Genomic DNA, 54,927 nt, shown 5'->3' on the forward strand with positions numbered 1-54,927 from the left:
GAGCCGGTGATCTGGTCGCCGTCGCGGGTCAGGTAATAGGCAAGAAGGATCGGCAGGAAGGTGACCAGCACGACCACCATCGCCACCACATTGGTCACCGGGCGCTGCCTCGGCCGCACCAGTTCCTCCAGCATCCAGATCGGCAGCGTCTGCTGCTGTCCGGCGGTGAACGTGGTCACGATCACCTCGTCGAAGGACAGCGCGAAGGCAAGCATGCCGCCGGCGAGCAGAGCGGTGGAGATGTTTGGCAGGATCACGTGGCGGAAGGTCTGGAATCCGTCGGCGCCAAGATCCATCGAAGCCTCGATCAGCGACCCCGACAGCCGGCGGAATCGGGCCACCGCGTTGTTGTAGACGACCACGACGCAGAAGGTTGCGTGGCCGAGCACGATGGTCCAGAAGGAAAACGGGATCTCGGCGAGGTTGAAGGCGGACCTGAGCGAGATCCCGGTGATGATGCCGGGCAGCGCGATGGGCAGGATGACCATGAGCGAGATCGTCTCGCGACCGAAGAAGCGGGTCTGCGACACGGCGGCCGCGCACAAGGTGCCGAGCAGCAGCGCCACTCCGGTCGAGATCGAGGCGACGCGAACCGACAGGCCGAGCGCCTCCCAGACGTCGGGGCGGTTCCAGGTCACGGCGAACCACTTCAGCGTCAGCCCCGGCGGCGGGAACTGGTAGCTCTTGTCCTCGGTGGTGAAGGCATAGAGGAAGATGAGCAGCAGCGGCAGGTGCAGGAACAGGAGCCCGGCGGCGGCGGCGATCTTCAGTCCGGGCGGCGTCCGGTGCTGGCGGTCAGAGCGCATTGAAGGCCCCCGCCCGCCTGGCCAGCCACAGATAGATTCCCATGATGACCACCGGTACCACGGTGAAGGCGGCGGCCAGCGGGATGTTGCCAGCCGTTCCCTGGTGCGCGTAGACCGCCATGCCGATGAACAGGTGCGAGGTGCCGATGATCTGAGGGACGATGTAGTCGCCCAGCGTCAGCGAGAAGGTGAAGATCGATCCGGCAATCACGCCGGGCAGCGCCAGCGGCAGCAGCACATGGGCGAAGGTCTGTCGCGGCGAGGCCCCGAGATCGGCGGAGGCTTCCAGCAGGTTTCCCGGAACCCGCTCGAGGGCGGCCTGCACCGGCAAGATCATGAACGGCAGCCAGACATAGACGAAGACGAGGAACGTGCCGGTCGGGCTCACCGACAGCGAGTTGCCGCCGACCACCGGCAGCGCCAGCCAGCCGTCGATGAGGAATGTCAGATGCAGCCGCTCGAACACCCAGGTGAGGATGCCCTCCTTGGCGAGGATCAGTTTCCAGGCATAGACCTTGACGAGGTAGCTCGACCACAGGGGCAGCATCACGCCGAGATAGAACACCGCCTTCCAGCGACCTCGGGCATGGCGGGCGGCGAAATAGGCGATCGGAAAGGCGATGATCGCTGAGGCGATCGTCACCAGGCCGGCCATGACGACGGTGCGGAGGATGATGTCGAGGTTGGAGGGACGCAGGAGTTCGCCATAGGTCTTCAGCGTGAACTCGCGCACGACCATGCCGGAGAACTCGTCGACAGCGAAGAAGCTCTGCATCAGCAGCGCGAACAGGCTTCCGAGATAGACCACGCCGAGCCAGATCAGCGGCGGCGTCAGCATCAGGAACAGCAGCAATCCGGGATGGCGCCAGAACGCATCCGACAGGCTGCCGGCGGCCCCGCCCCGGCCCGGCAGGATCGCGCCGGCGGTAACGGTGGCAGCCGTCATGCGACCGGTCCCATCAGGTGAAGCGCCGACGGCTCCCAGGAGAACCGGACGCCGGCGCCCGGCTCGGGCACCGAGGAACCGGCGGGCAGCAGCACGGTGAGCTTCCCGCCCGCCGCATTCAGCGTCACTCGCGTCGCACTGCCGAGGAAACTCGCCCCGGTGACACGCGCCTCGTGACCGCCGCCGGAGCCGAGGCGGATGTCCTCGGGCCGCAGGCTCGCCCATTCGGCCGGCCCGCCGAGCCGCTGCGTGGTCTCGGGGGAGAGCACGTTCGAGGAGCCGACGAAGTCCGCCACGAAACGCGACTTGGGCCGGCGGTAGATCTCCTCTGGCGTGCCGGTCTGCATGATCCGGCCCTCGTTGAACACCGCGATCCGGTCGGCCATCGACAGCGCCTCGCCCTGGTCATGGGTGACGAAGACGAAGGTGATGCCGAGCGATCTCTGCAGCGCCTTGAGTTCCTCCTGCATCTGTTCGCGCAGTTTGAGATCGAGCGCGCCCAGCGGCTCGTCGAGCAGGAGCACCTTCGGCTTGTTGATCAGCGCCCGGGCCAGCGCCACCCGCTGTCTCTGGCCCCCGGACAACTGCCCCGGCTTGCGCGCGCCGTAGCCGGGCAGCTTGACCATCTCGAGCGCGGCTTCGGCATCGCGCGCCCGCTCGGCGCGGCCGATCCCCCGGATCATCTGCCCGTAGCCCACATTGTCGAGCACGTTGAGATGCGGGAACAGCGCGTAGTCCTGGAACACCGTGTTGACGTTGCGCCGGTAAGGCGGCACGCCGTCGGCGGTCTCGCCGAAAATCTCGATATGGCCTGCCGTCGGCTGCTCGAAGCCGGCGATCAGCCGCAGGCATGTCGTCTTCCCGGATCCCGAGGGTCCGAGCATGGCGAAGAATTCGCCCGGCGCGATGTCGAGGTCGAGTGCGTCGACGGCGCGAACGCTGCCGAAATGCCGGGAAACCTGGCTGAAAGTCACCGCTGGGGTCATCGGATGTCTCGCATCTCTTTTCATTTCGCTCAAAGAGACCGTGGCTACCGCAATGGCGCGTCGGCCCGCCGGAACCGTGGCTCGAGGGGCGCCTGACCGCCCCTCATCCGCAGATCCGACTCTGATCGGCCGCCTGGCTGCCCTGCGGTCGCCTCACCGGGACGGAAACTAGCGCCCGCCTATGACGCCGATATAGTCCGAGACCCAGCGGTAATAGGGCACGCACTCGCCCTGGCTCGCGCACTTCGTCACCGGGGTGGTCCAGAAGCTGATCTTCTCGAAATCGTCCAGGCCGTTGGCCGTGCAGCCCTCGGCGGTCTGCATGCCGCGGCCGTCGGTGCAGGCGGCCGGAACCGACGGGTTGGCGCCGAACCACACGGAGAGATCCGATTGCAGGTTGGAGGCCAGCGAATGCTCCATCCACAGATAGGCACAGTTCGGATTGGCGGCCTCCGCATGCATCATCGTGGTGTCCGCCCATCCGGTGGCGCCCTCCTGCGGGATGACCGAGGCGACAGGCACCTTGTCGGCCTTGAGCAGGTTGACCTGGAACGGCCAGGAGCCCGACGCGACCACGCCCTCGTTCTTGAAGTCATCGATCTGGATGAAGGCGTCATGCCAGTAGCGGCCGACCAGCGTGCGCTGCACCCGAAGCAGGTCGAGCGCTTCCTTGTACTGCGCCTCGTTGAGCTCGTAGGGGCTCTTGATGCCCAGCTCCGGCTTGTGGAACATGAGATACTGCGCGGCGTCCGCGATGTGGATCGGGCCGTCATAGGCCTGCACGCGGCCCTTGTTGGTCTTTCCGTCCGGCAGCTCCATTTCCTCGAACACGACGTTCCAGGACGTCGGCGCTTCCTTGAAGACTTCCGTGTTGTACATCAGCACGTTCGGCCCCCACATATAGGGCGTGCCGTAGTGGGTGCCGTCGACCGTGTGCCAGGGGGCGTCCTTGAGGCGATCATCGACGGCCGACCAGGACGGAATGAGATCGATGTTGATCGGCTGCACGCGCTTGCCCGCAATCAGCCGGAGCGAGGCGTCGCCCGAGGCGGTGACCAGGTCGAAGCCACCTTCATTCATCAGCGCGACCATCTCGTCGGACGTGTTGGCGGTCTTGACATTGACCTTGCAGCCCGATGCCTCCTCGAACTTGGTGACCCAGTCGAAAGCCTTGTCGGTTTCGCCGCGCTCGATGTAGCCAGCCCAGGCGACGATGTTGACCTGGCCCTCGCCGGGTCCGACTTCCGTCATCATGTCGGCGGAGGCAAATCCGGGCGCCACAACCGAAAAGGCCAGCGCCATGGCCGTGCAACTGCAGAGTGACTTCTTCATCGATGAATCTCCCGCAAACCGCGATGGCCGTGCATCGGCATCGCCTCGGCATCAAGAGTGCGGTCAAGCCTGCAGATCGGCAAATTCTTTTATCAGATCGTCGTTATCGAAAATTCCGATATCTCACCGTTGGCGCATGCCCCGCTGCGCCTGCGAGAGGCCGATGAAATCCCGCGCCGCCTGCGACAGCTGCGATCCGCGACGCCAGGCGACCCCCACCTGCACCATCGGCAGGCTGCCCGACACATCCCGAGATTCGATGCGGTCGCCCTCCAGCGACCAGGGCCGGTAGACAAGGTCCGGCAGCAGCGCCACCCCGGCGCCGGTCGCCACAAGGCTCCGCACCGCTTCCACGGAGCGGGTGCGGAAGGCGATGCGCGGCTTGCCGCCGATGGCGCTGAGCAGCTTGGCCGTGCTTTCTTCGATCTCGTCGATGGTCAGCATGATCACGGGTTCGTTGGCGAGGTCGGCGATCTCGATGCTCTCTGCGGAGGCCAGCCGGTGGCCGAGCGGCAACCAGAGCCGGTAGGGCGACACCTCGAGAATCTCGGTCTGCAGCGCCATGCGGTCGCGCAGATTGGAAACCACGATGACGGCAACATCGAGTTCGCCCCCCACCAACAGATGCTCGAGATAGTCGCCATTGTCCTCGATGGCCGACACTTCAATTCCCGGAAAGGCGCGCCGGTATCGAGCCAGCAGGTCGGAGAGCACGTAGCCCGCCACCAGTGAGGTGACGCCGAGTTGCAGCGTGCCGCCGGAGATTTCGCGCTCGGCCGAGAAGCTGCGCCGCGCGTCCGACACGTCGGACAGGATCTTGGTGGCATGGCGGAGAAACTGGTGCCCCTTGTGGGTGATCAGGAGGCCGCGCGAATGGCGCTCGAACAGTTCCACGCCTAGATCGGTCTCTAGCCCCTTGATCGCCTCGGTCACCGCCGATTGCGAAATCGACAGATTTTGCGCGGCGCCCGACACCGTGCCCTCGGCGGCCACGGCGACAAAATACTGCAACTGGCGAAGGGAAAAGGCCATGCTGCATCGGATCAGCAAAATTGCTGGCTGACAACCGGTTCCTGCGTCGGCCGGGACTCAGCGGTTAGCTGGTCCGCGACCGCGACCACCGTTCACGACGGGTCGCTCTCCCGGATCGCGGCGCCATGATACCAGCAGTCATCCACGACGCTTTCGCTGATTTGCCTCAGGCGCTCGGCCTCCTTCAGCTTCGCCTTCTGCGCTTCGGCAAAGCCGGCGCGCCCGCCGACGGGGAACTGGTAGACCTTTGCGGTTCCTTGCAATGCTGCCTGCGCCATGACTGGTCTCCTTGCAGATACACGTGGTCCAACGAATCCTGGACCTGATTGGTTTCCGGTTCATACCAGTTTCGCGGCAACAATTCATCAGCTAAATCACAAAAAATAGGCAATTGCCTATATTATAGGCAACACACCGTGATGCAGCGCTGCAGGCCGGCTTTTGCCGTTGCGGGACGGAATGCGCCAAAATGTCGCCTCGATGATAGGCATCGAGCTCAGACGCCCGTCAAAACGGCAGCATTCTGCGTCGATTCAACGATTTTTCATGGAAAACTGCCCGCGGCCGCGCACCGCAAGCCTGCGGTGTCCGCCCCGATTCCCCCGGTTGGCACGTTTCATGCGTGTTGGAACTCAGCCGAGGTGGTGGCTTTGGCCGCCATCGCCATACGCATGAGAAAATTGGTTGCATCAGACCGCTTCGATCAGGAGAGACTAGCAATGACGAAATACAGACTCGAATACATCTGGCTGGACGGATACACACCGGTTCCGAATCTGCGCGGCAAGACGCAGATCAAGGAATTCGCGGATTTCCCGACGCTGGATGACCTGCCGCTGTGGGGCTTTGACGGGTCTTCGACGATGCAGGCAGAAGGCCGCAGCTCCGATTGCGTTCTCAAGCCGGTCGCCGTCTACCCGGATGCCGCCCGCACCAACGGCGTGCTGGTGCTGTGCGAAGTGATGATGCCTGATGGCGTCACCCCGCACCCCTCCAACAAGCGCGCCACCATTCTGGACGACGAGGGCGCCTGGTTCGGCTTCGAGCAGGAGTATTTCTTCTACCAGAACGGCCGTCCGCTCGGCTTCCCCGAAACCGGTTTCCCGGCCCCCCAGGGCCCGTACTACACCGGCGTCGGCTATTCCAATGTCGGCCCCATCGCCCGCCAGATCGTTGAGGAGCATCTCGACCTCTGCCTCGCCGCTGGCATCAACCACGAAGGCATCAATGCCGAAGTGGCCAAGGGCCAGTGGGAATTCCAGATCTTCGGCAAGGGCTCCAAGAAGGCCGCCGACGAAATGTGGATCGCCCGCTATCTGCTGCAGCGACTGACCGAAGCCTACGAGATCGACATCGAGTATCACTGCAAGCCGCTCGGCGACACGGACTGGAACGGCTCGGGCATGCATGCCAACTTCTCCACCACCTTCATGCGCGAGACCGGCGGCAAGGACTATTTCCTCGCCCTGATGGCCGCTTTCGAGAAGAACTGCGCCGATCACATCGAGGTCTACGGTCCCGACAACCACATGCGCCTGACGGGCAAGCACGAGACCCAGTCGATCGACCAGTTCAGCTGGGGCGTGGCCGACCGCGGCGCCTCGATCCGCGTTCCGCACAGCTTCGTCAAGAACGACGCCTATCGCGGCTACCTGGAAGACCGCCGTCCGAACTCGCAGGGCGATCCCTACCAGATCGCCTCGCAGATCCTCAAGACCATTGCCGAGGTTCCGACCGCCGGCAAGGCGTCCGCCGCCGCCTGAGGCGGAGCGGGCAAGCAGATCGGCCGGGGCGCTCGCGCGTCCCGGCCTTTTCATGTCGCCCCGCCACAGCCAGAGCGGCGGCCCCAGCCCAACGGGCCACAATCGCGCTGACAAGCCGCCATTCACGCGATAGAAGCGATCGGCAACCTCGGCGCCGTCGCCGGGATCCACGCATAGGAGGACAGCCTGATGGCAAACCGCCCCCGCCGACCGGTCAGCGCCCTGGAGACCGCCGAGGCAGTGTTCAAGCCGGCCAAGCCGGCCGCAGCCCCGGCGCCCGCCAGGGCCGCGGCCCCGCCCGGTGCCCGCGAACTGGTCTCGATTCGCATCGATCAGGATGTTCTGGAGCATTTCCAGGCGGGCGGCCCAGGCTGGCAGGACCGCATCAACGAAGCGCTTCGGGCCGCGGTAGCCGCAACGATCTGACCTGCATCGTGCCGGCGGGCCGCGGTGATCACGGCAGGCCCGATCCGGAGGCTTTGGCGTCACCCGGCCTCGGCGGGTGTGTGGCTCGACACGCCCGCCGACTGGCATTGCCCACCTGTCGCAGCCATCGGTGCCGCTGCCGCAAAACCATTCACAGGTAAACAGGATCTTTCCCCGCCGCCGGTCGGTGCCGGTGAACCTGCTCCACGTCCCGCCATTCCGCGCCGCCGGACGCGGCTGCGGCGCTTCCGCTGACAGGCAGGCTGCCAATCCGCATTCCCCGGCACCGACCGCGGCGGGGTTGGAACCGGCGGATTGCGGCCGCTTCCCCCACCGCGCCCGAGGGCAGGCGACACTGATTCTTGGCGCTGGAGGGTAGTCCTCGCCCGCCGTGGTGCGAAAAGCGGCACTGCCTGTTTTTGCGCCACGAACATTCGTCGGACTGATCAATTCTTGGGCATATCAGGCACAAATGCGGCTGAATTCCGTTGTTTTGCGGCGGAATCGAGTCTGGCACGGCATTTGATTAGAGAAGGACGAGCGTGGGCGTTTGTAACGCGTTCCCGGTCGACAAAGGCGGCATGGCCGCAGTGAACAAGGATGGGAAACCAGATGAAAATTGTGATTGCCATCATCAAGCCGTTCAAGCTCGATGAAGTGCGCGAGGCACTGACCGAGATCGGCATCCAGGGGCTCACCGTAACGGAAGTGAAGGGTTACGGTCGTCAGAAGGGGCATACGGAAATCTATCGCGGCACGGAATATGCGGTGAGCTTTCTGCCCAAACTCAAGATCGAGATCGCGGTTGCATCCGGGATGGTCGATCAGGCAGTCGAGGCGATCGCGAAAGCTGCCAAGACCGGCCAGATCGGCGACGGCAAGATCTTCGTCCACACCATTGATCAGGCCATGCGCATCCGCACTGGCGAAACCGACGCCGACGCGTTGTGACCGTCGCGATTTACAGGAGTCTTTCCATGCCAAAACTTACGACCAACCGGATCGGCGCCGGCATTGCGGCATTTGCCGCCTCCGCGCTGACGCCTCTCGTGGCTTTCGCCCAGGATACGACCACGGCTGCCGCACCCGCGGTTGAAGCCGTGGCTGCGACCATCAACAAGGGCGACACAGCCTGGATGATGACATCCTCGCTGCTCGTCCTCTTCATGCTCGTTCCCGGCCTGGCCTTGTTCTATGGCGGTCTTGTCCGCACCAAGAACATGCTCTCGCTTCTGATGCAGTGCACCCTGATCGCCGCCACCGTCATGGTGATCTGGGTGTTCTGGGGCTACTCCTTCGCCTTCGGCGGCGGCACCTCGCCCTACTGGGGCGGCATGGGCAAGCTCTTCCTCTCGGGGGTGACGCTTGACTCGACCGCGGCCACCTTCACCGATGGCGTGGTCCTGCCGGAATATGTCTTCATCGCCTTCCAGATGACCTTCGCCTGCATCACCCCGGCGCTCTTCGTCGGCGCATTCGCCGAGCGGATGAAGTTCTCCTCGGTGCTGCTCTTCACCGTGCTCTGGGTCACCGTCGTCTACTTCCCGATCGCCCACATGGTCTGGGACGGCGCCGGCCTGATCTTCAACATGGGCGCCATCGACTTTGCCGGCGGCACCGTGGTGCACATCAATGCCGGTATTGCCGCTCTGGTGGCGTCGATCGTCATCGGCCCGCGCATCGGCCTGGGCAAGGACATGATGGCCCCGCATTCGATGACGCTGACCATGGTCGGCGCCGCGATGCTCTGGGTCGGCTGGTTCGGCTTCAATGCCGGCTCAAACCTGGAAGCGACCGCCGGCGCAACGCTGGCAATGATGAACACCTTCGTCTGCACCGCCGGCGCCATCATCAGCTGGTGTGCGGTTGAGGCCATCTTCCGCGGCAAGGCCTCCGGCCTCGGCGCGGCCTCCGGCATGGTCGCCGGTCTCGTCGCCATCACGCCGGCCTGCGGCACGACGGGTCCCGTCGGCGCCATCGTCCTCGGGCTGGCTGTCTCGCCGATCTGCTACCTCTTCGTCTCCAAGGTGAAGGCGAAGTTCGGCTACGACGACAGCCTCGACGTCTTCGGCGTCCACGGCATCGGCGGCATTGTCGGCGCCATCGGCACCGGCATTCTCTGCGCCCCGTCGCTGGGTGGCACTGGCTACGTGGTCGAGGCCGGCACCATGGGCGCTCAGCTTTACGCCCAGATCTCGGCCGTTGTCATCACCATCGTCTGGTCGGGCATCGGCTCGCTGGTCCTGCTCTACATCGTCAAGGCCATCCTCGGCCTGCGGGTCAGTCCGGAAGACGAACGCCAGGGTCTCGACCTCTCGTCGCACGGCGAGGCCGCCTACCACAGCTGACCGCTGCGGATTGGAGCCATTGAGCGCGGCCCGGATCATTCCGGGCCGCGTTTTCGTGTCCGACGCGGATGGTTAATGTGGCATTAACCGCCCTCCGGTTAGGGTTGCGCAAGGCGGGCCTCTCGACGGCCCGGACAACCGATTCGGACAGTTGTGACCATGCGAACAAGTACCCCCAATGTCATGCCCGGCACTCCGCGCGGTAACACCGCCATGGCCAGCCTCGTGCACCGGCAGCTGCAGCTCTTGGCAGCGGTGGCGATCTTCGTGGGCCTCGGTCTCGCGGCGGCGGCGCTGGGCACATGGAATGTCGATGATCCGAGCTTCTCCAATGCCAGCGGCACGGTGCCGACCAATGTGCTGGGATATACGGGCGCCGCCTTCGCCGACCTGGTGATGCAGTTCTTCGGCATTGCCGGCGTCGTGGCTCTTCTGCCTGCGCTGTTCTGGGGTCTGGCGATGCTGCGGGACACCGGCATCGATCGCAAGCCGCAACGCTCGGCCGCCTGGTTCGGCAGCGCCTGGCTGTCGGCCGCGCTCTTCGGGCTGTTTCCCGCCTCGGCCGCATGGCCGCTGCCCAATGGCCTGGGAGGCGTCCTCGGCGACATGGCTCTCAAGATCCCGGCCCTGTTTCTGGGCGCATTTCCGTCCGGTGCGGTGGCGCTGATCATCGGCGTGGCGCTGCTTGCGCCCGCCGGCTGGCTGTTCCTGTTCGGTGCCGGCCTTCTTCGCCGCAAGCCTGCCGCGGTCAAGGAAATTCCCCTTGAGGACGAGGACAGTGACGGTGACGAGGAAGCCGATGGCGACGGCGGCTGGCTGGCGCTCGGCGCCATCACCCATGCCTATTACACCTGGCGCGGCCGCCTGCGCCGCCTGACGGGGCGCTCGTCCGCCAACCGGATCCGCAAGCTCGGACCGGACGATGAACCCATGGATCTGCATGCAACGGCCGATGACTCATCCATCGATGGCCGCGACAGCTGGAGCGTGCGCGCCGAACCCGCCTTCGAGCCGGTCCGCCAGCCGGCATCCGGTGGCCGCCGCGCCGACCCGGAAATGAGCGCCCCCCGCCGCCGGATCGACGACGAGCCGCCCTTCGACATGGACGACGACCTGCCGGTCCCCGACGGCATCCTGGTTGACGACGACGAGGATCCCGCGGCCGACTGGCAGCCGCGCGCCCAGCCGCCGCGTGCGCCGCCGCCGCAGGCGAGCACCGTGCGGATCGCGCCGCAGGCCGAAAGGCCGAAGCCCGGCAGCCGTGTTCACAAGGACGCCCAGACCTCCATGCTCGAGGAGCGCGGCTTCGCGCTGCCGTCGCTGCATCTCCTCGCCGAGGCCAAGAGCATCACCAAGGACTCCTCGCTTTCGCCGGAGGCCCTGGAGCAGAATGCCCGCATGCTCGAGGGCGTGCTCGAGGATTTCGGCGTCAAGGGAGAGATCATCCACGTCCGCCCGGGCCCGGTCGTCACCATGTACGAGCTCGAGCCCGCGCCCGGCATCAAGTCGTCCCGGGTCATCGGCCTTGCCGACGACATCGCCCGCTCGATGAGCGCCATTGCCGCCCGCGTCGCAGTCGTCCCCGGCCGCAACGCCATCGGCATCGAGCTGCCCAATCTCAAGCGCGAGACCGTCTATCTGCGCGAGCTCATCGCCAGCCGCGATTTCGAGAACTCCAAGGCCAAGCTCGGCCTGGCGCTGGGCAAGACCATCGGCGGCGAGGCGGTGATCGCCGATCTGGCCAAGATGCCGCATCTTCTTGTGGCCGGAACCACCGGTTCGGGCAAGTCGGTCGCCATCAACACCATGATCCTGTCGATCCTCTACCGCATGGATCCCTCCATGTGCCGGCTGATCATGATCGACCCGAAAATGCTCGAACTTTCCGTCTATGACGGCATTCCGCACCTGCTCACCCCGGTGGTCACCGACCCGAAAAAGGCTGTGGTGGCGCTGAAATGGACCGTGCGCGAGATGGAGCAGCGCTACAAGAAGATGTCCAAGCTCGGCGTGCGCAACATCGACGGCTTCAACGCCCGGGTCGAGCAGGCGGCCGGCAAGGGCGAGCCGATCACCCGCACGGTGCAGACCGGCTTTGACCGCCACACCGGCGAAGCGGTCTACGAGACCGAGGAGTTCGACCTCGAGGCGATGCCCTACATCGTCGTCATCATCGACGAGATGGCCGACCTGATGATGGTCGCGGGCAAGGACATCGAAGGCGCCGTGCAGCGGCTGGCGCAGATGGCGCGCGCCGCCGGCATCCACGTCGTCATGGCCACGCAGCGTCCCTCGGTGGACGTCATCACCGGCACCATCAAGGCCAACTTCCCCACCCGCATCTCCTTCCAGGTGACGTCGAAGATCGATTCGCGCACCATCCTGGGCGAACAGGGCGGCGAGCAGCTCCTCGGCATGGGCGACATGCTCTACATGGCCGGCGGCGGCCGCATCCAGCGCGTCCACGGTCCCTTCGTCTCCGACTCGGAGGTCGAGGATGTGGTGGCCTATCTCAAGACCCAGGGCGTGCCGGATTATCTCGATGCCATCACCGAGGATGACGAAGAAGAGGACGGCGGTGGCGGCGGCGGCGGTCCTGCCGGAACCTCCAACCTGGCCGACTCCGAGGATCCCTATGACCAGGCGGTGGCCATCGTGCTGCGCGACGAGAAGGCCTCGACCTCCTACATCCAGCGTCGCCTCGGCATCGGCTACAACCGCGCCGCCTCGCTGATCGAGCGGATGGAGAAGGAGGGCATCATCGGACCCGCCAACCACGCCGGCAAGCGCGAGATCCTGGTGCCGACCGAGGGCGACATCGATCCGCGGTGAACCCGGCGCAAATGTCATACTGGTGCCGCAGTTGAGCGCCAAACAGCGCCAATGAACAAGGAGAATCCCATGCCCACAGCGATCCAGACGGCAGCAGGCGGTCGATTCGATTCGGGCCGCCGCGCGTGGCTCCGCGCGACTTTCGGCATCGCAATGGCCTTGACTGTCCCGGCGGCCGGGCTGACGGCCGGCCCGGCCCAGGCGCAGGGATCCGCCGCCGCGCAGAAGATCGCCGACCACTTCGCCTCGGTCAAATCGATGACCGGCGAATTCGTCCAGTTCGGCCCCAGCGGCGAGCAGACGGGCGGCAAGTTCTTCCTCGACCGCCCCGGCAAGCTGCGCTTCAACTACGAGGACCCCTCGCCCATCCGCGTCATTGCCGACGGCAAGGGCGTGGTGATCGGCAATCGCAAGCTGCGCACCTGGGATCTCTATCCGCTGTCGGCGACGCCGCTGAAACTGCTGCTGTCGGAGCGGATCGATCTGTCCGAGCAGATGGTGCGCTCAGTCAAGGAAGACCCCGATCTGACCACCATCGTGCTCGGTGACAAGTCGGTCTTCGGCGACTCGACCATCTCCATGATGTTCGACCCCAAGACCTATGACCTCCGGCAGTGGACGATCCGCGACGCCCAGGGCAAGGACACCTCGGTGATGATCTTCAACGTCCAGACCGGCGTCAAGTTTGCCGATGATGTCTTCCGCATCCCCTATGAGGACGTGCGCAAGAAGAAGAACCGCTGAGCCGACTTGGCTGTGGATGAGGCCGGATATGTGCCATTTGGCGCATGTGCGGGCGCCTGCGGTGCGCCATAGTCGCACCCGCATCCGATTCCCCGAGCAAGGCCTTTCCCGTGGCATTTTCGATTACGACCTGGAACATCAATTCCGTCCGCCTGCGCATGCCGCTGGTGGAATCCTTTCTTGCCAGCGCCATGCCCGACGTGCTCTGCCTGCAGGAGACCAAATGTCCGAACGATGCCTTCCCGATGGCGCCGTTCCGCAAGCTCGGCTACGAATATTCCGCCATCCACGGCCAGAAGGGCTACCATGGCGTGGCCATCCTCTCGAAGCTGCCGATTGAGGATGACCAGCGCCGCGATTTCTGCAACATCGGCGACACGCGCCACATCTCGGCCATTGTCGATGCCCCGGGAGGCCGCCGCATCCGCGTCCACAATTTCTACGTTCCCGCCGGCGGCGACGAGCCCGACCGCAGCATCAACCCAAAATTCGGCCACAAGCTGGATTTCATCGAGGAGATGGCCTGCATCCGCGCCGAGACCGAGCGCGAGGCCGGAGTCTCGGCGATCCTGGTGGGCGATCTCAACATCGCTCCGCTGGAGACCGACGTCTGGTCGCACAAGCAGCTGCTCAAGATCGTCAGCCACACGCCGGTCGAGACCGAAGGCCTGATCCGGCTGCAGCAGTCGGGCCAGTGGGTCGACCTGATGCGCCAGCACGTGCCGCCGGAGGAGAAGCTCTTCACCTGGTGGAGCTACCGCTCCAAGGAATGGGACGAATCCGACCGCGGCCGCCGTCTCGACCACATCTGGTCGTCCGCCGACCTGGCGCCGGATCTGCTGTCGGTGGATGTGCTGCGCGCGGCCCGCGGCTGGGAACGGCCGTCCGACCACGTGCCGGTCACTGCGCGTTTCGGGTTCTGAGCGGCCTGCGCCCCGCCGGCCGGTCAGTCCTGGAAGCGGTCCGCCAGCTTGCCGATGTCGCGGCTGAGTTGCTCCAGGCTTCCGGCCAGCCGCCGGCGGATGATCTCGGCGATCTCGGGATATTCCTCGAGCATCCTGCGGAACAGCGGCCGGTTGATCCGCATGATCTCCGAGGATTCCAGCGCAATCGCCGACATCGAGCGGGTGACCGGCGAGATCATGGCGATTTCGCCCAGCAACGTGCCGGGACCGGCCGTTCCGATCACCGCGCCGGTTCCGTCCCGTCCGGCCTGGGTCAATTCGAACTTGCCGTCCGCCACCACGAAAGCGCAATCGGCGGGAGCATCCTGGCGGAACAGCACCTGGCCCGGCTGCAGCCGCCGCCGCTCGGCGCCGAATGCGATCAGCCTGAGCTTGTCCTCGCCGAGCTCGCGGAACAGATCCACTCTGTTGAGCAGTGCGATGTCTTCAATCAGCGCCATGTCGGGCCCTTCGTTTCAAGCGGCTCGATCACCGGTTAGGGGATGATCTTGTAGCCGCCGCTTTCGGTGACCAGAATTTCCGCATTGGCGGGATCGGGCTCGATCTTCTGCCGCAGGCGGTAGACATGGGTCTCGAGCGTGTGCGTGGTCACGCCCGAATTGTAGCCCCAGACCTCTTCCAGCAGCACGTCGCGGGTGACCACCTTCTGGTCGGCGCGGTAGAGATAGCGGATGATCGCCGATTCCTTCTCCGTCAGCCGGATCTTGCCGCCCTTGTCGTCGAGCAGCAGCTTCTGGCTCGGCTTGAAGGTGTAAGGACCAACGGTGAAGGTGGCGTCCTCGCTCTGCTCGTGCTGGCGCAGCTGCGCGCGGATGCGGGCCAGCAACACCGCGAAGCGGAACGGCTTGGTGACATAGTCGTTGGCGCCGGCTTCGAGCCCGAGGATCGTGTCGGAGTCAGTGTCATGGCCGGTGAGCATGATGACCGGCGGCTTGAAGCCGCCCTTGCGCAACAGCTTGATGGCTTCCCGCCCGTCCATGTCCGGCAGGCCCACATCCATGATCAGCAGGTCGATGTGGGTGCCGCGCGCGGTCTGGATGCCTTTGGCTGCGGTGGATTCCTGCAGGATGGCGAACTCTTCGTAGAGCGAGAGCTGCTCGACCAGTGTTTCGCGCAGATCGTTGTCATCGTCGACCAGAAGAATCGTGCGTGCCGTCATGGGAACTCCCTGAGCCATTTAACCGTGCATGTCATATATCATCAATCTGTGCCAGCAACGACAGGATGCCGATCTGTTTAGGCACTTTCAGGGCAGCCGCAAAGTGCTATTTATGCGCAATCCTTCACGCTCGGAGCACATCATCGTGAGTCTGCCGACCCGCCCCAGGCTGCCAGCAGCCGCAGCATCCCCGTCGCTCGTGGTGCGAACCATGCCGGGCCGGCCGACCCGCGCGCTTGTCAGCTTCGGCGGACTTGTGTTTGCCGCCGCCATCGGCCGCGGCGGCAAGACCGCGTTCAAGCGCGAGGGCGATGGCGCAACGCCGCGCGGCGACCTCAAGGTCCTGGGCGGCTATCGCAGCGGCTCGCTACGCGCCCCCGTGATCTCGGCCACCAAACTCGGACGTGCCGGAGCGAGGGATGGCTGGTGCGATGCGCCCGACCACGCCGCCTACAACCGCTACGTCAGGCTGCCCTTCGGCGCCAGCCACGAAACGCTGGCGCGGCCTGACGCGCTCTACGATGTGGTGCTGGTGCTCGACTGGAACGTGCGCTGCCGCCGCCGCGGCGCGGGCAGCGCCATTTTCCTGCACCTGGCCCGGCCGGGCTACGAGCCGACCGAGGGCTGCGTCGCACTCAAGCGCCGCGACCTGATGCGAATCCTGCCGCATATCCGCCGCGGCGGCTGCGTCCGCGTCGTCTGACCCGGAGCCTCCTCCTGTCGGCGGGTGTCAGGCCCCGAACAGGCCGACAACGCCGCCGATGGCCAGCATCACCAGCAGCCAGTGAAGCGAGTCGATGAGAGTCAGGTCCCAGCCGAACCCCTGATAGCGCTGGTTGATGGAGATCGTCGGCACGATGAATCCGAGCCACAGAAAGAAGCCGGAGATCACGCCGTTGACCGCCGTCACCTGGCCGGGGCCAAGATGGCCGATGACGCCGGCGGTCATGGTGGCAAGCACCAGTTCCATGACCAGGCTGTTGATCAGCAGTACCGGCGACGGCATCATCTTCTCGCCTGTCCCGGTGATTTTCGCCGCCTTCATCCAGTGCTTGGCCATGGCGCCATAGTAGACGGCGCCGATGATGAAGGCGCAGATTGCCGCCACCGGGATGGCGAGCCAGTTCAGTCCTGCAAATTGCATGGGTTCCTCCAGTGCCGGTTGCGCGGGATCAGGATCTCTCCGCCGCGGCTGGCCGTCAAGGTGCGGGCATTAGCCGCCGAACTGCCACACGGACGTGCGCTTGACCTCTCTGTCCTCGAGCACCCTTGTCACCGGCACCATGTAGGTACCGAGCAGCGTCATCTCCGCGCTGGGGCAATAGGCGCGACCGGGATCACCGACGATCACGGCGGCGCCGCGTTCCACCAGCCGTGAGAACCAGGGCGCCAGTCGTTCGGCCATGGCGCGGTCGTAGAAGACGTCGCCCGCCAGCACCACGTCCCAGCCCGCATCAGTTCCCACGACATCGGCCAGCAGCACCTCGACGGCGGCATCGTTCTCCCGCGCGTTGAGGCCGGCTGCGACCACTGCCCAGCCGTCGATGTCTGCCGCCTCGACGCGCGCCGCGCCCGCTCTGGCGGCGGCGATCGCCACCAGGCCGGAACCGGTGGCGAAGTCGAGCACCCTGAGGCCCGCGACCAGTGCCGGATTGTCCAGAATGTGCCTTGCCAACCCCTGGCCGCCGGCCCAGGCGAAGGCCCAGAAGGGTGGCGGCAGGCCGAGCGAATCGAGCTCCTCCTCGGTCTTGTGCCAGAGCTCATGAGCCTCGTCGGCCAGATGCAACCGGATTTCGGGCACGTGCGGCGGAGCGCCGAGCGCCGTGTTGGCGCGGATGAAATCGAGCGGGGGTGTCTTCATCCGCGCCGGGCGCTCAATCGTCGGCACGTGGCGGATCGGTGAGCCCGCCCATGCGGCAGACTTCCAGATACTCGTCGAGCGTCACCGGCTGCACCGAAAGCCGCATCGAGGTCACCAGCGCCATGTTCGACAGCGCCGGATTGGCCTTCACGTCCTTCAGCGTCACCGGCCGCGGCATGTCGCACACCGCGCGGATGTCGACGCATTCCCAGCGCGGGTCGTCGGTGGTCGGGTCGGGATGGATCAGATTGCAGACTTCGACGATGCCGACCACCTCCAGCCCCTCATTGGAGTGGTAGAAGAAGCCCTTGTCGCCCAGTTTCATCGCCCGCATGTTGTTGCGCGCCAGATAATTGCGGATGCCGTCCCAATGCTCGCCCTCGGCGCCCTTGGCCTTCTGCATGTCCCAGGACCATTTGAACGGCTCGGACTTGAACAGCCAGTAAGCCACGTCAGGACGCCGGGGCGTTGAAGGTCCAGTTGAAACCGCGGACTTCCACGGTCTCGAACAGGCCGGCCTTGGCGTAGGGGTCGCCTTCCGACAGTGCCCGGGCGCCGGCCTTGTCGTCGGCCTCGACGATCAGCAGGCTGCCGCAGGGCTTGCCGTCATCGTCGAGCAGCGGTCCGGCCATCTTCAGCTTGCCGGCCTCGTTGAGACCCGTGAGGTATTCCACGTGCGGCGGTCGGGTCTGCATCCTGAGCTCCAGCGAGCCGGGCTTGTCCTTGCAAAGCAGTGCGAAAAGCATGGGAAATCTCCATCATTGGGGGACGTTGATCCGATCTATGCCCTGTCGATCAGGCAGATTCAATGCGCAACGGCCGTGAAAGCAGCTGATCCACCGCCGATTTGACGTCGATGCGGCCGCCGACGATGCTGGCAACGGCTTCCGTCACCGGCATGGTCACGCCGCGGGCCTTGGCCGCGCGGTCGGAAATTTGCGCGGCCGCCGCGCCTTCGACCAGCGGCCGCCCCGGGGCAAGCAGCGACTCCGGGCTCTCGCCGCGGCCCAGCGCCAGGCCGAAGCGGTAGTTGCGCGACTGCTCGCTGGTGGCCGTCAGCACCAGGTCCCCGAGGCCCGCGAGCCCCGAGGCGGTTTCGGGCAAACCGCCCGATGCGACGACGAAGCGGGTCAGCTCGGCCAGTCCGCGGGCGATCAGCGCAGCGCGGGCGCTTTCGCCCAGGCCCGCCCCGATGACGATTCCGGCGGCGATGGCCAGCACATTCTTGAGCGCGCCGGATATCTGCACCCCGACCGGGTCCTGGCTGGCATAGAGCCGGAAGGCCCGGCGCGACAACTGCGCCGCCATGGCCTCCGCCTCCGCCATGCTGCCCGACGCCAGTGTCATCGCCGTCGGCAGGCCGCGGGCGATGTCGGCGGCAAAGCCGGGGCCGCTGAGCACATGCAGCGAGTGCCTCGGCGCCTCTGCCGCGAGCTTGACGGTGATCGGCTCGCCCGTTTCCCGGTCGAGTCCCTTGGCGCACATCACCAGCGCGGCGGCCGGTCCGAGATGCGGCAGGATCAGGGCTGCGGTCTCTGCCTGGGCAGATGAGGGCACCACCGTGAGAATGATGGTGCAGTCGCCGAGCCGGCCGGCATCGGCCGTCGGCATCACCCGGTCCGGCAGGAGGACGCCCGGAAGCCTGGGGTTTTCCCGGCTCGCCGCCATGGCCGCCATCCGCTCCGCACTTCGCCCCAGGAGCAATATCTCGCTTTCAGGAGCGGCCAGCACCGTGGCCAGCGCGGTGCCGAATGCCCCGGCGCCGACCACGGCGATCTTCGCCGCCGTGCCGGCATCGGCGGATGTCGCGCTCATGCCTTGGCGCCCCGGCGGCCGAAGCCGATCACCGCCTTGGCGTCGGCGTCGAGCGGCCAGCGCGCCCGCGGCGCCACATCCAGCGCGTCGGCGGGAAATCCGGCCGCCATCCGCTCGGCGCCGGCCCAGGCGATCATCGCCGCATTGTCGGTGCACAGCGCCAGCGGCGGCGCGATGAACCGGAAGCCGTGGGTCCCGGCGAGCTCGAGCAGCGTGGCGCGGATCGCCTGATTGGCGGCCACGCCGCCGGCCACCACCAGCGCCGGATGCGCACCGGTGCCGAAGCGGTAGGCAAAGGCCCTGAGCGCGATCTGCACCCGGTCGGCCAGGCTTTTCGTCACGGCGAGCTGGAAGCCCGCGCACAGGTCGGCGATCGTCGCCTCCGACAGCGGCGCCTCCCTTTCGGCGGCCTGCCGCAAGGCGGTCTTCAGCCCGGAGAAGGAAAAATCCGGCGTCGGCGTGCCCCTGAGCGGGATCGGCAGCCGGAAGCGCTGCGGGTCGCCCGCCTTCGCGGCTGCCTCCACCGCCGGCCCGCCCGGATAGGGCAGGCCGAGCAGCTTGGCGGTCTTGTCGAACGCCTCGCCCAGCGCGTCGTCGATCGTGGTGCCCCAGCGCTCGTAGTCGCCGACGCCCTTGACCAGGATCAGCTGGGTGTGGCCGCCGGACACCAGCAGCAGCAGATAGGGGAAGGCGACGGCGTCGGTCAGCCGCGCCGTCAGCGCATGACCCTCGAGATGGTTGATCGCCAGCATCGGCTTGGACGTCGCCATTGCCAGCGCCTTGGCCGTCATCAGGCCGACCATCAACCCGCCGATCAGCCCCGGCCCCGAGGTCACGGCGATGCCGTCGATGTCGGCCAGCCTGACCTGGCTGCGGGCCAGCGCCTCGGCGATCAGCTGGTCGATGACGGTCAAGTGCGAGCGGGCGGCGATTTCCGGAACCACGCCGCCGAAGGCGGCATGCAGGTCGAGCTGGCTGAACACCACATCGGCGAGAATCCGGCCGCGGCCGTCGGAATCGCGCGCCACGACGGCCGCGGCGGTCTCGTCGCAACTGGTCTCTATGCCCAGGATGAGCAGCGTGTCAGCGGACATGATGTGCCTTGTTGTTGCGCTTGCGGGCCCGGCCCGTTACGTGTCTGTCGGTAACAATGGATGGGATCACTTGCAAATGAAACCTTACCGGATCGGTACTCGGGGCAGTCCGCTGGCGCTCGCCCAGGCCCATGAAACCCGAGACCGGCTGATCGAGGCGCATGGGCTGGCCGAGGACGCCTTCGAGATCGTCGTGCTGTCGACCAAAGGCGACCGGGTCACCGACCGGTCGCTGTCGGAGATCGGCGGCAAGGGGCTGTTCACGCTGGAGATCGAGGAGCAGCTGTCGGACGGAAGGCTGGATTTCGCGGTCCATTCCTCCAAGGACATGGCCACCTCCCTGCCGGATGGCCTCGGCATCATCGCCTATCTCGAGCGTGAGGATCCGCGCGACGCGCTCATCGGCAGATCCGCCCCGCGCCTGCTCGACCTGCCGGCAAACGCCATCGTCGGCACCTCTTCGCTTCGACGCCAGGCGCTGGTCCGGCGGCTGCGGCCCGACATCACCGTTATCGGCTTCCGCGGCCAGGTCGAGACGCGGCTGCGCAAGCTCGCCGACGGCCAGGCCGACGCGACATTGCTGGCCCACGCCGGCCTGCTGCGCCTCGGCAACACCGCCGTCATCACCGAACTGCTCGACCCGGAGTCCTTCCCACCCGCCCCCGGGCAGGGCGCCATCTGCATCGAGGCGCGGCTTGGCGATTCGCGCATTGCCGACCTGCTGGCGCCGATCAACCACGCGCCGACCTTCGCCGCGCTGACCTGCGAACGCGCCTTCCTTGCCACGCTCGACGGCTCCTGCCGCACCCCGATCGCCGGACTTGCCCGCATCGACGGCGACCGGATGATGTTTCACGGCACGGTTCTCACGCCCGACGGCAGCGTGTCCCACGAGGTGCGGCGCCAGGGGCACGCAGCCTCGGCGGCGGAACTCGGAACGTCGGCGGGGACGGAAATCCGGGATGCGGCCGGGACGGCCTTCTTTGATTCCTGGATCTGAGCCGTGCGCGTTCTGGTCACGCGACCCGAACCCGGATGCAGCCGCACCGCCGCCCTGCTGCGCGCCATGGGACACGATCCCGTCGAACTGCCGCTGTTCCGCACGGTCTTTCACCGCCAGGCGCCCGGACGGATCACCTCGCCGTCGGCCTTCATCGTCACCAGCGCCAATGCTCTCCGCGCGCTCGAGAGTGCGCCGCTGCCCGATCCGGCCCAGCTCCGGGTTCCGGTCTTCGCCGTGGGCGCCGCCACCGCCGCCGCCGCGCGCAGCCGGGGATTCACCGATGTCGTCACCGGCCCCGGCACCGCGGCTGGTCTGGCCGACCTGCTGCTGGAAACGATAGCGTCGGGCACGCTCGCGCCGTCCCCCGACCGGCCGCTGATCTACCTCGCCGGCCTTCCACGGAGCCCCGATCTCGAGCAGCGGCTGAGCGCCGCCCCGGTCCCGGTGACACCGATCGTCCTCTACGAAATGCAGGAAATCAGTTATTCAACTGACTTTCTAAATGAGGCGATCTTGTCGCCGCCGCCTGACGTCCTGCTGCTCTATTCGGCCAACGCCGCCCGACGGGCCTTGGCCATCCTCTGCCCGCAAACGCCGACTGACCAGCGCTTTGACTTCCGTGTCCTCTGCCTCTCGGCGGAAATCCAAGCAGCGCTGCCGGACCCATGGCGCGCGCGCGCGCTCGTGGCCGCGGCGCCCGACGAGCCAAGCCTGCTTGCATCCCTTGCTGCATTGCGGTGAGTTGGCCGCTGGAATTGTCGCCGCAGCGCCTCCCGCCGGATGCGACCAGTCTGAGGAAAAGCCATGAGCAAAGGCCCCACCCCGCGCCACTCGAAGTCCCCCGATCCCGTGACCATCGATCTTGACGCCACCGACGTCACCCCGCGTGGCGAGACACCGGCCGCGCCGGAGACGCCGAGGCCGTCCTCCGGCAACGCTGCCGCCAATGCGCCGGCGTCGGCTCCGGGCATGCAGAAGCCCGACGCCCAGACGGCGGCGGGGAACGACCGGCCCGCAGATCCGCAGGCCGGAGCGGCCACGTCGTCCGGCACCTCCGTCCCCGGCAGCGGCAGCGGCGGCGGAGCGGCCGGCAAGCCCTCCCCGGCAGCCGGTGCGTCTTCCGGACCGAAGCCATCCGGCACCACACCGACGTCGCCCCGCAAGGACTCGCCCGGCGCGGGCTTCGGGCGCAACGATCCGAGCCCTGCACGACCGGCATCGGCCATGTCCGGCGGGCTGGCCGCCGGACTGGTTGGCGGGCTGATCGCCGCCGGCGCCATCTATGGACTGCAATGGGGCGGCGTGCTTCCGCTCCCCGCCGGATCGCAGGCGGGGTCTGTGACGACAGCGGACCTCGACGCAAGGCTTTCGAGCCTGTCGGCCAGGGTCGACGGGCTTCCCACTGGCAGCGACAGCGCCGCGGCCGTGGCAACCCTGTCACAGCGGGTCGAGGCGATCGAACAGGCCTCGGACGAATCCGCGGACGCTGACGCACCCGCCCTGACAGCCCGTATGGATGAGCTGGCCCGGCGGATCGAGACGATCACCGAGGCCGGCACGGGCACTGAAGCCGGTTCGGCCCTCGCCGCCGGCTTTGATGAGGTGAAGGACCAGGGCGCGGCCAATGCGTCCGCTCTTCAGGCGATCGATTCGCGGCTCTCCGGGATCGAATCCTCGCTTGCCGCGCTTGAGAGCGAGCAGGCCGCCATCAGCGGTCGCGTGGCCCAGGCGGAGGCGGACCTGGCGAGGCCCGACGCCAATCTTGACGTCGCCCGCGCGATCGCCTCGGTCGGGCTGAAGGCGGCGATCGACCGCGGCGGTCCGTTCACGGCCGAACTGGATGCCTTTGCCAGCGTCGCGGCCGACGACGCCTCCGTTGCCGGCCTGCGCGACTTTGCCGCCAACGGGGTGCCGACGCGCAGCCAGCTGCTTGCGGCCTTTCCTGCCGCCGCCGACAGCATGATTGCCGCCATGCGGCCCGATGAGCCCGATGCCGGCGTGTTCGACCGGCTGCTCTCCAGCGCCATGACCATGGTCAAGGTGCGCAGGGTCGGCGATGTCGAGGGCGACAGCGTCGAGGCGATCGTGGCCCGCATGGAGACACGGCTGACCGATGGCGATCTCAAGGGCGCGCTGGCACAATGGCAGCAGCTGCCCGATCCGGCCAAGGCAGCAGCGAGCGCCTTTGGCGACAAGCTGGCCGCCCGAGCCAGGGTCGATGAGCTTCTCGCCACCGCCGTGCTGCCCTCCGTTCCCGCCGTCCCGGCCAAGTAGGAGAAGACCATGATCCGGCTTCTGTTTTTTGTTGCGCTCATCTTGGCCATGGGCTTCGGCTTCGCCTGGCTTGCCGACCGTCCCGGCGATCTGACCATCGCCTGGCAGGGGCAGCGCATCGAGATGTCGCTGATGGTTGCCGTCACCGCTGTGGTGTCGCTGATCGTCGTCATCATGGTCGGCTGGTGGCTGATCCGCGCCATCATCGTCTCGCCGCGCACGGTGTCGCGCTATTTCCGCGCCAGCAAGCGCGACCGGGGCTATCAGGCGCTGTCGACCGGACTGATCGCTGCCGGCGCCGGCGACGCGGCCCTCGCACGCAAGATGAACAAGCGCACGAAGAGCCTGCTGAGCGCCGATCAGGAGCCGCTGATCCATCTGCTGGACGTCCAGGCCGCCCTCATCGAGGGCCGCCACGAGGAGGCCCGCGCCCTGTTCGAGGCGATGGCCGAGGACCCGGAGACCCGCGAACTCGGCCTGCGCGGCCTGTATCTCGAAGCCAGGCGGCTGGGCGCCGAGGAAGCCGCCAACCATTATGCCGAGACCGCCGCCGAAAAGGCGCCGCATCTGCCCTGGGCCGGGCAGGCGACGCTGGCCAACCGCACCCGGGAGCGCAAGTGGGACGAGGCGTTGAGCCTTCTCGACCGCCAGAAGCAGGCCGGCATGCTGAATCGGGCCGAGACTGACCGCAAGCGCGCCGTGCTGCTGACCGCGCGCGCGATGGATCACCTTGACGCTGATCCGGCCGGCGCCCGTGACGATGGTCTCGCGGCCGTCAGACTCGCCCCCGGCCTGGTTCCCGCGGCCATGATCGCCGCCCGGGCGCTGTTCCGGGAGGACAATCTGCGCAAGGGATCGAAAATCCTGGAAACGCTGTGGAAGACCACACCGCACCCCGACGTGGCGGAGCTGTATGTCCGGGCGCGACTGGGTGATTCCGTCTCCGACCGGCTCAAGCGCGCCCAGCGGCTCGAATCGCTTAGGCCGCACAATCCCGAATCGCTGTTCGCCGTCGCTCGCGCAGCGCTTGACGCCAAACGCTATGATCTCGCCCGCGCGAAGGCCGAGGCTGCGGCGCGGCTGCAGCCTCGCGAGGGTGTCTTTCTGCTGCTCGCCGACATCGAGGAAGCCGAGACCGGCGACCAGGGCCGCATCCGCCACTGGCTCTCGCAGGCGCTGCGCGCCCCGCGCGATCCGGCATGGACGGCCGACGGCTACGTCTCCGACACCTGGGAGCCGGTGTCCCCCGTTTCGGGCACTCTGGACGCCTTCGAATGGAAGGTGCCGCTCGAGCAGCTGTCCGGCCCGCTGCTCGACCACGAGACCGCGACCGCCTCGGTCGACCGGGCCATTTCCACCCTGCCGCCGCTGTTGGCGCGGGCGACGGAGGCCGAGGCGGACGGCGTCCGCGCGCCCCGCCCCGCTGCTGTCTCCGCCGCCGTTGCGCAGGCTGACACTGCTGCGGCGACGAACGAGAGCCCCGCCGGCGCGGTGATCGAGGTCGCGGCCACCCCGATCGAGCATGCCGACGATGCTGACGCCACCTCGCGGCAGGCCGAGCCGCAGCCCGCCGCCACGGCGCCCGCGGAAGCCGGCGGATCCCCCGGGCCCGAGGCCCCGCAGACAGCGCCCTCATCCTCCACCGCGAGGCCCGTGCCGGCCGACATGCCCGCCGAGGAAAGCGAGATTGCGGCCCGGGAGGCGGCGTTCCTCAATCACCGCCCGGACGATCCGGGTGTCGACGAGGAGACCACTGCCGAAACAAAACAGCGTTTCCGGTTGTTCTGAGCGGCGGTCGGCCTATCTCCCCGGTAGACGCCGCGCTGACCCGCGCTCAGCGACCGGATCGGTCTGCCGATCGGCCCGCGTGCACGCCTTGGCGCATGACCCTTGGCAAACAGGACGGAAGAGACGATATGATGTTTGAGACGGTTCGGGACTTTATCAAGGGACTTCGCGGCGAAGACGAGGCGCGCAGGCCCGCCGCCGATGATCCCGACGTCGCCGCCGTGGCGCTGTTCTTCCACGTTGTCGGCGCCGACGGCGTCATCGATGCGGCGGAATCGGCGCGGCTGAGGTCGCTGATTGCCAGCGATTACGGAAAATCCGGCTCCGGCATCACCGAACTGCTCGACGCCGGTCGCGAGGCGGATCGCGAATCGGTCGATCTCTACGCCTTCACCAGCGTGCTCAAGCGCCATCTGGACGAAGCCGCCCGGATTCACTTTGTCGAGCTTCTGTGGGAGCTTGCCTATGCCGATGGCGCCCGGCACGAATTGGAGGAGCATGTGGTCTGGCGCATAGCCGACCTCCTCGGCGTCGATGGCCGCGAACGGGTTCTTGCCCGCCAGCGGGTCGCGGCCCGCGTCGGCACCAGCCTCGATGGAGACGACGCGGCCGACACCTAGACCGTTTCCGGACGAGGTGAGTTTCACGTCGTCGTCGGACAATGCGACGGATCAGAACCTTGGGGCGCATGCCATGGTTGGCGCCACGCATGGCCGCAATGCCGCCGCTCAGGAGTCCGGCTCGTCCGCCTTGCCCGTGCGCTCCTTGTCGAGCGATTGGATCCGCCGCAGCACCGGGAATCCGAAACTCCAGGCCAACGCGACGATCAGCGTGCCGGCGCCGCCGATGGTCACCGCGGCCACGGGACCGATCAGCGCCGCCATCGAGCCGGCGCGAAACTCGCCCAGCTCATTGGACGCACCGATGAACACCGAATTGACGGCGCTGACCCGGCCGCGCAGCTCGTCCGGCGTCCACAGCTGCACCAGGCTCTGGCGCACATAGACAGAGATCATGTCGGCGGCGCCCATGACGATCAGCGCCGCCATCGACAGCGGCAGGCTTTTGGACAGGCCGAAGACGACGGTGCCGGCGCCGAAGACGCCCACGGCGATGAACATCTTCATGCCGGCATTGTGGCGGATCGGCCGCGACGCCAGCAGGATTGCCATGGCTATAGCGCCGATGCCCGGGCTGGCGCGCAGCCAGCCGAGCCCCGACGGACCGAGCTCGAGCACGTCGCGGGCGAACACCGGCATCAGGGCGATCGCCCCGCCGAGCAGCACGGCGAACATGTCGAGCGAGACGGCGCCGAGCACCACCTTCTGCCGCCAGATATAGTCGAAGCCGGCCATCAGCGTGGTCCAGGACTGCGCCTGCGACCGGTTGCGGCGCGGCTGCTTCAGCACCAGCGAGATGGCCAGGATCGCCAGCGCGAACAGGCTCAGGCTGGTCACATAGGGGGCGATCGGCGCGATTCCGTAGAGCAGGCCGCCGGCCACCGGGCCGACGATGGTCGCCGTCTGCCAGGCGGTGGAATTCCAAGCGATGGCGTTGGGCAGATCCTGGGCGGGCACCAGATTCGGGGCCAGCGCCGACGAGGCGGGGGCGAAGAACGCTCTCGAAATTCCGATGACCAGGAGAACGGCGAAGATCGGCAGCGGTGATGTCGTTCCATGCCAGGTCAGCGCGATCAACGCGACCGAGCCGAGCGCGATGACGGCCTCGCAGAGGAGCATGATGGTGCGCCGACCGTAGCGGTCGGCTGCGGCTCCGGTGAACAGGATCAGCACCAGCGCCGGCATGAACTGGATCAGCCCGACCAGGCCCAGGTCGAACGGATTGCGCGTCATGTCGTAGATCTGCCATCCGACCGCCACGGACACGATCTGCATGCCGAATCCCGACAGGAACCGCGCCAGGAAGTAGAAGAGAAAGGGACGATGGCGAAAGGCGGCATATTTGTCGGCCGCGGAAAGGGGCAGGAGCATTGGCAAATCCGGTGGTCAGGGCGCGAACCTATACCCGGCCTGAGCACCCGCGCCACCGATTTGTGCCGGCCGTCAACCGGTATCGGTGGTTTCCTGCCAATCTGCCACCTTTGAGCCGCCGCCCGCCCTTGCCGCGATGGGATCGAGTGGCTACATGTCAGCCACTCGAATTGACGGAGACGTACATGTTCGCCCTTTTCAGCACCATCGATTTTGCTCTCGGCCTCTACACCTGGATCATCATCGCCAGCGCCATCTTCTCCTGGCTCTACGCCTTCAACGTGGTCAATTCCAACAACCGCTTTGTCGCAATGATCGGCGAGTTTCTCTACAAGGCAACCGAGCCGGCGCTGCGCCCGATCCGCCGCATCATGCCCGATCTTGGCGGTCTCGACATCTCCCCGATCATCCTGCTGCTGATCATCATGTTCCTGCGCACCTTTCTTGCCACATCGGTCATGCCGCTGTTCCTGTGAGTGACTGGCTGCGGCTGGGGAAAGGGCGGGTCCTCGTCGAACTGCGGCTGACGCCGGGCGCGGGCGCAGACGGTTTCGCCGGCCTGGCAGGCGACGCCGACGGCAACAGGCATCTCAGGGCGCGGGTGACGGCGATCGCCGAAAAGAGCAAGGCCAACAAGGCGGTCATTGCCCTGTTGTCGTCCCGACTGCGGGTGGCCAAGAGCAGCATAAGCATCGTCTCCGGCCCGACGAGCCGGATCAAGAGCATCGAGATCCTCGGGGACCCCGACGCTCTTGCCGCCCGTCTCAGGGAGATTGCGGCGCAGGCCTGATCAGGCCTTCGACTTGGCCCGCTCGATTGCCTCGACGATCAGTCGGCGCGCCACCTCGGCATTCTGCCAGCCACCGATCTTCACCCACTTGCCGGGCTCCAGATCCTTGTAGTGCTCGAAGAAATGCTCGATCTGCTGCATGGTGATGTCGGGCATGTCGGTGTGTTCGTGGACATCCTTGTAGCGCTTGGTCAGGTGCGGCGACGGCACGGCGATGATCTTTTCATCCTGGCCGGCATTGTCTTCCATCACCAGCACGCCGATCGGACGCACATTGATGACACATCCCGGGATCAGCGGCCTTGTATTGGCAACCAGCACATCGATCGGATCACCGTCGTCGGACAGCGTATGCGGGATGAAGCCGTAATTGCCCGGATAGGTCATCGACGTGTAGAGGAACCGGTCGACGACCAACGTTCCGGCTTCCTTGTCCATCTCGTATTTGATCGGCTGTCCGCCGACCGGCACTTCGATGATGACGTTGACGTCGTGGGGTGGCTTGTCGCCGATGCTGATGGCGTCTATGCGCATGACTGCTCCGATCCAGTGCACAGCCTTGGCGCCCGCATGCGGCTATGGGCCGACAGTCTGGGGATGCCTTGGCGAAAGAGACACGCCGCGGCTTGGCGGGCAAGTGCGGCATTCACCGGCGGGATACAGACAAACCGGCCGGAACGCAATCGGACTTTCGCACTGCAGCATCAGCTCCAGGCAAAGGCGACCTTCTTCAGCGTCTTGCCGTCGAACAACTCGAAACCCTCTGCCAGATCCCGGCCGCCCTGGCCGTGATAGAACGCCATCGCCGGGTCATTGTCCTCGAGACACCACACCACCGATCCCTTGCAGCCCAGCGACGACAGCAGCAGCCGCGCTTCGGCGAACAGCTTCCGGCCGAGGCCGACGCCCTGGTATTCGGGACGCAGATAGAGTTCGTAGATCTCGCCCTCCTGCGGCAACGAGCGGGCGCGGTTGAGACCGAGGGTGGCATAGCCGGCAACGGTGCCGCCGACATCGAGCAGCAGGATGCTGGTGGAGCCGCGAATGGCCCGCCGCCACCATGAGACGTTGCGGCGCTCGAGCATGGCGCGCAATGTCCTGTAGGGCAGGATTCCGGCATAGGCATACTGCCAGGAAGCCCGGTGGGTCTCCGCAATCGCAGGGGCATCCGCTGGCTCAGCGTGCCTGATCTCGATGGTCAGTGCGTTCATGCAGCCACGTTACCGGTCAGAGCCCGACCCGCGAAGCGCTGATGACCTGCGCGGGCCGACTGCCCACAGCTTTGTTCGGTGGACAACCGGCCGAAGGTTAACGCCTCGTTAACCTTCGGCGCAAGTGCTGCATTGTAATGATCAGGCGACGCCGGTCTTGGACTTGCCGAACCGCTTGCGGTCGTTGGCGTCGAGATAGCGTTTGCGCAGCCGGATCGAGACCGGAGTCACTTCGCACAGCTCGTCGTCCTGGATCCAGGACAGGGCGCGGTCGAGCGTCATCCGGATCGGCGGGGTGAGCTTGACGGCCTCGTCCTTGCCGGCGGAGCGGATGTTGGTCAGCTGCTTGCCCTTGAGCACATTGAGCTCGAGGTCGTTGTCGCGGGTGTGGATGCCGATGATCATGCCGGCATAGACCTTTTCGCCCGGCTCGATGATCATCGCGCCGCGGTCTTCCAGGTTGAACATGGCATACGCCACCGCTTCGCCCGACTGGTTGGACAACAGCACACCGTTGGTACGGCCGGCGATGTCGCCCCGGTAAGGCTGGTAGCTATGGAACAGCCGGTTCATCACCGCGGTGCCGCGGGTGTCGGTCAGCATTTCCGACTGGTAGCCGATCAGGCCGCGGGTCGGCGCATGGAAGACCAGACGCAGGCGGTCGCCGCCGGAGGGACGCAGTTCGATCATCTCGCCCTTGCGCTCGGACATCTTCTGAACGACGACACCGGAATGGCCTTCGTCGACGTCGATGACCACTTCCTCGATGGGCTCGAGCAGCTTGCCGTTCTCGTCTTCATGCATCACCACTCGCGGACGCGACACGGCCAGTTCGAAGCCCTCGCGGCGCATGGTCTCGATCAGCACGGCCAGCTGCAGTTCGCCGCGGCCGGAGACGAAGAACGAGTCCTTTTCTTCAGACTCCTCGATCCTGAGCGCCACGTTGCCTTCGGCTTCGCGCATCAGGCGGTCGCGGATGACGCGGCTCGTCACCTTGTCACCCTCGGTGCCGGCAAGCGGACTGTCATTGACCATGAACGACATGGTCACGGTCGGCGGATCGATCGGCTGCGCCGTCATCGGCTCGGTGACCGAGGGATCGCAGAACGTGTCGGCCACGGTGCCCTTGGTGAGCCCGGCGATGGCGACGATGTCGCCCGCATGGGCTTCCTCGATCGGCTGGCGCTCGATGCCGCGGAAGGCGAGAATCTTGGAAATGCGGCCGGTCTCGACGACCTTTCCCGACTGGTCGAGCACCTTGACGGGCTGGTTCGACTTGATCGAGCCCGATTCGATGCGGCCGGTGATGATGCGGCCCAGGAACGGGTTGGCTTCAAGCAGCGTGCCGATCATCCGGAACGGACCTTCGACCACGGTCGGCTCGGGCACATGTTTGAGCACGAGATCAAGCAGCGGCGCCAGACCTTCGTCCTGCGGGCCCTCGGGATTGAGGTTCATCCAGCCGGCGCGGCCCGAACCGTAGAGGATCGGGAAGTCGAGCTGGTCGTCGGTGGCGTCGAGCGCGGCGAACAGGTCGAAGACTTCATTGATGACTTCTTCATGGCGGCCGTCCGGACGATCGATCTTGTTGATGACCACGATCGGGCGCAGGCCGACCTTGAGCGCCTTGCCGACCACGAACTTGGTCTGCGGCATCGGGCCTTCGGAGGCGTCGACGAGCACGATCGCGCCGTCCACCATCGACAGGATGCGCTCGACTTCGCCGCCGAAGTCGGCGTGGCCAGGCGTGTCGACGATGTTGATGCGGTTGCCCTTCCATTCCACCGAGGTGGCCTTGGCAAGGATGGTGATGCCGCGTTCTTTTTCCAGATCGTTGGAATCCATCACGCGTTCGGCGACGCGCTGGTTCTCGCGGAAGGAGCCGGACTGCTTCAGGAGTTCGTCAACGAGGGTGGTCTTCCCATGGTCAACATGGGCGATGATCGCAATATTGCGGATGGACATGGGTCTCACTCGGGATCGGGGGAGCGCAGGGACGCGCTGGTTCCAGTTGGCGCGTCCATACATGGAATTTCGCAAATGCGAAAGGGAAAACCGGAAAGCTTGGTTTATATGGCATCGGCCGGGCCTGCTGTCGACGCGTCCTTCAGCCCGGCGTGCCCGCCATGCGTGTGGCCGTCAGGCGCTGCGCACCGGATCGAGCGTCACCTTGTACAGCTTCGCCTCGCCGCGATCCATCAGCCGCACCGTCAGTTGCTCGCTGTCGCCGTCGATGTCGACGAGGCCGAAGAGCTGCAGTCCCATGGACGGCGACAGATCGGCGCCCTCATCGGCCGCCGGCGCCTTGATGTATTTGAGTTCGAACCGAAAGTCTGGTCGAGGTCGTCGGGACCGAAGGTGCCCACGTGCAGCGGGCCGGAGACGAATTCCCAACACGGTTCGAAACCATCTCGCCACCTGCCGACCCCGGCAACCCGCCGGTCACATTCCCGTGGCACGCGACGTCGGACGGTTGTAAAATGCGGCGATGCACCGCGATCGCGCAGGGTGAGGCGGTTGCTCGGGACAGTCAGCTACAGGAGAGCAGGATGCGGACACTGCAGGCACAGGGAATACATCACATCACGTTTGTCGGAGCGGACCGGCAGACCTCGATAGACTTCTGGGAAGGCGTGCTCGGAATGCCGTTCGTCTTCGAACAGCCCAATCTCGACAACGCCTCGGAAAGCCACCTCTATTTCGATCCCGGGGACGGAAGGCTGATCACGGTCTTCACCAATGATGAACGCCGGCCCGACCGCACCCGCACCTCGACCGAACCGGGCGCCGTGCACCACCTTGCCATCAACGTGTCGAGAGCCACCTTTTCCCAGGCCATGGAGCGGCTGGCGGAACGCGGCATAGAGCACAGCGGCGTCAAGGACAGGGGGTTCATGGATTCGATCTACTTCAGCGATCCGCTGGGATTCCTCGTGGAGCTTGCCGCCTATCGGTTCGAGCCCCCGGCCGGATCCTCCCACGCCGAAGTGCTGTTCGAGGCCCACAGGATCCGGGTCGAGAACGGCGACCGCAGCATCGCCGAGATTCACCTCGCCGACGCGATCGAAGCGATCATCGCCAGATCGCGCCCATCGCTGTCAAAGGACAGGGCGCCGGAACAGGCCGGTTGACCCGTTGCGGCACCCGAATCCCGCGGCCTGTCAGGCCAGCCCGCGCTTGGCGAGCATCGCGTCGGCGGTGGGCAGCCGGCCACGGAAGGCGACGTAAAGCTCACCGGGATCGCGGGTGCCGCCGGTCGAGTAGATCTCCGACTTGAGCCGCTCGGCGGTTGCCGGATCGAACGGATCGCCTGCCTCCTCGAAGGCGGCGAAGGCATCGGCATCGAGCACCTCCGACCACATGTAGGAGTAGTAGCCTGCCGAATAGCCCTCGCCGGAGAACACATGCAGGAAATGCGGGCTGGCGTGGCGCATGACCATGGCCTTCGGCATGCCGAGGCGCTTCAGCGTCGCGGCCTCGAACCCGACAGGATCGATGGCGCCGGTGACGGTGTGCCAGGCCATGTCGACCAGCGCCGAGGCCGTGAACTCGACCGCGTTGAAGCCGGCATTGAAGGTCTTGGCGGCCAGCACCTTGTCGAGCAGCGCGCGCGGGATCGGCGCGTCGGTCTCGAAATGCCGCGCATGCTTCTCGAGGATTTCCGGCACCATCAGCCAGTGCTCGTAGAGCTGAGAGGGAAGTTCGACGAAGTCGCGCGACACCGAGGTCCCCGACAGCGACGGGTAGGTGACGCTCGACAGCATGCCGTGAAGCGCGTGCCCGAACTCGTGAAACAGCGTCAGCGCGTCATTCAGAGACAGCAGCGCCGGCTTGCCGGCCGACGGCTTGGAAAAGTTCATCACGTTGAGGATGATCGGCGTCTCGCCGGCCTTGCCCTCCGCGGTGGTCAGGCCGTGCTGGGATTGCAGCGCGCTCATCCAGGCGCCGGAGCGCTTCGACGGCCGCGCGTAATAATCAGCGATGAACACCGCCAGATGCGCCCCCGACCTGTCTCGCACATCGAAGACACGGGCATCGGGGTGCGGGCCGGTGAGTTCCGGCCTCTCGGTCAGGGAAATGCCGAACAGCCGGCCCGCCACGTCGAAGCAGGCCTCGATCATGCGTTCCAGCGACAGGTAGGGCTTGAGCTCGGATTCGGAGAAATCGAAGCGCCGCGCCTTCAGCTTTTCGGCATAATAGCGCCAGTCCCAGGCCTCGACCGGGTGGTTGGCGCCGTCTTCCGCCACCAGCGCCTCGAGATCCGCCTCTTCCTCGCCGGCCTTCTTCACCGCCCGGGTCCAGACGTCGCCCAGCAGCTCCTCGACCGCTTCGGCGGTCTTGGCCATGGTGTTGTCGAGCTTGTAGGCCGCATAGGTCTCGTAGCCGAGCAGTTGCGCCTTCTCGGTCCTGAGCGCGATGATCTCGGCGATCAGCGCCGCATTGTCGGTGGCCCCACCGCCGGCGCCCCGGGCGATCCACGCCTTGAACGCCGTCTCGCGCAGGTCGCGCCGGGCACTCAGCGACAGGAACGGATCGATGATCGAGCGCGACAGCGTGACGGCATATTTGCCGGGATGGCCGCGATCGCTGGCCACCGCCGCCATGGCGTCGCGCAGATAGTCCGGCAGGCCTTCGAGGTCCGCGTCCTGATCGAGCAGCAGCAGCCATTCGCTCTCATCGGCGAGCACGTTCTGGCCGAACTGGGCGCCGAGGCTGGCGAGCCGCTCGCCCACCTCCGCCAGCCGCTTCTGGCCTGCGGCATCGAGCCTGGCGCCGGACTTGACGAAGGATTTCCACACCCGCTCCAGGAGCCGTTGCTGTTCCGCATCGAGTGCGAGGCCATCCCGTCCCTGGTAGAGCGCGTCGATGCGGGCAAACAGCTTCGGGTTCATGGCGATCTTCGAATAATGCCGCGACAACAGCGGCGCCATGTTGCGCTCCAGGTCCTGGATCACCGGGTTGGTGTCGGTGCCGGCGCGGTTCCAGAACAGCGACGAGACATGACTGAGCTGGTCGCCTGCCAGTTCCAGCGCCACCAACGTGTTGGCGAAATCGGGGGCGTCCGGATTGTCGGCGATCGCCGCGATGTCGGCGTCGTGGCCGGAAAGGCCGATGTCGAATGCCGGGGCGAAGGCGTCATCGCGGATCGTGCGGAAATTGGGCAGGCCGAGCGGGCCGCTCCAGTGGAAGACGGGGTCGAGATCGGGCGCGGGCTGAGTCATGACAATATCCTGTTGAACTCCGCATGTAGGCGGGCGCGGCACCGCCTGCAACCGTCCAGCGTCGATCCGCCGCCCTGGGACCGCAATCAGCCTTGCGCGGACTGCGGGGCGGGGCCGTCCGGGGCGGGATCACCCGCCCCGGTGCAGGCCTGTCAGGTCCGACGGTTGCGCGCGGCCAGGGTGCGCAGGCGCAGCGCGTTGAGCCGGATGAAGCCGGCGGCGTCCTTCTGGTCATAAGCGCCGCGGTCGTCCTCGAAGGTGACAAGCGCATCGGAATAAAGCGACTTGTCGCTCTCGCGGCCGGTGACCATCACATTGCCCTTGTAGAGCTTGAGCGTGACTTCACCCTCGACATGCTGCTGGCTCAGGTCGATCGCCGCCTGCAGCATCTCGCGTTCGGGCGAGAACCAGAAGCCGAAATAGATCAGTTCCGCATAGCGCGGCATCAGCTCGTCCTTGAGATGGGCGGCACCGCGGTCGAGCGTGATCGATTCCATCGCCCGGTGGGCGGTGAGCAGGATGGTGCCGCCGGGAGTCTCGTAGACTCCGCGCGACTTCATGCCGACAAAGCGGTTCTCGACCAGGTCTAGACGGCCGATGCCGTTGTCGCGGCCATGGGTGTTGAGTTCGGCCAACAGGGTGGCCGGGCTCATCCGGACGCCGTTGATCGATACCGCGTCGCCCTTCTCGAAGCCGACCTTGATGATGGTCGCCTTGTCGGGTGCTGCTTCCGGCGAGATCGTGCGCATGTGCACGTATTCCGGGGCTTCCATCGCCGGGTCCTCCAGCACCTTGCCCTCGGAGGAGGAGTGCAGCAGGTTGGCGTCGACCGAGAACGGGGCCTCGCCCATCTTGTCCTTGGCCACCGGGATCTGGTGCTCCTCGGCGAACTTGATCAGATCCGTGCGGCTCTTGAAGGTCCAGTCGCGCCAGGGGGCGATGATCTTGATGTCGGGGTTGAGTGCATAGGCGGAGAGTTCGAAGCGGACCTGGTCGTTGCCCTTGCCGGTGGCGCCATGGGCAATGGCGTCGGCGCCGGTTTCGGCGGCGATCTCGACCAGACGCTTGGAAATCAGCGGCCGGGCGATCGAGGTGCCGAGCAGGTAGACGCCTTCATAGACGGCGTTGGCGCGGAACATCGGGAAGACGAAGTCGGAGACAAATTCCTCGCGCACGTCCTCGATATAGATGTTCTTGTCGGGGATGCCGAGCATCTCGGCCTTCTTGCGCGCCGGCGCCAGCTCTTCGCCCTGGCCGAGATCGGCGGTGAAGGTGACCACTTCGGCGCCCAGCTCGGTCTGCAGCCATTTCAGAATGATCGACGTGTCGAGCCCGCCCGAATAGGCGAGGACAACCTTCTTGACGTCCTTGTGCGATACCATGGGATCAAAAGTCCTGTTCTGTGACGGTGCGGCCGCCCTGCCGCGATGCGGCGGCACTTTAGCCAGAAAGCTTGCGGATACAAGCTTGCAATGGTCGCGAAAGCATGGAATCGGGTGGCGAATGCGGCCAGATCGCCGATGATCGGTGCCGGGTGATGGGAGAGAGCGCCATGATCGAATATCTGCCGGACCTGTCAACCTTTCTCGCCTTCTCGGCCGCCTCCCTGGTGCTGGCGATCACGCCCGGCCCCGACATGACGCTGTTCATCTCGCGCTCGCTGTCGGATGGGCGCATAGCAGGCTTTGCCTGCGTGTTGGGCGCCATGACCGGCATCGCCATCCACACGCTGCTGGTGGCGCTTGGGCTGTCCGCGCTGGTGGTGGCTTCGCCGATGGGGTTCTTTGCGCTCAAGGTGGCAGGCGCCGCCTATCTGTTGTGGCTGGCGGTCCAGGCCCTGCGCAAGGGATCGAGCCTGACTGTGGCCCACGCGGCCGCCAGCGGCCGCAGCCTCGGTTCGAACTGGGCTCAGGGGCTCGGCGTCAACCTGCTCAACCCGAAGATCATCTTGTTTTTCATGACCTTTCTTCCGCAATTCGTCGCCGCCGGCGATCCGCTGATCGCCGGCAAGCTGATCACGCTCGGCCTGCTCTTCGTGCTCGAATCGGTGCCTGTGGTCATTGTCATCGTGCTCGGCGCCCACGGCATCTCGTCGTGGCTCAAGCGCCAGCCGAAGGCGATGCGCGTCGTCGACTGCGTTTTTGCGGCCGTCTTTTCCCTGTTTGCGGTGCGCATCCTGTTCGCCCACGCCCGCTGACATCGGCCTCAGCCCTGCGGCGGAGGCTCCGGGCTTTCGCTCGGCAGCCAGCGTCCGGCGCGGCAGCCCGTGACCAGCCAGTAGATCGACGCGCCGACGATCCCGCAGGTGACCAGCACCGCGATCATGTTGATCGGGATGTCGCCGCCCTCGGCGAACGGCACGGCGCACAGCGCCAGCGTCATCAGCGCCCCGGCGACAGCATGGCTGAGCCAGTCGCGCAGGCGCAGGAATTCGAATAGGAAGATCAGCACCAGCGCCGGCACCAGTGCCGCCCGGGCGAACAGGCTGGAAACGCCGAGCACGCCGATAATCAGCGTCACCGTCATCTCGACCTCGTCATAGCGACCGAAATCCTCGGGCTGGATCAGCCGGGCGAGGAACGCGTAAGTCGTTCCCGCGGCAATGCAGGCCACGAAGAACCCGACTCCGATGGCGATGAAGCGCAGGAACAGCCGGGCGAAATTCCCCATTCCCGGTCAGTCCGCGCCGTGGCCGGCGATCATCGCGGCTTCCATCGCCAGCCGGTCCGTCTTGCGCATGCGTTCTGATTCAGACTTCAGCTGGCCGCAGGCCGCCGAAATGTCGCGGCCGCGCGGGGTGCGGATGGGCGAGGCGTAACCGGCATGGTTGACGAAGTCCGAGAACGCCTCGATCTGCTCCCAGTCCGAGCATTCGTGCACCGATCCGGGCCATGGATTGAAGGGGATCAGGTTGATCTTGGCGGGAATGCCCTTGAGCAGCCGCACCAGGTCGCGGGCGTCCGCCAGACTGTCGTTGACGCCCTTGAGCATCACATATTCGAACGTGATGCGGCGTGCATTGGAGACGCCGGGATAGGCGCGGCAGGCCGCCAGCAGCTCGGCCAGCGGATATTTCCGGTTGATCGGCACCAGTTCGTCGCGCAGCTCGTCGCGGACCGCGTGCAGCGATATCGCCAGCATGACGCCGATCTCGTTGCCTGCGCGCGCGATCTCGGGCACCACCCCCGACGTCGACAGCGTGATCCGGCGCTTGGACAGCGACAGGCCGTCGCCGTCCGATGCGATCAGCAGCGCCTTCTTGACGTTCTCGAAATTGTAGAGCGGTTCGCCCATGCCCATCATCACGATGTTGGAAACCTTGCGGCCTTCCGCCGGGGCGATCATGCCGACCGGCGTGTCGCGGTCGGGGAAGTCGCCGAGCCGGTCGCGGGCAATCAGCAGCTGTGCCAGAATCTCTTCGGCGGTGAGGTTGCGCACCAGCTTCTGAGTTCCGGTGTGGCAGAAGGTGCAGGTCAGCGTGCAGCCGACCTGGCTGGAAATGCACAGCGTGCCGCGCCCTTCCTCGGGAATGTAGACTGTCTCGATCTCCACCGGGCGCCCGGCGCCGCGGGAGGGAAACCGGATCAGCCATTTGCGGGTGCCGTCGTTGGAAATCTGCTCCTCGGCAATCTCCGGCCGGGCAATGGAGAAACGCTCGGACAGGAGTTCGCGCAATTCGCGCGAGATGTTGAGCATGTCGGCGAAGTCCGAGACGCCGCGCACATAGAGCCAGTGCCAGATCTGGCTGACCCGCATCTTCAACTGCCGCTCGGCCACGCCGTGGGAACGCAGCGCATCGACCATCTCCTCGCGGCTGAGTCCGATCAGCGACGCCTTCTCGCCGGCGGCTGGAGTTGCCACCGGGCGGCTTGCCGGGTTCATGAGATCAAGGGAGACGGCCATGGTTTTGTTCGCACATGTTGGAGGATTGCGGCGCTGTAGCAGGTTTTTGCACCGGCGTCACCTTTGCTCGACACGCTGCACGCGCTTGCCTGAAACGCAAGAGAGCCGGTTGCCCGGCTCTCTTGACGTCTCGGTCCGCAGCCGGATCAGTTGCAGCTGGCAATCTGGTTGAGCGCCGCCGTCACACCCTTGAGGGAATAGCTGTAGGAGGTGTTGGTGCCGCGCCGCGACACCGCCTTGACCGTCATCGCCGTGCCGGCCTTCATCGCCGCCACCAATTGCGGCTCCTCGGCGGCGTTTTCCACCCAGGCCGAATTGCCGCGGGTGAAGAGGGTGAAGCTTCGGCTGTCGATGACGACATTGATCTTCGAGGCCTCCTGCAACGGATAACCCATCATCGCCTGCGGCTCATAGCTGACATTCTGGCCGGGGCGCTGCGAAATCAGAAAGAAGATGTCGCCGTGATCGACATTGGCGGGCGTCGAGCTTGTCGGCACCGACAGCACGTAGCAGACCTTGGCGTTGCCCGACGTATAGGAATAGGCCCCCCAGGCATCAAATTGCTGAATGCGGGTCGGCGATTGTGCGGCTGCGGCTGCGGTCGTCGCGAGAACCACCGTGAGTGCGGCTGCAATTTTCTTCCCAAACATAGCTATCCTACCGGTTTCTGATCCCGTGACGTCTCTCCCGCTCCGCCACAATGACGACGGAGCGATGTGAATCGATTGGTTCATATTGACTTAATCCTGGTTACCAAACTGTCAAGAAATGGCGAAATCCGGCCGGAATTCCGCGACATGTTCCGTTTTCCCACGCGGAACCGCATCGAGCGGAGGGTCGGCAATGGGCTGTTCACCACTTCGTTACGGACTGTAACGCGACGAATCCGGCGAGAGTTTGACGTCGGGGCATCTGGCACTGGGCAGGCTTCAGTCCGGTCCGCTGGTCCCCGGTCTGCCGGTGCCCTCGCCGCGCATCTGCGCCAGCGCCTTCCGCGCCGCCGCCTTGTGCGCTTCGGTCATGTGACCGCGCACCGTGGCGATCGCCATGGTCAGCACCGCCAGATCATCCGAAAAGCCGATGAACGCGAGGAAATCCGGAACGGCATCGGCGGGCAGGACGAAATAGGCCAGCGCCCCGAACAGGATCGCTCTCGCCCGCGCCGGAGTCTTGGGATCGAGCGCGCAGTAATAGCCGGCCACCACGTCCTCGGCGAACTGGATCTGGCTGGCGGCGCGCGTGAGCGTCCTCCAGAAGCCGGCGCGGACCTTCTGCTCCTGCGCATCGTCCACCCGCGCCTCCGGCCCGAGTATCTCACCCTCGATCGTTGACATGAAACCCTCCGCGTCATCGGTTGCTGCATGGTCATATGGGCGCGAACAGAGCAGGCTTCAACTCATCCGGTGGTCGGCCCCTGTCGGCCTCTGTCGAAAGCACATCGCGTGACTTCAGATTCCCACGATGTGCCTTGGTTCTTTGTCATGATGCATGCCGTGATCCCGAGACCACTGCGCAGATCTGGGCGAACTGCGTCAGCGGGCGAACTTGTTCATGAGTGCCGCCATCTTGAAGTCGAGTTCGGTCAACCCGCCGGCATCGTGGGTGGAGAGTGTCACGTCCACGGTCTTGTAGACATTGCTCCATTCCGGATGGTGATCGAGCTTTTCCGCCAGCATGGCGGCTCTGGTCATGAAGGCGAAGGCTTCGCTGAAATTCCTGAACTGGAACTGGCGCGAGATCGAGCCGCTGTCCTTGGCGGCGGACCAGCCGTCAAGCGTGGCGAGCATTTCGGCAACGGCCGTGCTATCGAGTTTCTCTCGTGACATCGGGCAATCCTACCTTCCTGTGGAGCAAATCATGATGGACAGCGCCGAATCCGAAACCAAACGAATTGGATCGGTGCTCTTCGTCTGCCTGGGCAATATATGCCGTTCGCCGCTGGCCGAGGGGATCTTTCGGCATCAATTGCATCAGGTCGAGCGGCTGGAGGCTTTCCGTCTCGATTCCGCCGGCACCGGCGGCTGGCATGCGGGAGATCCGCCCGATCCGCGCTCCATCGCGGTCGCCCGCAGCCACGGCATCGATATCTCCCAGCAATCCGCACGCCAGATTGTTGCCGCGGACTTCCAGCAATTCGACCTGATCCTCGCCATGGACCGATCCAACGAGGCAACCCTGAAAGCGCGCGCGCCCTTGGCCGCGCAAGGCCGGATCCGGCTGTTCCTCGATCACACGCTCGGCATCCGCGCCGATGTGCCCGATCCCTACCATGATGCGGCGGACGGCTTTGAAGCCGTCTATCGGATGCTCGACCAGGGGTGCTCGGCGCTGTTGCGGAATCTGGCCTGAACAGTGCGGTCGACCAGCGGATAGGCATCCTCGACCAGATAGGGGCCACCGCCGACCGAATCCCGCGACGACATCACGACGAAGCGGCCCACCGTGAACGGCATGGTGCGGAAATCACCCCGGCTGCCCAGATACTGAACCACATCGGCAAGCCTCGGATTGCGCAATCGCGCCAGTGTCACATGCGGGACGAATTTTCGCGGATCCGGCGCCAGCCCGATGCGCTGGCAGATGCGGCCGATCTCACCCTGAAGCGCCATCAGCTCCGGCGAAGGTGCGACCCCGGCCCATATTGAATGCGGCCGCTTTGAGCCGAAACAACCCAGTGACGACAGCGACAGGGTGAAAGGGGCGCGGTCGACCCGGTCAAGCGCATGAACCACCTCGTCGGCAGCGAGCGGATCGACATCCCCGATGAAGTGCAGGGTGATGTGATAGTTCTCGACATCTATCCAGCGTGCACCTGGCAGCCCGCCGCGCAGCAATGACAACGACATTGCGGCATCACGCGGTATCTCGAGTGCGGTAAAAAGCCTTGGCATCGCCTTTCCCCCGAATCGTCTGAACTCCAACGAATCACGCCCTGCCCCCCGGAGCAACCCCAAACCTTGAGGGAAGACCGAAGTTTTGTTGCATCGCAGCAAACCGCGCTGTGGGATCATTTCGACCCAACCCGATGCCGGGATCGTGCGGCCTGCACGGCATCATGGCCCGTGCTATTCCGCCTGCAGCGAACCCACGAACTGTTCCGCGACCGGCAGGAAGTTTTCCACCATGACCTTGATCCCGTCGGAGTTGGGATGCATTCCATCGCTGAGCTCCAGCCCGGGATTGCCTGTCACCCCGTCGAGGAAGAACGGGTACAGCATCAGGTCGTGGCGCTTCGCGAGGTCCGGATAGATTGCATTGAACGTGGCCGCATAGTCCCCGCCCATATTGGGCGGCGCCAGCATTCCAGCCAGCAGCACGGGGATGCCCCGGTCCTGCAGCCGGGCAATTATCGCCTCCAGATTGCTCCTGGTTTCCGACACCGGCAGACCGCGCAGAACATCGTTGGCTCCGAGTTCGAGAATGACACCGTCGGTGCCGTCGGGAATGGACCAGTCGACCCGCGCCAGCCCGTCGGCTGTGGTGTCGCCCGACACCCCGGAATCCGTGATCACCACGTCGTGGCCGCGAGCCTGCAGCGCTTGTGTCAGTTGCGCCGGAAAGCCGGCGCTGGACGGCAGCTGGTAGCCGGCCATCAGGCTGTCGCCGAAGCCGACGATGCTCAGCGTCTCCGCCCGCGCCGCCGTGCTGGCGACGAGAATGGTGGCTGCGACCGCAATTGACGCCAGCGTGTTCTTGATACCCATGATCGTGCTCCCGTGGTCGCCGTGGCCGGCTGTTGCTGCTGCCCTATATAGGCGCGCGGCAGCCGAAACAAACTGCAGCGCTCCAGGAGCCGGCCGCCGTCGCCTCAGCCGTAGCGGCGGCGGGCAAGCTCGATCTGCTCGGACAGGAAGTCGGAAAAGGGAACGCCGGCGGCCGCCAGCGCCTGCGGGATCAGCGATGCCTTGCTCAGGCCGGGCAAGGTGTTGATCTCCAGAAACACCGGCCCGTCCGGCCCGACGATCAGGTCCGTGCGCGAATAGCCATAGGCGCCGATGGCCGCGTGGGCGGCAAGAGCCAGACTCTGGAGCTGGCCGGACAGGGCATCCGGAATGTCGGCCGGGCAGATTTCCTGGCAACCCCGGCCAAGATACTTGGCGCTGTAGTCGAACTGAACATCGGGGTCGAGCACGATCTCCACCGGCGGCAGCCCCCGCAGCACGCCGTCAATCTGGCTCACTCCGACGGTGAATTCCCGCCCGCTGACGAAGGGTTCGAGCATGTAGTCGCATTCGGCGCTGGCGGCGCTCAGCAGGTCCAGCCCGGATGGATCGCGGATGGCGATCAGTCCGTGACTGGAGCCGCTGGCCACGGGCTTGCCGACCAATGGTCCGTGGAGCTGCAGAAAGCCGGCAGCGGCCGAGCCATCCGCACCGGCGCAGATGAGGAGGCTGGGGGCGACGGGGACTCCCCGGGCGGCCGCCAGCAGCTTGGACTGCTGCTTGTCAAAGCCGCTCGCACCCGCAGCCGACCCCGAGCCTGTGAAGGGAATCAGTCGTCTTTCGCAGTCCAGCGCCAGCGCGCCGTCTTCCGCGCCGACGCCATGCAGGCCGAGTACCAGCAGACGCGAGTCGGCCTGGGCCCGCTCCAGAGCTTCGTCGATGCTCCGGGCCAGCGGCTTCGACGTGGGCTCGAATGCGATCTCGAAGGCGGAGCGGTGGGCGGCGAGTTCGGCGTGGCTGACCGGGATGAAGTGGTCGTCGGACTGCCAGAACCACAGATCGGCGTCAGGGGCATGGCTGGCCAGGTTCTGGGCCGAGGCGACCGACACCAGTCGTTCCGCCCCGTGACCACCAAACAGGATCGTGATTTCGGTCATTGTTCACCTTCGGCTTCGCAGTGGGACCCGGCCGGTTGGCGCGTGCCAGGTTGGAGTATCGGGCGCATTGAGCCGGAAATGCGGCGTCCTTCCTGCTGATAGTGACCTATCGGGCTGGTGCCAAGCCGGACACCGCCCGTAGTCGCGGTCTTCCGGCAAAAGACGGCCCGCGGGCGGCATCGATCCGGCCCAGTCTTTAAATCCGGCTGTCCCGCCCCTAAGTGCAAGGGAGCGAATGTTTCACATCTCACCCATCGTTCAATCATGACAGGAAGCGGCCTCGTGACGGAAACAATTGTCAGACTCAGGGCCGCCGATCTCACGCTCGGCAACGGCGCCTCCTCGGTGCATGTTCTCAAGGGCATCGACCTCGACATCGCCAAGGGTGAATCCGTAGGCATCGTGGGCCCCTCGGGTTCCGGCAAGTCGACGCTGCTGATGGTGATCGCCGGCCTCGAGAGGCTCGACGCGGGAGAAATCCATGTCGCCGATGCCGCCCTTCACGGTCTGGGCGAAGATGCACTGGCCGCCGTGCGCGGCCGCACCATCGGCATTGTGTTTCAGTCCTTCCACCTCATTCCCAACATGACGGCGTTGGAGAATGTCGCGGTCCCACTGGAACTCGCCGGACGCGGCGATGCCTTCGACCGGGCGCGCGCGGAACTGGTCGCGGTGGGACTCGGCGAGCGGCTCAGCCATTTCCCGGGACAGCTCTCCGGTGGCGAGCAGCAACGTGTCGCCATTGCCCGGGCTCTCGCGCCCGACCCGATCCTGATCATCGCCGACGAGCCCACAGGCAATCTCGATGGCGAGACCGGGCGGCAGATCATTGAGCTGCTGTTCTCCAAGCAGGCTGAGCGCGGCGCCACGCTGCTGCTGGTCACCCATGACACCAGCCTCGCCGCCCGCTGCAGCCGCCAGGTGTCGGTCCGTTCCGGCCGCATCGTCGGCGATTCCACTTCGGCTGAGGGCGCCGCCGCGCGGGCTCTGGCATGAGCGCGGCCAATCCGGCCGGAACGGGCCTGGCCTTCCGGCTGGCGCTGCGCGAACTGCGCGGCGGCCTGTCCGGCTTCTACATCTTCCTCGCCTGCGTGGCGCTGGGAACTGCGGCCATAGCCGGGGTCAACTCCGTCTCGCAGATGATGACCGGTTCGATCGCCGCCGAGGGCCGGACCATTCTCGGTGGCGATATCCGCTTCGAGACCAACAACCGCGACATCGACGAGGCGCAGCGCGAATTCATTGCCGGCCTCGGCAAGGTCTCGGCCGGCGCCGGTCTGCGAACCATGGCGCGGACCGGCGACGGCTCCGACCAGTCGCTGGTTGAATTGCGCTCCGTGGATGAGGCCTACCCTCTCTACGGCGCGCTCGTCACCGAGCCCGCATTGCCCCGTGCGGCGCTGTTCGAGCTCCGCGACGGGAGCTACGGCGCCGTGACGGCACAGATCCTGCTCGACCGCCTCGGCCTCGTCATCGGCGACAAACTGCTTGTCGGCGACGCCAGTTTCCAGATCCGCGCCACCATGGTCACCGAGCCCGATGCGCTGTCGGAGGGCTTCGGCTTCGCGCCGCGGCTGATGATCTCGGCTGAGGCGCTCACCAGCGCCGGGCTGATCCGTCCGGGCAGTCTCATCGAATACGGCTACCGGGTCCGCCTTGACGCGGCCGGCGCCGCCGACATCGGGGCCGTTCGCGATGCTGCGACAGCCGGATTTCCCGACGCCGGCTGGCAGGTGCGCACCAGCGCCAATGCCGCCCCCGCGCTCACCCGCAACATAGAACGCTTTTCGCAGTTCCTCACCCTGGTGGGTCTGACCGCGCTGATCGTCGGAGGTGTCGGTGTCGCCAACGCCGTGCGCGCCTATCTCGATTCCAAGCGTGGCGTCATTGCCACGCTCAAATGCGTCGGTGCGCAGTCGCGGTTCGTCGTGCTTGTCTACCTCATCGAGGTGATGTTGATCGCGGCCATGGGGGTCGTCATCGGACTGGTCGCGGGCGCCTCGATGCCGTTCCTGGCGGCGAACTTTCTCGCCGGCATGGTGCCGGTCACCGCCCATGCCGAACTCTACCCTTCCGCGCTCGGCATGGCGGCCCTCTTCGGCCTGCTCACTGCCTTCGCCTTCGCCTTGCTGCCGCTGGGGCGCGCAGGCGAAATCCCGGCCACCGCATTGTTCCGGCAGCAGGGCTTTTCGGCCGGGGCCCGCGCCGGCTTGCCCTATCTGATCGCCTCCGGCTCAACGCTTGCCCTTCTCTGCGCCGCCGCGATCGCCACCGCCGACGACAAGCGCGTGGCCGGCATCTTCATCATTGGCGTCGCCGCCGCCTTCTTGGTGCTGCGGCTGGTCGGCCAGCTGGTGCAATGGCTCGCGCGCCGGGCGCCCGTCGTCCCCTCGACCCCGCTCCGGCTCGCCATCGGCAACATCCACCGCCCCGGCGCGCTAACCCCTTCGGTGGTGCTGTCGCTCGGCCTCGGGCTGGCGCTGCTGGTGACCCTGGCGTTGATCGATTCAGATCTGCGCCGCGAACTTTCCGGCAACCTGCCCGAGCGCGCGCCAAATTTCTTCTTCGTCGACATCCAGTCCAATGAAATCGAGGATTTCGAGCGCATCGTCAGGGCCACCGCCCCTGAAGGAAAGATTATCAAGGTGCCGATGCTGCGCGGCCGCATCCTCGAGCTCAACGGCAAGGAAGTCAGCGAGGCCAACGTACCCGAAGGCGGGCGCTGGGTGCTGCGCGGCGACCGCGGCGTCACCTATGCCAGGAACCTTCCCGAAAACACCCGCCTTGCCGAAGGCTCATGGTGGGCGGCAGACTATGCCGGCGAACCGCTTGTCTCCTTCTCGGCGGAAGAGGCGGGCGAACTCGGCCTGAAGATCGGCGACACCGTCACCGTTTCGGTACTGGGCCGCTCTATCACGGCCCGCATCGCCAATCTGCGCGATGTCGAGTGGGAATCGCTGTCGATCAACTTCGTCATGGTTTTTTCGCCCAACACTTTCGCCGGGGCGCCGCATGCCTGGATGGCGACGCTGACCGATCCGGGCGCCGATGCGGCGCTCGAAGGCCAGATCTTGCGCAATGTCACCCAGGCGCACCCGACCATCACCAGCCTCCGGGTGAAGGACGCCATCGAGATCGCAAACCGGCTGGTGGGCCAGATCGGCATCGCCATCCGCGCTGCCGCCTCGGTGGCGCTGATCGCCTCGGTGCTGGTGCTCGCCGGCGCGCTGGCCGCCGGCAACCGGGCGCGCATGCATGACGCGGTGGTGCTCAAGACGCTCGGCGCCACCCGGCGCACGCTGATCCGGGCCTACAGCTACGAATACGGCCTGCTGGGACTTGCCACCGCGATCTTTGCGCTCGGATTCGGCGGTGTCGCCGCCTGGTTCCTGGTCAGCCGCATCATGCACATGCCGTCGCAGTTCATGCCGGGCATCGCGTTCGCGACGCTCGGCGTGGCCCTCGTCGTCACCGTCGGCATCGGCCTTGCCGGCACTTGGCGGGTTCTGGGCCAGAAGGCCGCACCGGTGCTGCGCGAACTCTAATGCAGGTCGCCCGAAAGCGTCCAGCGGTTTCGGGATCACGACATGCATCCTTACAGAGAGCTGCGGCCATCGCGTGAATCTGAATTCACGCGATGGGCCCTAGAAGAGCGGGAAGCGGGTCTCTCGGATCCAGAACGGCGGAAATCGGCAGGAATTGCCGCTTCCGGCGCGCGAGCCCTTGTGGTCGGTTGATTCAATCATCATATTGAACGCAGGCATGCTGGAGCCCCGCAGCGGCGCCTGGGATGAAAGTTCCCGACTCCGTAAACCTATCCGGGGCTTATAAGAGGAAATCATGGCTGACTTTCGCAATTCGAATGTCCGCGTGGCAGGAGGCGCCCACGTCGACGCTGATATAGATCAGGGTCTGCGCGCCTATATGCTGCGCGTCTACAATCTCATGGCAATGGGTCTGGGCATCACCGGCGTGGCTGCCTATGCCATCGCGATGTTTGCGACAACCAACGATCCGGCCGCCGCGGTTGCCACGCTCGGCAACGGCAAGATGCTGACCAGCCTTGGCGCCGCGCTCTATGGTTCGCCGCTCAAGTGGGTGGTCATGCTTGCGCCGCTGGGCATGGTGTTCTTCCTGAGCGCACGCCTTGAAAAGATGAGCGTCGCCTCCGCGCAGACCGCCTTCTGGGTGTTCGCAGCGCTGATGGGCGTCTCCCTGTCGTCGATCTTCCTGGTCTACACCGGTGCGTCGATCACGCAGACCTTCTTCGTGACCGCGGCGTCGTTCGGTGCGCTGTCGCTCTATGGCTACACCACCAAGCGCAACCTGTCGGCGATGGGCTCGTTCCTGATGATGGGCCTGTTCGGCCTGATCATCGCCATGGTGGTCAACATCTTCCTGCAGTCGAGCGCGCTGCAGTTCGCCATCTCGGCAATCGGCGTGCTGATCTTCGCAGGCCTGACCGCCTACGACACGCAGCAGATCAAGGAGATGTATTACGAGGGCGATTCAGACGCCACCGCCGGTCGCAAGGCGATCATGGGTGCGCTGCGTCTCTATCTCGACTTCATCAACCTGTTCACCTTCCTGCTCCAGTTCATGGGCAACCGCGAATAGTCCGTCGCAATCGACAGGAAAAGCGGCCTTCGGGCCGCTTTTTTTATGCCCACGCAACACTCTCCGGCCGGTGATCACGGGGCTGCGCCGGCCTGTTTGCCTTCGGTCCCGATTGGTCTAGAAGGTGGCGAGCTCCACCGGACCCGACACCGCCATGATCATCCGCGATTGCCGTCCCGCCGATCTTCCCGCCATCACCGCGATCTATGCCGAGAGCGTCGAGACCGGCGTCGCCAGCTATGAGCTTGTCGCGCCCGATCTTGCCGAGATGACCCGCCGCCATTCGGCCATCGTCGCTGACGGCTACCCCTACGTGGTCGCCGAGGACGGCGGAACCATCATCGGCTATGCCTATGCCTCCGCGTTCCGCACCAGGCCTGCCTACCGCTGGCTGGTGGAGGATTCGATCTATCTCGCCGCCGCGGCGCAGGGCCGCGGTACCGGCAGCGCCCTGCTGGCGGAGCTGCTCGCGCGTTGCGCGGGCCTCGGCTTCCGGCAGATGCTGGCGGTGATCGGCGGCGCCCATCCGGCTTCGGTGGCGGTGCACCGCAAGGCCGGTTTCGTCGATGCGGGCCTCATCCATGCCACGGGCTACAAGCACGGCCGCTGGCTCGACACCGCGCTGATGCAGATCGCGCTGGGCGAAGGCAGCACCACCGACCCCGAGATGCAAAGCTATCCGGGAACCCTGTTTCGCGGCTGAACCCGGTCGACCGGAGGTCAGACCAGGCGAGGCGGCTTGTCGAAGAACTTCAGCACCTGCGCCAGATCGTGACCCCGCTTGAGCACCGCGCCGGCGCTGGCGGTGATGCTGAACGCGCCCTGCCGGCGCGCGCGCGACGGGTCTTTCTCGATCCGGTAGAGCGGCACTTCGCTGGCGCGGCGGAACACCGAGATCACCGCCCGGTCGTGCAGGTGGTCGATGGCATAGTCGCGCCAGTGTCCCTCCGCGACCATCCGGCCGTAGAGACGAAGAATGAGATCGAGCTCGCGGCGCTGGAAGGTGATCAGCTCCGGCTGTTCGCGGCGCCGCGCCTCGGCGAGATCGACCAGCACGGGCTCTTTGTCCTGGCTGTCGGCGCGCCGGGATTTGCGTGAATCTGATGCGTCCGTCATCTCTCGGCTCACCTCGAAGCAGTTGGCACGCCAGTTTGCCTCAAGAGGCGGGGAATTCAACCCCGGCGAGGATGAGGATTCCGGCGCGGGCGGATCGACCGGGCCTGCCGGGGCGCCGCTCTCAGGAGAGGCCGAGCGAATGCCCGGCGGCGGTGCCGACCGGGCCTGCATTTCTCACATTTCGGCCGTAATTCAGTCAAATCCGCGCCCGATTCGGGGACGAGAGTGAGGTCGTTGCCTCAAATGGTCCGGCCCGGGGATTTCGATTTTCAGCCCCCCAGCCCCTCGGAGCCTTCGGGTCGGACCGACTTTTCAAAGCCCATTCCCGGGACTGGAGGCAGCATCCCCATACTCCGGCCGGCGCGAAGCCGGTCTTTTTTTGTTCGGGTTTGCGTCAGCCCGCTGCCTTGGCGTCGATCACCGCCGCGCCCAGGATGGCGCCCGGCGCGCCGTCGCGCGACACCTGCTGCAGCAGGATGGCGCAACCGCGGCCGGGATGGGCCGCCAGCACCGATTCCGGCAGCTTCAGCGTCACCTCGCCTCCCGACCACATTCCGATGGTTTCCGTCGCCTGCACGCTGTGCCGGTAGGTGATGGTCTTGCCGCGGTTTTCGCCGCGGTCGATGGCCACCTTGGTCTTCTCGTCGAAATAGACCGCCACCACATTGGCCTTGCCCTGGCCGGCGCCGATGTGCACGCGCACGCCTTGCGGATCGGTGACAATGGAAACATCCACCGAAGGGCCCTGATGTCTGGCCGTCATAGCAGCGAGCGCTGCCCTGATGGCCGCATCGTCTGCTCCGTTGACATGGTCGCGGCCGTTGATCACCGCCTGCGGCGTGTAGACACTGCTCCGGTTGAGCGTGCGGGCATAGCCGTATTGCCGCTCGGTGCTGGCGGGCGAGCTCAGCGTGTCCTTCCAGCCGAGATAGTTCCAGTAGTCGACATGATAGCTCAATGCCAGCACCTTGCCTTCGTCGATCAGCCGCGACAGCGTCGCGTCGGCGGGCGGACACGACGAGCAGCCCTGGCTGGTGAACAGCTCGACCACGCCGACGAGATCCCTGGCCATTCCCGGCATCGGCGCAGCGGCAAGAGCGGGGAGGGAAAGAGCGACGACGGCAATCATTTTCAACATGTCGTGGCCTTCCGGCAATACGCTTGGCTCAGGGAATGGTGAACCCTCTTCTAGCGCCGCGCCGCACACACGTCCAAATCAACTTGCGGTGAGACCGGGTCGGCGCACCGGAACGCAAAACGCCGGGGCTTGGCCCCGGCGTCTGTTCTTCCGTGGCGAATGGCCTCAGGCGGCCAGGTCGCGCAGCACCGTCTGAAGGATGCCGCCGTTCTTGAGGTATCCGAGTTCATCGAGCGTATCGACGCGGCAGACCAGCGGCACATCCTTGACCGTGCCATCGGCAAAGGTCACCTTGGCGACCTTCTTCTCGCCCGGCTGGATATTGGTCAGTCCCTCGATCGACACCGTCTCGTCGCCCTTCAGGTCGAGGCTTTCCCAGGATGTGCCTTCCTCGAAGACAAAGGGAATCACACCCATGCCAACCAGGTTGGACCGGTGAATGCGCTCGTAGGACTGGGCGATAACTGCACGGACTCCGAGCAGATTCGTTCCCTTTGCAGCCCAGTCACGCGACGAACCATTGCCATATTCGGCACCTGCGAAAATCACCAGCGGCACGCCTTCGGCCTTGTACTGCATGGCCGCATCGAAGATCGAGACCTCCTCGCGCGACGGATAGTGGAAGGTGTAGCCACCTTCACGTCCGTTCGGTCCCAGCATGTGGTTGCGCAACCGGATATTGGCGAACGTGCCGCGCATCATCACTTCATGATTGCCGCGACGGGTGCCGTACTGATTGAAATCCGCCACGCCGACCCCGTGATTGATCAGATAGGCGCCTGCCGGTGATTGGGCCTTGATCGAGCCTGCCGGAGAAATGTGGTCGGTGGTGATCTTGTCGCCGAACAGACCCAGCACGCGAGCGCCCTTGATGTCGGAAATTCCGGCGCCGGTCTTGCCCATGCCCTCGAAATAGGGCGGGTTCTGCACATAGGTCGACGAGTCTTCCCAGGCATAGGTCTGGCTCGTCGGCACTTCGACGGCCTGCCAGTTTTCGTCGCCCTTGAACACGTCGGCATACTTGGCCGCGTAGAGTGCGCGGGTGACATATTTCATGATGAACTCCTGGATCTCCTGCGAGGAGGGCCAGATGTCCTTGAGGTAGACAGGGTTGCCGTCCTGGTCTTCGCCGATCGGCTCCTTGGTCAGGTCCATCTTGACCGAACCAGCCAGGGCGTAGGCCACCACCAGCGGCGGTGAGGCCAGGTAGTTGGCCTGCACGTCGGGCGAAATGCGGCCTTCGAAATTGCGGTTGCCCGACAGAACGCCGGCGGCAATCAGGCCCTTGTCGTTGATGGTCTTGGACACCGGCGCCGGCAGCGGGCCGGAATTGCCGATGCAGGTGGTGCAGCCGAAGCCGACCAGGTTGAAACCGAGCTTGTCGAGATCGGCCTGAAGCCCGGATTTTTCCAGATACTCGGCCACCACCTGGCTACCGGGCGCGAGCGAGGTCTTCACCCACGGTTTGGTCTTGAGACCCTTGGCCAGTGCGTTGCGGGCCAAAAGCCCGGCGCCGATCAGAACGCTCGGGTTGGAGGTGTTGGTGCAGGAGGTGATGGCGGCGATGGCGACATCGCCATGACCGAGATCGTAGTCCTCGCCCTCGACCTGGTAGCGATTGTTGAGCTGACCCGGTTTCTTGTATTCGTCTTCCAGCGACTTGGCGAAGCCGGTGGCGATGCCTTCGAGCGGAATCCGGCCTTCCGGACGCTTCGGACCAGCCATCGACGGCACGACGCTGCCGAGATCAAGATCGAGCGTGTCGGTGAACACCGGATCGGCTTCAGAGGTGTAGCGCCACATGCCCTGCGCCTTGGAATAGGCTTCAACCAGCTTGATGCGGTCTTCGTCGCGGCCCGACATCGTCAGGTAGTTGATGGTTTCGCCATCAACCGGGAAGAACCCGCAGGTGGCGCCATATTCCGGGCCCATGTTGCCGATTGTGGCGCGGTCGGCCAGCGACATCGAATCAAGGCCGGGGCCATAGAATTCGACGAACTTGGAGACGACGCCCTTCTTGCGCAGCATCTGCACCACGGTCAGCACCAGATCGGTGGCGGTGACGCCTTCCTTCAGCGCACCGGTGAGGCGGAAGCCGATAACTTCCGGGAGCAGCATCGAAATGGGCTGGCCGAGCATCGCTGCTTCGGCCTCGATGCCGCCCACGCCCCAGCCCAGGACACCCAGACCATTGATCATGGTGGTGTGGCTGTCCGTGCCGACGCAGGTGTCGGGATAGGCGACGATCTCGCCGTCCTCTTCCTTGGTCCACACGGTCTGGCCAAGATATTCGAGATTGACCTGGTGGCAGATGCCGGTGCCGGGGGGGACGACGCGGAAATTCTTGAACGCCTGCTGGCCCCACTTGAGAAAGCGGTAGCGTTCGCCGTTGCGCTCGTATTCCAGTTCGACATTGCGGCCGAGCGCCGAGGCGGTGCCGAATTCGTCGACGATGACCGAGTGGTCGATGACGAGATCGACGGGAACCAGCGGGTTGATCTTCTGCGGATCGCCGCCGAGCGCCACCATGGCGTCGCGCATGGCGGCCAGGTCGACCACGGCGGGAACGCCGGTGAAATCCTGCATCAGAACGCGGGCGGGGCGATAGGCGATCTCAGCGTCCGCCTTGCCCTTGTTTGTGAGCCAGGCGACAACAGCGAGGATGTCGCCCTTCTTCACCGTGCGGCCGTCTTCATTGCGCAGGAGGTTCTCCAGAAGCACTTTCATGGAAAATGGCAGTTGCCCCACGCCGGCAAGACCGTTCTTTTCGGCTTCCACGAGGCTATAATAGACATAGTCGGTTCCGTCCACATTCAGGACGGACCGGCAATTGAAGCTGTCGAGTGATTTTGCCACAGGCAACCCGCTTTCGTCAGTTCAGCCGAAGTCTGAAGGCGAACACCTGATGCGCTGACGCGCTGTCGAGGATTGCGGGTACGATCATTTCCGCTGTCCGCCCGCGCCACCCTTTCGGGGTGCCATGTTCGGCTCCAGGATAAAAAATTCACGCCGACCGCTGGCGTGGTTGCAGGCCTTATAGATAATTTCGTAAGAACGATCCAGACCAACAATCGGCGTAGAGCAGTGTTTTTTCAAAGATGTGAATCCGGGACCTGATCCCGGTGGCGGGAATACGGGGGCCAATGCAGGCGAAAGCAACGAATTTACGCGGCCGGCGCGGGGACAGCGTCGTCTTCTCCGCTGTCGGTTTCACCCTGCAATCGGGCCGTGCCCTTGTCGTTACCGGCCCCAATGGCGCGGGCAAGTCCACCCTGCTGCGGGTTCTGGCCGGACTGCTCGGCGCCGACGAGGGCAGTTTCCGCCTGACGGACGCCGCCGGCATCGATCTCCCGGTCGCCCGGGAAGCGCACTATCTCGGCCACGCCAATGCGATGAAGCGGGAGCTCACGGTCACCGAAAACCTCTCGTTCTGGCGCAATTTTCTCGCTGCCGACCAGCCGTCGGGCCTCTCCGTCGATGCGGCCATCGACGCGGTCGGGCTCAGCGGCGTCGGGCACCTTCCCTTCGGCTATCTCTCGGCCGGCCAGAAGCGCCGCATCGCGCTTGCGCGTCTGTTGGTGGCGCGGCGGCCGCTGTGGCTGCTCGATGAGCCGACCGCGGCGCTCGACGCTAAGGCTGATTCGATGTTTGCCGGTCTGGTCACCGCGCATCTCGAGCGCGGCGGCATGGCGATCGCCGCCACCCACCAGCCGCTCGGGCTTGAGTCGGTCGAGACCCTGCGGCTCGACGGCGTCCATCACGCCGTTGATTCGGAGCACGGCACCTGGGATGACAGGTCGGAGGTCCGGGCATGATGGCGCTGTTCCGCCGCGATCTCGCCATCGCTACCCGGTCCGGCGGCGCGGCCATGCTGGCGGTGCTGTTCTTTCTCGCCGTCGTCGCCGTCGCACCCTTCGGCATCGGCCCGGATCTCAACCTGCTTGCCCGGATCGGCCCGGCCTTTCTCTGGATCGGCGCGTTGCTGGCTTCGCTGCTCGGTCTTGACCGGCTGTTCCAGGCCGACCGCGAGGACGGCTCTCTCGACCTCATCCTGATGCAGGAGACGCCGGATCTCATCCTCACCGTCTTCGTCAAGAGCTTTGCCCACTGGGTGGCAAGCGGCCTGCCGCTGGTGCTCGTCTCGCCTCTGCTCGGACTGCTGATGAACATGGGGCTCGAATCGACCGGCGCGGTCATGCTGACGCTGCTGGCCGGCACGCCGGCGATTGCCTTCATCGGTGCCACCGGCGCCGCGGTGGCCGTGGCCTTGCCCCGCGGCGGTCTGCTGGTCTCGATCCTGATCCTGCCGCTGGCCATTCCGGTGCTGATTTTCGGCGTCAGCGCCAGCTATGCCGCCGTCACCGACCCGGACCCGTTCTGGCCGCCGTTCATGATCCTCTCGGCCATCACCCTGTTTTTCGCGGCACTCGGGCCGGTGGCGGCGGCCGTGGCGCTCAAGGCAGCGGCAGATTGACCCGGGCAATTGAACTTGTCCGGGCAAATGGCTAGACAGATGCCATGAGCGATGTGAGCATCTCCCCAGGCTGGCTGACGAGATTGGCCAATCCCTCCCGATTCCTGGAGCTGAGCGGCCGGATTCTTCCCTGGCTCTGGGCAGCGACGCTGGCGGCTTTCGCGGCCGGGCTCGTCATGTCGTTCAACGCCCCCGAGGATTACCAGCAGGGCATCACCGTTTCGATCATGTTCATCCATGTGCCCGCCGCCTGGCTGGCGATGATGTGCTATTCGCTGATGGCCGTCTCGGCGATCGGCACGCTGGTCTGGCGCCATCCGCTGGCCGATGTCTCGGCCAAGGCGGCCGCGCCCATTGGCGCGGTCTTCACCTTCCTGGCGCTGGTTACCGGTTCGCTCTGGGGCCGGCCTATGTGGGGCACCTGGTGGGTCTGGGACGCGCGCCTGACCTCGGTCTTCGTGCTGTTCCTGAT

Annotated in this window: 56 protein-coding genes and 1 pseudogene (2 of these 57 cut by a window edge); 25 read left to right on the forward strand and 32 right to left on the reverse strand. The window is 65.6% G+C overall.

The window, feature by feature from the left end:
* The 6 genes from DFR52_RS19300 to DFR52_RS19325 form a co-directional block, all read right to left on the reverse strand.
* On the reverse strand, window positions 1-806 hold the 5' portion of the coding sequence (locus DFR52_RS19300; RefSeq protein ID WP_110033655.1) for an ABC transporter permease. It extends 10 nt beyond the left edge of the window; only the first 806 of its 816 coding nucleotides appear in the window; its start codon is at window positions 804-806; its stop codon lies beyond the left edge, outside the window.
* Window positions 796-1,752 (reverse strand): ABC transporter permease, encoded by a 957-nt coding sequence (locus tag DFR52_RS19305; protein ID WP_110033656.1) that lies wholly within the window; start codon window positions 1,750-1,752, stop codon window positions 796-798. The genes DFR52_RS19300 and DFR52_RS19305 overlap by 11 nt, the downstream gene beginning before the upstream one ends.
* Entirely contained in the window at window positions 1,749-2,738 is a 990-nt protein-coding gene (locus DFR52_RS19310; RefSeq protein ID WP_110033657.1) for an ABC transporter ATP-binding protein, read from the reverse strand. The genes DFR52_RS19305 and DFR52_RS19310 overlap by 4 nt, the downstream gene beginning before the upstream one ends.
* A 168-nt stretch (window positions 2,739-2,906) precedes the next feature.
* The gene (locus DFR52_RS19315; RefSeq protein ID WP_110033658.1) at window positions 2,907-4,070 is read right to left on the reverse strand and encodes an ABC transporter substrate-binding protein; all 1,164 of its coding nucleotides are present in this window, start codon (window positions 4,068-4,070) and stop codon (window positions 2,907-2,909) included.
* Window positions 4,071-4,193: 123 nt separating this feature from the next.
* Window positions 4,194-5,102 (reverse strand): LysR family transcriptional regulator, encoded by a 909-nt coding sequence (locus tag DFR52_RS19320; protein WP_110033659.1) that lies wholly within the window; start codon window positions 5,100-5,102, stop codon window positions 4,194-4,196.
* Window positions 5,103-5,194: 92 nt separating this feature from the next.
* Entirely contained in the window at window positions 5,195-5,380 is a 186-nt protein-coding gene (locus DFR52_RS19325; protein ID WP_110033660.1) for a DUF2735 domain-containing protein, read from the reverse strand.
* Window positions 5,381-5,821: 441 nt separating this feature from the next.
* On the opposite strand from DFR52_RS19325, the gene DFR52_RS19330 reads away from it, so the two are divergent.
* The 7 genes from DFR52_RS19330 (at window position 5,822) to DFR52_RS19360 (ending at window position 14,138) form a co-directional block, all read left to right on the forward strand.
* Complete coding sequence (locus DFR52_RS19330; RefSeq protein WP_110033661.1) at window positions 5,822-6,865, forward strand: glutamine synthetase beta-grasp domain-containing protein; 1,044 nt, start codon at window positions 5,822-5,824, stop codon at window positions 6,863-6,865.
* 189 nt (window positions 6,866-7,054) lie between these two features.
* Window positions 7,055-7,291 (forward strand): BrnA antitoxin family protein, encoded by a 237-nt coding sequence (locus tag DFR52_RS19335; RefSeq protein ID WP_110033662.1) that lies wholly within the window; start codon window positions 7,055-7,057, stop codon window positions 7,289-7,291.
* A 600-nt stretch (window positions 7,292-7,891) separates the two neighbouring features.
* On the forward strand, window positions 7,892-8,242 hold the full coding sequence (locus tag DFR52_RS19340; RefSeq protein ID WP_170132313.1) for a P-II family nitrogen regulator: 351 nt from the start codon (window positions 7,892-7,894) through the stop codon (window positions 8,240-8,242).
* 26 nt (window positions 8,243-8,268) lie between these two features.
* Window positions 8,269-9,639 (forward strand): ammonium transporter, encoded by a 1,371-nt coding sequence (locus tag DFR52_RS19345; protein WP_110033664.1) that lies wholly within the window; start codon window positions 8,269-8,271, stop codon window positions 9,637-9,639.
* 159 nt (window positions 9,640-9,798) lie between these two features.
* The gene (locus DFR52_RS19350; RefSeq protein WP_245415405.1) at window positions 9,799-12,471 is read left to right on the forward strand and encodes an FtsK/SpoIIIE family DNA translocase; all 2,673 of its coding nucleotides are present in this window, start codon (window positions 9,799-9,801) and stop codon (window positions 12,469-12,471) included.
* Window positions 12,472-12,540: 69 nt separating this feature from the next.
* Window positions 12,541-13,215, forward strand: a complete 675-nt coding sequence (locus tag DFR52_RS19355) for an outer membrane lipoprotein carrier protein LolA (protein ID WP_170132314.1) — start codon at window positions 12,541-12,543, stop codon at window positions 13,213-13,215.
* Between the two features lie 110 nt (window positions 13,216-13,325).
* Complete coding sequence (locus DFR52_RS19360) at window positions 13,326-14,138, forward strand: exodeoxyribonuclease III (protein ID WP_110033785.1); 813 nt, start codon at window positions 13,326-13,328, stop codon at window positions 14,136-14,138.
* Window positions 14,139-14,161: 23 nt separating this feature from the next.
* On the opposite strand, the gene DFR52_RS19365 is transcribed toward DFR52_RS19360, so the two are convergent.
* The gene (locus tag DFR52_RS19365) at window positions 14,162-14,620 is read right to left on the reverse strand and encodes a cyclic nucleotide-binding domain-containing protein (protein ID WP_110033667.1); all 459 of its coding nucleotides are present in this window, start codon (window positions 14,618-14,620) and stop codon (window positions 14,162-14,164) included.
* Window positions 14,621-14,655: 35 nt separating this feature from the next.
* Window positions 14,656-15,339, reverse strand: a complete 684-nt coding sequence (locus DFR52_RS19370) for a response regulator transcription factor (protein WP_110033668.1) — start codon at window positions 15,337-15,339, stop codon at window positions 14,656-14,658.
* A gap of 211 nt (window positions 15,340-15,550) precedes the next feature.
* Here DFR52_RS19370 and DFR52_RS19375 point away from each other — a divergent pair, with 211 nt between their 5' ends.
* A complete protein-coding gene (locus tag DFR52_RS19375) occupies window positions 15,551-16,042 on the forward strand; it encodes a L,D-transpeptidase family protein (protein WP_110033786.1) in 492 nt (163 codons plus the stop codon).
* A gap of 27 nt (window positions 16,043-16,069) precedes the next feature.
* Here DFR52_RS19375 and DFR52_RS19380 read toward each other — a convergent pair whose 3' ends face one another.
* From DFR52_RS19380 to tsaD, 6 genes are all read right to left on the reverse strand, one after another.
* Entirely contained in the window at window positions 16,070-16,483 is a 414-nt protein-coding gene (locus tag DFR52_RS19380) for a DUF1761 domain-containing protein (protein ID WP_110033669.1), read from the reverse strand.
* A 69-nt stretch (window positions 16,484-16,552) separates the two neighbouring features.
* On the reverse strand, window positions 16,553-17,200 hold the full coding sequence (locus tag DFR52_RS19385; protein WP_110033670.1) for a class I SAM-dependent methyltransferase: 648 nt from the start codon (window positions 17,198-17,200) through the stop codon (window positions 16,553-16,555).
* A 13-nt stretch (window positions 17,201-17,213) separates the two neighbouring features.
* Window positions 17,214-17,651, reverse strand: coding sequence for an EVE domain-containing protein (locus DFR52_RS19390; protein ID WP_110033671.1), 438 nt, complete (start codon window positions 17,649-17,651; stop codon window positions 17,214-17,216).
* A 1-nt stretch (window position 17,652) separates the two neighbouring features.
* On the reverse strand, window positions 17,653-17,946 hold the full coding sequence (locus DFR52_RS19395) for a YciI-like protein (protein WP_110033672.1): 294 nt from the start codon (window positions 17,944-17,946) through the stop codon (window positions 17,653-17,655).
* 49 nt (window positions 17,947-17,995) lie between these two features.
* On the reverse strand, window positions 17,996-19,015 hold the full coding sequence (locus tag DFR52_RS19400; protein WP_110033673.1) for an NAD(P)H-dependent glycerol-3-phosphate dehydrogenase: 1,020 nt from the start codon (window positions 19,013-19,015) through the stop codon (window positions 17,996-17,998).
* Window positions 19,012-20,109: a tRNA (adenosine(37)-N6)-threonylcarbamoyltransferase complex transferase subunit TsaD gene (gene tsaD, locus DFR52_RS19405; protein WP_110033674.1), complete on the reverse strand. Its 1,098-nt coding sequence runs from the start codon at window positions 20,107-20,109 to the stop codon at window positions 19,012-19,014. The genes DFR52_RS19400 and tsaD overlap by 4 nt, the downstream gene beginning before the upstream one ends.
* Before the next feature lie 70 nt (window positions 20,110-20,179).
* On the opposite strand from tsaD, the gene hemC reads away from it, so the two are divergent.
* From hemC to DFR52_RS19430, 5 genes are all read left to right on the forward strand, one after another.
* Window positions 20,180-21,109 carry a hydroxymethylbilane synthase gene (gene hemC / locus DFR52_RS19410; RefSeq protein ID WP_170132315.1) on the forward strand — a complete coding sequence of 310 codons (930 nt, stop codon included), beginning with the start codon at window positions 20,180-20,182 and terminating at the stop codon, window positions 21,107-21,109.
* A 3-nt stretch (window positions 21,110-21,112) separates the two neighbouring features.
* Window positions 21,113-21,853 (forward strand): uroporphyrinogen-III synthase, encoded by a 741-nt coding sequence (locus DFR52_RS19415; RefSeq protein ID WP_110033676.1) that lies wholly within the window; start codon window positions 21,113-21,115, stop codon window positions 21,851-21,853.
* 63 nt (window positions 21,854-21,916) lie between these two features.
* Window positions 21,917-23,386 (forward strand): COG4223 family protein, encoded by a 1,470-nt coding sequence (locus tag DFR52_RS19420; protein ID WP_110033677.1) that lies wholly within the window; start codon window positions 21,917-21,919, stop codon window positions 23,384-23,386.
* A gap of 9 nt (window positions 23,387-23,395) precedes the next feature.
* A complete protein-coding gene (locus DFR52_RS19425) occupies window positions 23,396-25,174 on the forward strand; it encodes a heme biosynthesis protein HemY (RefSeq protein WP_110033678.1) in 1,779 nt (592 codons plus the stop codon).
* Window positions 25,175-25,305: 131 nt separating this feature from the next.
* Complete coding sequence (locus DFR52_RS19430; RefSeq protein ID WP_110033787.1) at window positions 25,306-25,794, forward strand: tellurite resistance TerB family protein; 489 nt, start codon at window positions 25,306-25,308, stop codon at window positions 25,792-25,794.
* 108 nt (window positions 25,795-25,902) lie between these two features.
* Here the strand turns inward: DFR52_RS19430 and DFR52_RS19435 are convergent, their stop codons facing one another.
* Window positions 25,903-27,165: an MFS transporter gene (locus DFR52_RS19435; RefSeq protein WP_110033679.1), complete on the reverse strand. Its 1,263-nt coding sequence runs from the start codon at window positions 27,163-27,165 to the stop codon at window positions 25,903-25,905.
* A 185-nt stretch (window positions 27,166-27,350) separates the two neighbouring features.
* On the opposite strand from DFR52_RS19435, the gene DFR52_RS19440 reads away from it, so the two are divergent.
* Both DFR52_RS19440 and DFR52_RS19445 read left to right on the forward strand, forming a co-directional pair.
* Window positions 27,351-27,641 (forward strand): YggT family protein, encoded by a 291-nt coding sequence (locus DFR52_RS19440; protein ID WP_110033680.1) that lies wholly within the window; start codon window positions 27,351-27,353, stop codon window positions 27,639-27,641.
* Window positions 27,638-27,955, forward strand: coding sequence for a DUF167 family protein (locus DFR52_RS19445; RefSeq protein WP_110033681.1), 318 nt, complete (start codon window positions 27,638-27,640; stop codon window positions 27,953-27,955). Before DFR52_RS19440 ends, DFR52_RS19445 begins: the two co-directional genes overlap by 4 nt.
* Here DFR52_RS19445 and ppa read toward each other — a convergent pair whose 3' ends face one another.
* From ppa to DFR52_RS19465, 4 genes and pseudogenes are all read right to left on the reverse strand, one after another.
* On the reverse strand, window positions 27,956-28,489 hold the full coding sequence (ppa, locus tag DFR52_RS19450) for an inorganic diphosphatase (protein ID WP_110033682.1): 534 nt from the start codon (window positions 28,487-28,489) through the stop codon (window positions 27,956-27,958).
* 170 nt (window positions 28,490-28,659) lie between these two features.
* Window positions 28,660-29,166 (reverse strand): GNAT family N-acetyltransferase, encoded by a 507-nt coding sequence (locus tag DFR52_RS19455; RefSeq protein ID WP_110033683.1) that lies wholly within the window; start codon window positions 29,164-29,166, stop codon window positions 28,660-28,662.
* Between the two features lie 141 nt (window positions 29,167-29,307).
* Complete coding sequence (gene typA, locus DFR52_RS19460) at window positions 29,308-31,131, reverse strand: translational GTPase TypA (protein ID WP_110033684.1); 1,824 nt, start codon at window positions 31,129-31,131, stop codon at window positions 29,308-29,310.
* A gap of 174 nt (window positions 31,132-31,305) precedes the next feature.
* A pseudogene (locus DFR52_RS19465) lies at window positions 31,306-31,571 on the reverse strand (alkaline phosphatase D family protein); the annotation flags it as partial.
* 144 nt (window positions 31,572-31,715) lie between these two features.
* Between DFR52_RS19465 and DFR52_RS19470 the strand changes: the two are divergent.
* Window positions 31,716-32,297: a VOC family protein gene (locus tag DFR52_RS19470; protein ID WP_110033685.1), complete on the forward strand. Its 582-nt coding sequence runs from the start codon at window positions 31,716-31,718 to the stop codon at window positions 32,295-32,297.
* A gap of 30 nt (window positions 32,298-32,327) precedes the next feature.
* On the opposite strand, the gene DFR52_RS19475 is transcribed toward DFR52_RS19470, so the two are convergent.
* On the reverse strand, window positions 32,328-34,388 hold the full coding sequence (locus tag DFR52_RS19475; RefSeq protein ID WP_110033686.1) for a M3 family metallopeptidase: 2,061 nt from the start codon (window positions 34,386-34,388) through the stop codon (window positions 32,328-32,330).
* A gap of 152 nt (window positions 34,389-34,540) precedes the next feature.
* The gene (locus DFR52_RS19480; RefSeq protein WP_110033687.1) at window positions 34,541-35,770 is read right to left on the reverse strand and encodes an argininosuccinate synthase; all 1,230 of its coding nucleotides are present in this window, start codon (window positions 35,768-35,770) and stop codon (window positions 34,541-34,543) included.
* A gap of 173 nt (window positions 35,771-35,943) precedes the next feature.
* Here DFR52_RS19480 and DFR52_RS19485 point away from each other — a divergent pair, with 173 nt between their 5' ends.
* Window positions 35,944-36,585, forward strand: coding sequence for a LysE family translocator (locus tag DFR52_RS19485; protein WP_110033788.1), 642 nt, complete (start codon window positions 35,944-35,946; stop codon window positions 36,583-36,585).
* An 8-nt stretch (window positions 36,586-36,593) separates the two neighbouring features.
* Here DFR52_RS19485 and DFR52_RS19490 read toward each other — a convergent pair whose 3' ends face one another.
* The 5 genes from DFR52_RS19490 to DFR52_RS19510 all read right to left on the reverse strand — a co-directional run bounded on the left by DFR52_RS19490 (window position 36,594) and on the right by DFR52_RS19510 (window position 40,117).
* A complete protein-coding gene (locus tag DFR52_RS19490; protein ID WP_110033688.1) occupies window positions 36,594-37,058 on the reverse strand; it encodes a hypothetical protein in 465 nt (154 codons plus the stop codon).
* A gap of 6 nt (window positions 37,059-37,064) precedes the next feature.
* A complete protein-coding gene (gene rlmN / locus DFR52_RS19495) occupies window positions 37,065-38,270 on the reverse strand; it encodes a dual-specificity RNA methyltransferase RlmN (RefSeq protein ID WP_245415416.1) in 1,206 nt (401 codons plus the stop codon).
* Between the two features lie 167 nt (window positions 38,271-38,437).
* Entirely contained in the window at window positions 38,438-38,941 is a 504-nt protein-coding gene (locus DFR52_RS19500) for an invasion associated locus B family protein (RefSeq protein WP_110033690.1), read from the reverse strand.
* 279 nt (window positions 38,942-39,220) lie between these two features.
* On the reverse strand, window positions 39,221-39,625 hold the full coding sequence (locus DFR52_RS19505; protein WP_110033691.1) for a YkvA family protein: 405 nt from the start codon (window positions 39,623-39,625) through the stop codon (window positions 39,221-39,223).
* 198 nt (window positions 39,626-39,823) lie between these two features.
* A complete protein-coding gene (locus DFR52_RS19510; RefSeq protein ID WP_110033692.1) occupies window positions 39,824-40,117 on the reverse strand; it encodes a 4a-hydroxytetrahydrobiopterin dehydratase in 294 nt (97 codons plus the stop codon).
* Between the two features lie 34 nt (window positions 40,118-40,151).
* On the opposite strand from DFR52_RS19510, the gene DFR52_RS19515 reads away from it, so the two are divergent.
* Complete coding sequence (locus DFR52_RS19515) at window positions 40,152-40,640, forward strand: low molecular weight protein-tyrosine-phosphatase (RefSeq protein WP_110033693.1); 489 nt, start codon at window positions 40,152-40,154, stop codon at window positions 40,638-40,640.
* On the opposite strand, the gene thpR is transcribed toward DFR52_RS19515, so the two are convergent.
* The 3 genes from thpR to DFR52_RS19530 form a co-directional block, all read right to left on the reverse strand.
* Window positions 40,589-41,182, reverse strand: a complete 594-nt coding sequence (gene thpR, locus DFR52_RS19520) for an RNA 2',3'-cyclic phosphodiesterase (RefSeq protein WP_110033694.1) — start codon at window positions 41,180-41,182, stop codon at window positions 40,589-40,591. The two genes, DFR52_RS19515 and thpR, sit on opposite strands and share 52 nt — an antisense overlap.
* Before the next feature lie 174 nt (window positions 41,183-41,356).
* Entirely contained in the window at window positions 41,357-41,995 is a 639-nt protein-coding gene (locus tag DFR52_RS19525) for an arylesterase (RefSeq protein WP_110033695.1), read from the reverse strand.
* Window positions 41,996-42,099: 104 nt separating this feature from the next.
* Window positions 42,100-43,110 carry a D-alanine--D-alanine ligase family protein gene (locus DFR52_RS19530; RefSeq protein WP_110033696.1) on the reverse strand — a complete coding sequence of 337 codons (1,011 nt, stop codon included), beginning with the start codon at window positions 43,108-43,110 and terminating at the stop codon, window positions 42,100-42,102.
* Between the two features lie 282 nt (window positions 43,111-43,392).
* Between DFR52_RS19530 and DFR52_RS19535 the strand changes: the two genes are divergently transcribed.
* The 4 genes from DFR52_RS19535 to DFR52_RS19550 all read left to right on the forward strand — a co-directional run bounded on the left by DFR52_RS19535 (window position 43,393) and on the right by DFR52_RS19550 (window position 48,430).
* Window positions 43,393-44,106, forward strand: a complete 714-nt coding sequence (locus DFR52_RS19535; RefSeq protein WP_110033697.1) for an ABC transporter ATP-binding protein — start codon at window positions 43,393-43,395, stop codon at window positions 44,104-44,106.
* Window positions 44,103-46,655: an ABC transporter permease gene (locus DFR52_RS19540; protein WP_110033698.1), complete on the forward strand. Its 2,553-nt coding sequence runs from the start codon at window positions 44,103-44,105 to the stop codon at window positions 46,653-46,655. The genes DFR52_RS19535 and DFR52_RS19540 overlap by 4 nt, the downstream gene beginning before the upstream one ends.
* 295 nt (window positions 46,656-46,950) lie before the next feature.
* The gene (locus tag DFR52_RS19545; protein ID WP_110033699.1) at window positions 46,951-47,727 is read left to right on the forward strand and encodes a Bax inhibitor-1/YccA family protein; all 777 of its coding nucleotides are present in this window, start codon (window positions 46,951-46,953) and stop codon (window positions 47,725-47,727) included.
* Between the two features lie 154 nt (window positions 47,728-47,881).
* Window positions 47,882-48,430: a GNAT family N-acetyltransferase gene (locus tag DFR52_RS19550; RefSeq protein ID WP_110033700.1), complete on the forward strand. Its 549-nt coding sequence runs from the start codon at window positions 47,882-47,884 to the stop codon at window positions 48,428-48,430.
* A gap of 17 nt (window positions 48,431-48,447) precedes the next feature.
* Here the strand turns inward: DFR52_RS19550 and DFR52_RS19555 are convergent, their stop codons facing one another.
* The 3 genes from DFR52_RS19555 to acnA all read right to left on the reverse strand — a co-directional run bounded on the left by DFR52_RS19555 (window position 48,448) and on the right by acnA (window position 52,837).
* Complete coding sequence (locus tag DFR52_RS19555; protein ID WP_110033701.1) at window positions 48,448-48,843, reverse strand: DUF2794 domain-containing protein; 396 nt, start codon at window positions 48,841-48,843, stop codon at window positions 48,448-48,450.
* A 394-nt stretch (window positions 48,844-49,237) separates the two neighbouring features.
* The gene (locus DFR52_RS19560) at window positions 49,238-49,981 is read right to left on the reverse strand and encodes a DUF1223 domain-containing protein (RefSeq protein WP_110033702.1); all 744 of its coding nucleotides are present in this window, start codon (window positions 49,979-49,981) and stop codon (window positions 49,238-49,240) included.
* Window positions 49,982-50,146: 165 nt separating this feature from the next.
* A complete protein-coding gene (gene acnA, locus DFR52_RS19565; protein WP_110033789.1) occupies window positions 50,147-52,837 on the reverse strand; it encodes an aconitate hydratase AcnA in 2,691 nt (896 codons plus the stop codon).
* A 287-nt stretch (window positions 52,838-53,124) separates the two neighbouring features.
* Here acnA and ccmA point away from each other — a divergent pair, with 287 nt between their 5' ends.
* The 3 genes in view from ccmA to DFR52_RS19580 are tightly spaced (at most 44 nt apart) and all read left to right on the forward strand, a layout consistent with a single transcriptional unit that may run on beyond the window.
* Window positions 53,125-53,796, forward strand: a complete 672-nt coding sequence (gene ccmA, locus DFR52_RS19570) for a heme ABC exporter ATP-binding protein CcmA (RefSeq protein WP_110033703.1) — start codon at window positions 53,125-53,127, stop codon at window positions 53,794-53,796.
* Window positions 53,793-54,455 carry a heme exporter protein CcmB gene (gene ccmB, locus DFR52_RS19575; RefSeq protein WP_110033704.1) on the forward strand — a complete coding sequence of 221 codons (663 nt, stop codon included), beginning with the start codon at window positions 53,793-53,795 and terminating at the stop codon, window positions 54,453-54,455. The genes ccmA and ccmB overlap by 4 nt, the downstream gene beginning before the upstream one ends.
* A gap of 44 nt (window positions 54,456-54,499) precedes the next feature.
* A protein-coding gene (locus tag DFR52_RS19580) for a heme ABC transporter permease (RefSeq protein ID WP_110033705.1) crosses the window boundary here: on the forward strand, window positions 54,500-54,927 show its 5' portion. Its footprint extends 334 nt past the window's final position; only the first 428 of its 762 coding nucleotides appear in the window; its start codon is at window positions 54,500-54,502; its stop codon lies beyond the right edge, outside the window.

Source organism: Hoeflea marina (genome assembly GCF_003182275.1).
Taxonomy (GTDB): domain Bacteria; phylum Pseudomonadota; class Alphaproteobacteria; order Rhizobiales; family Rhizobiaceae; genus Hoeflea; species Hoeflea marina.

What these genes read in the sequence shown, in the direction of transcription:
- DFR52_RS19305 (WP_110033656.1), bottom strand. Translation starts at nt 1,752, where the DNA reads ATGACGGCTGCCACCGTTACCGCCGGCGCGATCCTGCCGGGCCGGGGC.
- DFR52_RS19310 (WP_110033657.1), bottom strand. Translation starts at nt 2,738, where the DNA reads ATGACCCCAGCGGTGACTTTCAGCCAGGTTTCCCGGCATTTCGGCAGC.
- DFR52_RS19315 (WP_110033658.1), bottom strand. Translation starts at nt 4,070, where the DNA reads ATGAAGAAGTCACTCTGCAGTTGCACGGCCATGGCGCTGGCCTTTTCG.
- DFR52_RS19320 (WP_110033659.1), bottom strand. Translation starts at nt 5,102, where the DNA reads ATGGCCTTTTCCCTTCGCCAGTTGCAGTATTTTGTCGCCGTGGCCGCC.
- DFR52_RS19325 (WP_110033660.1), bottom strand. Translation starts at nt 5,380, where the DNA reads ATGGCGCAGGCAGCATTGCAAGGAACCGCAAAGGTCTACCAGTTCCCC.
- DFR52_RS19330 (WP_110033661.1), top strand. Translation starts at nt 5,822, where the DNA reads ATGACGAAATACAGACTCGAATACATCTGGCTGGACGGATACACACCG.
- DFR52_RS19335 (WP_110033662.1), top strand. Translation starts at nt 7,055, where the DNA reads ATGGCAAACCGCCCCCGCCGACCGGTCAGCGCCCTGGAGACCGCCGAG.
- DFR52_RS19340 (WP_170132313.1), top strand. Translation starts at nt 7,892, where the DNA reads ATGGGAAACCAGATGAAAATTGTGATTGCCATCATCAAGCCGTTCAAG.
- DFR52_RS19345 (WP_110033664.1), top strand. Translation starts at nt 8,269, where the DNA reads ATGCCAAAACTTACGACCAACCGGATCGGCGCCGGCATTGCGGCATTT.
- DFR52_RS19350 (WP_245415405.1), top strand. Translation starts at nt 9,799, where the DNA reads ATGCGAACAAGTACCCCCAATGTCATGCCCGGCACTCCGCGCGGTAAC.
- DFR52_RS19355 (WP_170132314.1), top strand. Translation starts at nt 12,541, where the DNA reads ATGCCCACAGCGATCCAGACGGCAGCAGGCGGTCGATTCGATTCGGGC.
- DFR52_RS19365 (WP_110033667.1), bottom strand. Translation starts at nt 14,620, where the DNA reads ATGGCGCTGATTGAAGACATCGCACTGCTCAACAGAGTGGATCTGTTC.
- DFR52_RS19370 (WP_110033668.1), bottom strand. Translation starts at nt 15,339, where the DNA reads ATGACGGCACGCACGATTCTTCTGGTCGACGATGACAACGATCTGCGC.
- DFR52_RS19375 (WP_110033786.1), top strand. Translation starts at nt 15,551, where the DNA reads ATGCCGGGCCGGCCGACCCGCGCGCTTGTCAGCTTCGGCGGACTTGTG.
- DFR52_RS19380 (WP_110033669.1), bottom strand. Translation starts at nt 16,483, where the DNA reads ATGCAATTTGCAGGACTGAACTGGCTCGCCATCCCGGTGGCGGCAATC.
- DFR52_RS19385 (WP_110033670.1), bottom strand. Translation starts at nt 17,200, where the DNA reads ATGAAGACACCCCCGCTCGATTTCATCCGCGCCAACACGGCGCTCGGC.
- DFR52_RS19395 (WP_110033672.1), bottom strand. Translation starts at nt 17,946, where the DNA reads ATGCTTTTCGCACTGCTTTGCAAGGACAAGCCCGGCTCGCTGGAGCTC.
- DFR52_RS19400 (WP_110033673.1), bottom strand. Translation starts at nt 19,015, where the DNA reads ATGAGCGCGACATCCGCCGATGCCGGCACGGCGGCGAAGATCGCCGTG.
- tsaD (WP_110033674.1), bottom strand. Translation starts at nt 20,109, where the DNA reads ATGTCCGCTGACACGCTGCTCATCCTGGGCATAGAGACCAGTTGCGAC.
- DFR52_RS19420 (WP_110033677.1), top strand. Translation starts at nt 21,917, where the DNA reads ATGAGCAAAGGCCCCACCCCGCGCCACTCGAAGTCCCCCGATCCCGTG.
- DFR52_RS19425 (WP_110033678.1), top strand. Translation starts at nt 23,396, where the DNA reads ATGATCCGGCTTCTGTTTTTTGTTGCGCTCATCTTGGCCATGGGCTTC.
- DFR52_RS19430 (WP_110033787.1), top strand. Translation starts at nt 25,306, where the DNA reads ATGTTTGAGACGGTTCGGGACTTTATCAAGGGACTTCGCGGCGAAGAC.
- DFR52_RS19435 (WP_110033679.1), bottom strand. Translation starts at nt 27,165, where the DNA reads ATGCTCCTGCCCCTTTCCGCGGCCGACAAATATGCCGCCTTTCGCCAT.
- DFR52_RS19440 (WP_110033680.1), top strand. Translation starts at nt 27,351, where the DNA reads ATGTTCGCCCTTTTCAGCACCATCGATTTTGCTCTCGGCCTCTACACC.
- ppa (WP_110033682.1), bottom strand. Translation starts at nt 28,489, where the DNA reads ATGCGCATAGACGCCATCAGCATCGGCGACAAGCCACCCCACGACGTC.
- DFR52_RS19455 (WP_110033683.1), bottom strand. Translation starts at nt 29,166, where the DNA reads ATGAACGCACTGACCATCGAGATCAGGCACGCTGAGCCAGCGGATGCC.
- typA (WP_110033684.1), bottom strand. Translation starts at nt 31,131, where the DNA reads ATGTCCATCCGCAATATTGCGATCATCGCCCATGTTGACCATGGGAAG.
- DFR52_RS19470 (WP_110033685.1), top strand. Translation starts at nt 31,716, where the DNA reads ATGCGGACACTGCAGGCACAGGGAATACATCACATCACGTTTGTCGGA.
- DFR52_RS19475 (WP_110033686.1), bottom strand. Translation starts at nt 34,388, where the DNA reads ATGACTCAGCCCGCGCCCGATCTCGACCCCGTCTTCCACTGGAGCGGC.
- DFR52_RS19480 (WP_110033687.1), bottom strand. Translation starts at nt 35,770, where the DNA reads ATGGTATCGCACAAGGACGTCAAGAAGGTTGTCCTCGCCTATTCGGGC.
- DFR52_RS19490 (WP_110033688.1), bottom strand. Translation starts at nt 37,058, where the DNA reads ATGGGGAATTTCGCCCGGCTGTTCCTGCGCTTCATCGCCATCGGAGTC.
- rlmN (WP_245415416.1), bottom strand. Translation starts at nt 38,270, where the DNA reads ATGAACCCGGCAAGCCGCCCGGTGGCAACTCCAGCCGCCGGCGAGAAG.
- DFR52_RS19500 (WP_110033690.1), bottom strand. Translation starts at nt 38,941, where the DNA reads ATGTTTGGGAAGAAAATTGCAGCCGCACTCACGGTGGTTCTCGCGACG.
- DFR52_RS19505 (WP_110033691.1), bottom strand. Translation starts at nt 39,625, where the DNA reads ATGTCAACGATCGAGGGTGAGATACTCGGGCCGGAGGCGCGGGTGGAC.
- DFR52_RS19510 (WP_110033692.1), bottom strand. Translation starts at nt 40,117, where the DNA reads ATGTCACGAGAGAAACTCGATAGCACGGCCGTTGCCGAAATGCTCGCC.
- DFR52_RS19515 (WP_110033693.1), top strand. Translation starts at nt 40,152, where the DNA reads ATGGACAGCGCCGAATCCGAAACCAAACGAATTGGATCGGTGCTCTTC.
- thpR (WP_110033694.1), bottom strand. Translation starts at nt 41,182, where the DNA reads ATGCCAAGGCTTTTTACCGCACTCGAGATACCGCGTGATGCCGCAATG.
- DFR52_RS19525 (WP_110033695.1), bottom strand. Translation starts at nt 41,995, where the DNA reads ATGGGTATCAAGAACACGCTGGCGTCAATTGCGGTCGCAGCCACCATT.
- DFR52_RS19530 (WP_110033696.1), bottom strand. Translation starts at nt 43,110, where the DNA reads ATGACCGAAATCACGATCCTGTTTGGTGGTCACGGGGCGGAACGACTG.
- DFR52_RS19540 (WP_110033698.1), top strand. Translation starts at nt 44,103, where the DNA reads ATGAGCGCGGCCAATCCGGCCGGAACGGGCCTGGCCTTCCGGCTGGCG.
- DFR52_RS19545 (WP_110033699.1), top strand. Translation starts at nt 46,951, where the DNA reads ATGGCTGACTTTCGCAATTCGAATGTCCGCGTGGCAGGAGGCGCCCAC.
- DFR52_RS19550 (WP_110033700.1), top strand. Translation starts at nt 47,882, where the DNA reads ATGATCATCCGCGATTGCCGTCCCGCCGATCTTCCCGCCATCACCGCG.
- DFR52_RS19555 (WP_110033701.1), bottom strand. Translation starts at nt 48,843, where the DNA reads ATGACGGACGCATCAGATTCACGCAAATCCCGGCGCGCCGACAGCCAG.
- DFR52_RS19560 (WP_110033702.1), bottom strand. Translation starts at nt 49,981, where the DNA reads ATGTTGAAAATGATTGCCGTCGTCGCTCTTTCCCTCCCCGCTCTTGCC.
- ccmA (WP_110033703.1), top strand. Translation starts at nt 53,125, where the DNA reads ATGCAGGCGAAAGCAACGAATTTACGCGGCCGGCGCGGGGACAGCGTC.
- ccmB (WP_110033704.1), top strand. Translation starts at nt 53,793, where the DNA reads ATGATGGCGCTGTTCCGCCGCGATCTCGCCATCGCTACCCGGTCCGGC.